Origin of the sequence: Caballeronia novacaledonica, assembly GCF_900258035.1 — a bacterium.
Classification (GTDB): Bacteria; Pseudomonadota; Gammaproteobacteria; order Burkholderiales; family Burkholderiaceae; genus Caballeronia; species Caballeronia novacaledonica.
Genome location: NZ_OGTP01000021.1, coordinates 1 through 57,671, shown reverse-complemented (window position 1 = coordinate 57,671; position 57,671 = coordinate 1). Strand labels below are relative to the sequence as shown.

The following is a 57,671-nucleotide window of genomic DNA, read 5'->3' as shown; positions in this document are numbered from 1 at the left end:
GGCCTGCGCCCCGGCTCGATCTACGACGCCAACGACGAAGCGCAGCTCGGCGAACTGAAGACGCTCGGCGAACTGACGCAGATCGCGTGGAAGCACGACGTGCAGGTGATGATCGAAGGCCCCGGCCACGTGCCGATGCAGCTCATCAAGGAGAACATGGACCTGCAACTGGAATGGTGCGACGAAGCGCCCTTCTACACGCTCGGGCCGCTGACGACGGACATCGCGCCGGGTTACGACCACATCACGTCGGGCATCGGCGCGGCGATGATCGGCTGGTTCGGCACGGCGATGCTCTGCTACGTCACGCCGAAGGAACATCTCGGCCTGCCGAACAAGGACGACGTGAAGGAAGGCATCATCACCTACAAGCTGGCGGCGCACGCGGCGGATCTGGCGAAGGGTCATCCGGGCGCGCAGGTCCGCGATAACGCATTGTCGAAGGCGCGCTTCGAGTTCCGCTGGGAAGACCAGTTCAATCTCGGCCTCGATCCCGACAAGGCGCGCGAATTCCACGACGAAACGCTGCCGAAGGATTCGGCCAAGGTCGCGCACTTCTGCTCGATGTGCGGCCCGCACTTCTGCTCGATGAAGATCACGCAGGACGTCCGCGATTTCGCCGCGAAGCAGGGCGTGAGCGAAAACGAGGCGCTCGCCAAGGGCATGGAAACGAAGGCGATCGAGTTCGTCAAGAAGGGCTCGGAGATCTATCAGCCGACTTGATGCTTGTTTTTTGCTGACAACGGCCTGTCGCACGACGCGTGCGGCAGGCCGTTTTTTTATCCGGATCGGGCGCGATGCCTTGTCGCGTCTGGATGAGCGCTTGATCGGAGGAATCAGGCACTTTTCCTGCTGGAAAAACGAACGAACCGGCGAAAAACATGGCGGTCCTTGAAGTTGCGGCGAACCGCAGCCGATTCATTTCATCATCGAATTGGAGAGTCGACATGAAAAACATCAAACAGATCGGCGCCGCTGCAATGGTCGTTGCGTTTCTGGGAGGACTGACCGCTTGCGGCGACATGACCACGCGTCAACGGGATACCGCGGTCGGCGCAGGCGTCGGCGCGGCGGGCGGAGCCGTGATCGGCGGCAGCGCGCTATCGACGCTGGGCGGGGCCGCGGTTGGCGGCATCATCGGCAATCAGGTCGGCAAGTAATCGTTCTGGCGGCGCGGCGACGCGCTTCGCCGCCGTCAACCGCTCTGCTGTTTCAAATCTGTTACAGAAAGGCGCTTTGGTAATGCTTTGTCACATGACGCCCGACGCCTGCCGGGCACCGTTCGCCTAAGCTGTTTCTTAACGGACCTTCGAATTTCATCGACCAAGAGTCCGGCAAGCCGTAGCGCAAGGAGCAGCATCATGATTTCCACCGTCATTCCTGGAACCCGAACGGCCGCCGCCGCGCTCGCCGCCGGGGTGCTTCTGAGCGGCTGCTACTACCCGTACGGCTATCCGGCTTATCCGCCCTATCCCGTCACCAGCGCGACCTACACGCAGCGTGAATTCACGGTGCCCGCATCGGGCGCGGCGGTGGCTACGTCGCCCGCCACGCTCCCGCCGCAATACGAGTACGCCGTCGGATCGCCTTATTCCGACTACTACCAGACCTATCCGTATCCTTACCCGTACTACCCTTACGCCGGTTATCCCGCGTATTACGGCTATGGGTACGGCTATCCGGCGGTGTCGCTCGGCTTCGGATATTGGGGCGGCGGCGGTTGCTGCTGGGGGCGCGGCTGGCACGGCGGAGGCTGGCACGGCGGCGGATGGCACGGCAACGGCAACGGCGGATGGCACGGCGGGGGCGGAGGCGGCTGGCACGGCGGCGGAAGCGGTTGGCATGGCGGCGGCGGAGGCGGCCACGGCCACTGAACGCCGCGTCGCTCATTACGCCGGGTGAGACAAAAAACCGTTTTGCGCACGGCCGCGTAACAAAGCTGCAACATTTCCTGATCAATTCAGACGTTCGCGCGCAAATCACGCGACTGTGCGCTCCGACACTTTCCTTATCCGACAAGGCTTCTGCACATTTCGCCAGATGATTGGCACGGTTCTGGCTACATAGCTCCCCTATTCGAACACGTCGCGCACTTTCCGCGCGTTTTCCGTATCGGGGGATCGGACATGATGGCCTTTATGTTTTTCCTGCTGTGGATGCTCGCGTCGCTCGGCCTGTTGACCGTGTGGGTGTTCCGCCAGACGCCATCCGCCGGCCACGACGACCGCACGCCGGACGCGATCGCCAAAGGCTGAAGCACGCCACGCCCGCCCGCCATGCCGATGCCGCAATGAGCGGGCATTCACGCCTTGACGCAGGCCGTTCGCGCCCTATTCTTAGTGTGCGCGTTATGCGTTCGCTTAAGCCGGCGCACGGCTGCTGCCGAACATCGAACTCCACGCGCATCGCGGCTTCGCCTCGCGCCGCATCGGCTCATGACAACGAGAAGGAGACCCGATGTTCCACCAGCTACTCACCCCGATCGCCCATTCGCTCTTCGCGTCCTTCATCGTGGCCGCGCTGCCGATCATCCTCGTGCTCGTGCTGCTGGGCTGGGCGCGCCGCCCCGCGTGGCAGGCGTCGCTCGCGGGCCTGATTCTCGCGCTCGTCATCGCCGTGGCGGGCTGGCAGTTCCCGGTCGGGCTCGCGCTCGATTCCATCGCGGCCGGCGCCGTGTTCGCGCTGTGGCCGGTCATGTGGATCGTCTTCGCCGCGATCCTGCTCTACAACGTCGCGCAGCGCTCGGGGCGTTTCGAGGCGTTTCGCTTGTGGATGGTCGACAATCTTCCGAACGACCGGCGCATCGTGCTCGTCGTGATCGGCTTTTCGTTCGGCGCGCTGCTGGAAGGAATCTCGGGCTTCGGCACGCCGATCGCGATCACGAGTTCGCTCCTGATCCTGCTCGGCTTCCCGACGCTCGAAGCGCTCACCTTCACGCTGATCTTCAACACGGCGCCGGTCGCGTTCGGCGCGCTCGGCGTGCCGATCACCGTGCTCGGCGCGGTCACGCACCTGCCGACCGACGCCCTCGCGAAAATGGTCGGCCGCCAGTTGCCGCTCTTCGCGTTCTTCCTGCCGTTCTATGTGATCGGCATCTACGCGGGCTTTCGCAACATGATGCGCATCTGGCCGGTGCTGCTCGTCGCCGGCGGCGCGTTCGCGCTCACGCAGTTCGTGACGTCGAACTACATCAGCTATGCGCTCACCGACGTGCTCTCGTCGCTCGTCTCGCTGATTCTGACGATCGCGTTCCTGCGCGTGTGGAAGCCCGTCGCCGACGAGCGCTTCGCCGTGAACGTCGATCGCCTCGGCGATACGCGCGCGACGCTCTCGGGCGGCCACGGCTGGGTGCCGTGGATCGTGGTGTCGGTGGTCGTGATCGTGTGGACGGTGCTCAAGATTTTCATGATCGGCGATGTCAAGGTCGCCTGGCCCGGACTCGACAAGGCCGTCTACATCACGCTCTACAAGCAGCCGTACGGCGCGATCTGGGACTTCCAGCCGCTCGCGACGGGCACCGCGATTCTGGTGGCGTCGATCATCACGGCGCTGCTCGTCAAGCTGCCGGCGCGCGAGTACGGCGCGGCGATCGCGGATACCTGGGTGCAGACGCGCATCGCCATTCTGACGGTCGCGACGATCGTCGGCCTCGCGTATCTGATGAACTACTCGGGCATGAACTACACGCTGGGTCTGGGCGTGGCGTCGGTCGGGCCGTTCTTCCCGCTGGTTTCCGCGTTCCTCGGCTGGGTGGCGGTGTTTCTCTCCGGCAGCGACACGTCGGGCAACGCGCTCTTCGGCAATCTGCAGGTGGTCGCGGCGAACCAGTTGAACCTGAACCCGGTGCTGATGGCGGCGACCAACTCGTCGGGCGGCGTGATGGGCAAGATGATCTCGCCGCAAAACATCTCGACCGGCGTGGCGACGACCGAGCTCAAAGGCAAGGAAGGTGTGGTTTTCGTGCGCACGTTCAAGCATTCGATCCTGCTCACGATCGTGCTCGGCGTGCTCGTGTGGCTGCAGCAAAACGTGCTGACGTGGATGATCCCGCCGCACTGAACGTTCGGCGGCTTTCTCCCGCTTCTTGCGCTTTCGTTCGACAGGCGCGTTTTCGAGACGGGCGCGGTGCTAACATGCGCGGACTTTTGATGAGTATCGCGAAGTCCGCCCCGCCATGTCACCCGCCAATCTGCTTCAACTGCTCGTGCTCGCCGCCCTGTGGGGCGCGTCGTTTCTCTTCATCCGCGTTGGCGTCGCCGAGTTCGGCGTAGCACCGTTGATGGCGCTGCGCACGGGCATCGGCGCGGTGTTTCTGGTCGCGATGCTGCTGGCGCGCCGCCCGTTCGCCGCCACGGTTGCGACAGTGCGCACGCGCTGGCTTTCGCTGCTTGCCGTCGGCCTTCTCAACTCCGCCGCGCCTTTTTGTCTCTTCGCCTATGCCGAGCTGACGCTTTCGGCCGGCGCGACGTCCGTCATCAACGCGACGACGCCGCTCTTCGGCGCGCTCATCGCCTTTCTGTGGCTGCGCGATCGCCTGACGACGGCGCGCACCATCGGCATGGCGATCGGCTTCGCGGGCGTGCTCGTGCTGGTGTGGAACCAGATCGCGCCGGAGCACGGCGGCCACGATGCCGGACTGCCGGTGCAAGGCATGCTCGCGGCGGCGGCGGCGCTCGCGGCATCGTCGCTTTACGGCGTCGCGGGCAATTTCGCGAAGAAGTATCTGATGGACGTCGACGCGACGACGAACGCCGCCGGCAGCATGGTCGGCGCAACGCTCGCGCTCGCACCGATCGCATTCTTCACGTGGCCCGCCGCGCCGGTTTCGGCGCACGCGTGGGGCGCCGTGCTCGCGCTCGGCATCGGCTGCACGGGCGTCGCGTACTTCATCTATTTCCATCTGGTCGCGGACGCGGGTCCCGCCCGCGCGATGACCGTCACTTTCGTCATTCCGCTCTTCGGCATTTTGTGGGGCGCGCTCTTTCTCGGCGAGCACGTCTCGCTCGTGATGATCGCGGGCTGCGCGATCGTGCTCGCGGGCACCGCGCTCGCGACGGGCGTCGTGAAGCGCGTGCCGTTCGTCGGGCGGCGCAAGCTCGCGCAGTAAGCCGGATTGCTCGCCGCGACGGCGACGCGGCCGACCGATCCCACGCACTAGTCGCCGCGCACGGGGCCTCGGCCCGCCTTGATCGCGCCGCGCTTCACCTTGCCCTCCACGCGGCGCATCTGCGATGCGCGCGTCGGCTTCGTCGCGATGCGCTTGCGCCGCGTGACGGCGACGCTGCGAATGAGTTCGTCGAGCCGCGCGAGCGCCGCCGCGCGATTCATGTCCTGCGTGCGATGCTCCTGCGCCTTGATGACGATCACGCCCTCGCGCGTGACGCGGCTGTCGGCGAGCGCGAGCAAGCGTGCCTTGATGTGCTCCGGCAGCGACGACGCGCGGATGTCGAACCGCAGATGGATCGCACTCGACACCTTGTTGACGTTCTGACCGCCGGCGCCCTGCGCGCGCACGGCCGTCAGCTCGATTTCGTTCGGCGGCACGGCGAGGCTGTCGGTCATCGTCATCGGTCGGCTCCTTTTTGTCGTGAATTCATGCGAGACGACGCATTCTCGCCGCAAGTCCCGAATCGCGCCGCGTCGGCTCCCTGACGGCCTGAGCGAAGATCGCCGCCGAGCCGATCACTTCGACCTTGCGCTTCGCACGCGTGATCGCCGTGTACACCAGCTCGCGCGACAGCACGCGCACGAACGCGCCGGGCAACACGAGCGCCGCGTGCTCGAATTCCGAACCTTGCGACTTGTGGACCGTCAGCGCGAACGCGGTGTCGTGCGGCGGCAGCGCGGCGGGCGACACATAGCGCAGCGCGCCATCGGCCATGCGGAACGCGACGCGCAACGATCCGTCCACGCCAGGCAGCGCAATGCCGATATCGCCATTGAACAGTCCGAGCGCGTAGTCGTTGCGCGTGACGATCACCGGCCGCCCGGCGAACCACTGCGCACCAAGCGCCAGCGCGATGCCCGCCTGCTCGCGCACTTTCGCGGCGATGCGCGCGTTCACTTCATCGACGCCGCGCGGTCCCTTGCGCGTCGCGCACAGCACGCGGAAGCGATTGAGCGCGTCGAAGAGCGCGGCGTGATCGGCTTCTCCGCCGTCGAGCACGGCCGAAAGCGCGTCGGCATACGGCGCGAAACCCCTGGCGAGACGCGCGAGCGTGCGCTCGGACAGCGCCGCGTCGCCGTCGTCGAAGAGCACGGCGGCGCGCGCACCGGATGGATCGAGCGCCTCGAGCGCGGCGTGTTCGTCGCCGTTGCGGATCGCGATCGAAAGCCGGCCGATGTCCGAATCGAGCCCGAAGCGATAGTTCTTCTGCAACCAGACGACGCAATCCGTCAGCGCGCTTTCCCGTTCCCCGCCGCGTGCGCTCCAGTCTTCGGGCAGCGTATCGAAGAGTGCGCCGTAGCCTTCGGAGTCGTCGGCGGGCGCGGTGTCGAAGAGTCCGAGTTGCGCTTCGCTCTTTGGCGTCTTCTCATGCGGCAACGCCGTTTCGAGCCGCTTCGCATCGATCGAAAGCGCCGCCGCGATGCGCGCCCTGCCCGCCGCGCTGAACGACGGCTGCGCGCTCAGTTCCGCGAACACCGCGCCGGCTTCCACGGCCGATAGCTGATCCTTGTCGCCCAACATGACGAGGCGGCTCGCCGGCGCGACCGCTTCGAGCAGATGCGCCGCGAGCGCGACGTCGATCATCGAGGCTTCGTCGACGACGATCACGTCATACGGCAACGGATTGTCGCGATGATGCCGGAAGCGCCCGTCCGACTGCACGCCGAGCAGCCGCTGCAACGTGAACGAGGTGCGAGGCAGCCGCTTTGCGAGTTCCGGCGGGAGCTCGTCCGCGCGCTCGATGAGCGCTTCCTGCATGCGTTGCGCGGCTTTGCCGGTCGGCGCGGCGAGCGCGATGCGGACATCCGGATCGGCGTCGAGCAGGCACGCGAGCACGCCCACCACGGTCGTCGTCTTGCCTGTGCCCGGCCCGCCGCTCACGATCGTGAGCCGCCCCGCCAGCGCGACCAGCGCGGCGACGCGCTGCCAGTCGATGTCGCCGTCCTCGCGCGGACCGAAATAACGCGCGATGCGCCCGGCGTGCTGCGCGATGTCCTGCGGCGAGACCGGCACGCGCGCATCGCGCGAGCGTTCGACGAGCGCCTTGGCGAGCCGCCGCTCGTAGTCGAAGTAGCGCGCGAGATAGAGCCGCCCATCTTCGTCGATGACGAGCGGCAGCAGATCGGCGACGTCCCCGCGTGCGTCACTGCGCGCGAGGCACGCGACGCCGCTCGCGAGCAGCGCGTCACGCGCTTCGCCAAAGCGTGCGTCGTGACGCCGGGCGAGCGCGGCGAGCGACAGGCACACGTGGCCTTGCGCGGTCGCGCGGCTCATCGCGAGGGCGGCGCGCTCGGCCCACAGCACGCCGCGCTCGTCGGCGCCGAGCCGCGCCGCGAGCACGCTCAGACGCCGCGCGAAGCCTTCGGAGAGCGCCGCGCTTTCGTCGGCGAGCACGGGCACGGGACGCGCCGTTTCCATTGCATCGGGCGTGCTCATGCCGCGCCTCCCGACATCAGTCGATCGAGCGCTTCGACCAATTCCAGCGGCGGCCGGCCGCGATGCACGCCGCTCGCGGATTCGCCGTCGCGCCAGTCGGGGCGAACGCCGCGCACGAAGAGATAGAGATACCCGCCGATATGCGTGTCGTACGCATAGTCCGCGAGGCGCGCGCGCAAATATCGATGCAGCGCCACCACGTAGACGAGCGCCTGAAGATGATAGGCATGCTCGGCCATCGCGACGGCGAGCGGCGCGGCGGCGTAGTCGGGCGCGGTATCGCCCAGATGATTCGATTTCCAGTCGATGATCCAGTAGCGGCCTTCGTGCTCGACGATCATGTCGATGAATCCCTTGATGAACCCGCGCAGCGCGCCGCTTTCGAGCGCGACGTCGGGAAAACCGTGCGCGGCGAGCAGACGCCGCAACGCGGTGAAATCGAGCGACTGCGCCGGAAACAGGAACTCCAGCTCGTTCATGCGGCGCGTCATCGCGATGGTTTCGAGCCGCATCGCGGGCGCGATCTCGGCGGCGAGCGTATCGGCGAGCAAGCGCAGCATCATCGGCCGCAGACGCGGGGCGAGCGCTTCCGGCGCGGGCGTCGGATGCTCGTGCAGCGCGCGCTCGACGGCAGCGGGCCAGCCGGACGGCTCCGTGAAATCCGCAAGCTCGAACATGCGATGCAGGCACTCGCCCGCCGCCGCGCCGCGCGGGAACGCGAGAATGTCGTCGGCAGCGAGTGGCGATTCGTCGCGCGCGGATGCCGTGACTCGCGCGGCGTGGTCGTGTGCGGCGAGCGCGGCGAGTTCGTCGTGATCGGGACGGGCTTCGACGGGCTGCGCCTGATTCGCCTCGTCGCGCGCGCCGGCGGCGATCAGCGAGCTGAAACTCGCCATGCGCCAGCGATCGCGCAAGATGCGCTGGTTCGTGCGCGCGGCGATCTCATGCCGATTCGTGGCATCCGCGACGAGCGGCTCGCGTGTATCGATCACCGGCAGCGGCGCGACGCCGATCGCGCCGTCCGACCGCGCCGCAACCGCATGCCATGCAGCAACGATGTCCGCTTCCTCGGGCGGCGCGTCGCAGAAGGCATCGAAATCCTTCCCGCTTCCGGCGACGAGCCAGTTGAGCACGCTGCGGCGCGATTCCTTCGTCGACCGGTTCGACACGTAGAAACCCGCGACGAGATAACAGCGGAACACCGCGCGCGTCAACGCGACGTAGACGAGACGCGCGCGCTCGGCCGCCTGCTCGCGCGCGATCGCCGCGCTCACGTGGTCGTCCTCTTCGCCTTCGATGCCGTAATGAAGCACGGCTTCGCCCGCGTCGTCGTGATATTCGCGCGCGTCGGGCAAGCCCGATTTCGACGATTCGCGCGACGCGCCGTCGTTCAGAAACGGACAGAACACGACCGCATATTCCAGCCCCTTCGACTTGTGAACGGTCACGATCTGCACGAGATTGCGATCCGATTCCAGCCGCAATTGCGCTTCCTCGCCGCCGCCCTGCTGCTCGCGCTGCGCGGCAAGCCAGCGCAGCGTCGGCGCGATGCCGGGCTGCTCGGCCGAACGCGCCTGCAGCAACTCCGCCAGATGATTCACGTTCGTGAGCCTGCGTTCGCCGTCGGGCCGGGCGACGAGACGCGTCGCGATCGACAGCTCGCGCGCGAGCGTGCGCCACATCACCGCGAAACCGCGCTCGTGCCAGATCGTGCGATAACGCGAGAAGCGCTCGACCCAGCTCGTCGAATCGATCGGTTCGCCGTGCGGATCGGCGGCGTCCGCGTGCTCCAGCCGCCAGAGCGCGGCGGCGTCGAGGCCGAACCAGTCGGTGGCGAGCGCCGCGCGCAGCCGGCGCAGGTCGCCCGGCGTGTCGATGGCGGCGAGCACACGCTCGATCTGCTCCGCGTCGAGCGAGCCGAACACGGACGCCTGCGCAAGCTCGACGCTGCCGATGCCCCACGCCGCGAGCACGCGCTTCACGAGGCTGCCCTGCCGATGCGTCTGCACGAGCACGGCGATATCGCCCGCCGAAAGCGGCGCGCCGCCGATGGTCACTTCGCCGCGCTGCGCGCCGCGCAAGAGCCGCGCGATTTCGGCGGCGCAGGCTTCGGCGGCGTCGCGCTGCGCGGCCGTTTTCAGCAGCGCCGATTCGCCGTGCGGCAGCATCCACACGCAGAAATCGGCGATGTCGGCATAGGCCGCGGCGGGCGTGCCATCGACGAACGGCCCGCGTTTGCGCGTGCCCGCGCGCACCGGCTGATAGTCGAGCCCGTCGAGAATGAACGCCGCCGGATTCGCCTCGAACACGCGATTGCACGCCTCGATGATCTGCGGCGTCGAGCGCTGATTGACCGCGAGCGTATAACGCGCGCTCGCGCCGTCGCGCGCGGCGAGATACGTGTGCAGGTCGGCGGCGCGGAAGCTGTAGATCGCCTGCTTCGGATCGCCGACGAGAAAAAGCGGCCCGTGCGGCGCGAACACGCGGTTGAAGATCGCGTACTGCAGCGGATCGGTGTCCTGGAATTCGTCGATGAGCGCCGCCGGATAGCGCGCGCGCAACGCCTCGGCGAGCCACGCGTGCTTCACGAGCGCGTGATGCAGGTTCGACAGCAGATCGTCGAACGACACGACGCGGCGCGCGCGCTTTCTCGCGGCGAGTTCCGCGGGCGCGTGACCGAGCCACTCGCGTACGACTTCGAGCCACATCGCGCGCTGCGACGCTTCGGCAGCGGCGGCGGACGCGGCGAGCGCATCGGCCTGATCGAAGAAGGCGTGCGCGGGCGGCGTGTTCTTGACCTTCGTGCCCTTCGCGAGCGCGGTGGACGTGAGCTTGAGCGCGCGTTCGGGCGGCGGCGCGTGGCAATCGGCTTCGGCGAAATACGCACTCCACGCATCGATCGCCTCGCCGATGATCTTCGTGCTGTAGCTGTTGCCCTTCAGCGCGCTTTGCGCGTCGGCGAGCAGCTTGACGATCGTGTCGCGCTCGGCGTTCCACAACGCGCAGGCTTCGTCGAAGAGCGCTTGCACATCCGCCGCTTCGGCGGCTGCCGTATCGCCGAAGCGCAGCGCCGCGAGCGGCTTTTTCAGACGCCGGGCGAGCTGCGCATCGAGCGATGCCGGCCCCGCGCCCTTCGCGACGAGCCACGACGCGAACGACGGCGTGCGCGCCGCGACCGGCTCCACGCGCTCGCGCCAGAAGTCCGCCGCGAGTTCGAAGCGCAGCGCGCTGTCGTCGGCTTCCATGTCGAACGCGAACGGCATCGCGGCGGCGAACGGCGCTTCCTGCAGCGCGCGCTGGCAGAACGCGTGAATCGTGTGGATCGCGGCCTGATCGAACGTGGACACGGCGATGCGCAAGCGCTTCGCGGCCTCCTCGGCGTCGATCCCGGCGAGCGTCGTTTCGAACAATTGCTCGATGAACGGATCGCCGGCGGCATCGCCATTTTCGATCGCATGCGCAACGCCCGCGAGCCGCGAGCGGATGCGCTCGTGCAGCTCGGCGGTCGCGGCTTTCGTGAAGGTCACGACGAGAATCTGCTCGACCGACAGGCGTTTTTCGAGCAGCAGGCGCACGTACAGCGCGCAGATGTTCCAGGTCTTGCCCGTGCCGGCGGAAGCTTCGATCTGGTTCACGCCATCGAGCGCGCACGAGAAGACGTCGAGTTCCTGCACGGCGGTGTCGTCCACGGTTGGTGTCAGGTTCGTCATGCGCCGCTCCGCAGATGGTGTACGAGCGGCTCGAACACGATGCGTGCGAGCGCGGCGAAGGTATCGTCGAGCGCGAGGTCCGCGCCGCGAAACGCGATGCGAAACACGGGATCGTCGGATTCGGCGCGCGTGCGTTCGGACTCCCACGCGGCCTGCGCTTTCGAATCGCCCTCCGTCACCTTGAGCCACGCGCTCTTCGGAAAGAACCTGAGCGGCATGCGCCGTCCCGCGCGATAGAGCGACGCCAGTGCGGCCAGATGCGCGAGCGGATCGGCAACGGGCGTCAGCTCGAAATCCGCCGATTGCGCGCCGCGCCCGTGCCAGATGGTGCGGCGCGGGCCAGCGGGCAGCGCCGCGCAATACGCGAGATGCGCAAGCCATGCGGACAAATAGTCCCGCGCGCGCGGCGTGTCGTAGCGATAGATCACCTGGCCTTGCGGCGTCAGCGCGTTGAGCGTGCCGACGAGCGTCATCGGACGAACGTCGATGAGCGCGTCGTCATGAGCGCCGAAGAGCGCGATGCCCGCTGTGTCGGGCCAGCGCGGCACGAGATCGAGCGAGAACGGCAGACGTTCGACACCCGCGGACGTCGACGCGCGCACGCGTTCGGCCAGGTGCCCGAGCGCGTGAAGCTCGCGCGCCTGCCACACGCCGCCCGTCGCGCCGCCCGGCATTTCCGGACTCGCCCGCGCGACGCGTCTCGCGCGTTCGCGTGCGGCGCGCTCGCCGTCGTCGGCGGCTTCGAGCAGCGCGGGCAGCACGCGCGCGGCGAGCGCGTCGCGGCCCGCGAAGCCCAGTTCGAACGGCTCGGTTTCATCGAGTTCGGCTTCGGCATCGACGAGCGCAATACCGAGGCGGTCGCGCAACAGCGCCCGCGCGGGATGACGCCAGAAGCGCACGAAGTCGTCGAACGCGACGGTCTGAACGTCGTCCTCTTGCGGCAAAGGCGCGGAGAAAAACCGCACGACCGGCTCCGGCTTGCCCGACTCCAGTGCGCGAGCCAGTTCGGCGCGCTCGGGCTCATAAGTGAAGAGCCGGCCGTCCGCATGAAAATAGTCCGGCGCGTACGGCTGCAACGGATGCTCGAACACGAAACGCGCGCGCGCCTTTGCGAGTTCATCGGGCGCGGCATGCTTGCCCGCGACGGACTTCGCGAGATAGTCGAGCAACTCGTCGATGAGCGCGGCGGGCGGCAGCACCGCGTTGTCGCGGACACTGCGCCCCGTGTACGCGATCATCAGCCGGTCGCGCGCGGCGAGCATCAGATCGAGGAACAGGTTGCGCTCGTCGTCGCGGCGCTGGCGGTCGCCGAGCTTGCCGAAACGCGCCATCAGATCGAACTCGTCGGCGCGCGTGAGGCTCGGCAGCATGCCGTCGTCCATGCCGAGCAGACACACCACGCGATAAGGCAGCCCGCGCAGGCTCGTCAGCGACGAGAACGTGACGCCGCCCCACGGCACGCCGCCGCGCGCGGGATCGTCGAGCGTGTCGGTGAGCGCGGTGCGGATCACGGCCGCCGATACATCGGTCGCGCCCGCGCCTTCGTGCATCGCGACGACGAGCGAATCGACCGCGCGGCGCACGTCGCCGATGGCGTCGGTGAACGCGACGCCCGCATCGAAGAAACGCTCCAGCGCATCGAGCAGCAGATCGCCCCAGGCGCGCGCGGTACGCGGCGTGGCGATGCGTTCGGCGAACGCGTCGATATCGTCGACGAAGCGCGTCAGACGGCCGAGCAATTCGGCATCGGAACCGTTCGCGCCTTCGATCGGCAGCCACTCTCCGACAGGCGCGCCGCCGCCCGGCAGCGCGTAGCCGAGATAGAGACGCGTGAGCGCGTCGGCGAACGTGTGGCGCGCGGCGGGCACGTCGGCGGCGGTGACGTCGTCCGGCCGCAAACCGCGACGCGCGCCCGCCGCGGCAAGCCACGCCTGCGCCGTTTCGAGCGCGACGGCATCGATGCCGTAACGCGCCGCGATCGCATCCACGCGCAGCCATTCGACGAGTTCGGGCGCGCCGACACTGCGCTCGGTGAGCGCGAGCCAGTCGATGAGCGCGCGCGCAACGGGATTCGCCTGCGACGGCGGCAGGCCCGTGATGCGATACGGAATGCGCCGCCGCTCGTTGCTCGCGCCGGCGGGTGCGGTGCCGAAGATGCCGTCGATGAGCGGCCCCGCCACCGCGAGATCCGGAAACGCGACGAGCACGTCCGACGGTTCCAGCCCTTCGATCTCGTCGAACCAGTCGAGCAGGCGGTCGTGCAGCACCTCGAGCTGGCGCGACAGGCTGTGACACACATGCACTTCGATGCCGTTCTCGACGATCGCTTCGGGCTGCGGCCCGGCGTTCTCTTCATCGAGCGCGAGGATGCCGTTCTGCACGCGCGCGAGCCACGTGGGCGCGGGATTGTCCTCGAAGAGTTGCCGCTCGCTCGACGCCGCGCTTTCGGTCAGCTCGTGCAGCATGTGCAGTTGCGCCTGCGTCTGACGGCCCCATTCCGCGAGCAGCGGATGACCCACGTCCTGATGATCCGCTTCGCCCTTCAGTTCGAGTTGCTCGACGCGCGCCTCGCTCACGATGTCGTACCAGAACTCGCTGCAAGGATTTTGCGCATAAATCCGCACGTCGATCCAGCGCGAGAGTTCGCGCAACAGCGCGATATGCAGCGGCGGCATCGTCGGCAATGCGAACACGCTGATGCGGCGCGGCCACTGTGCGCGCATCACGGCATCGAGATCGAGGCCGGGCGCAGCGGCGAGAAAGCGGTACGCGGGCGGCGTCGGATTTTTATCGTCGTCTTTCGAAACGTGCGCGAGGTCTTCGAGCAACGCGCGCCAGAGCGCCGCCTGCCAGCGCTCGTCCTCGCGCTGGATATCGTTCGCGCCGGCAAGACGCGGGCCGCGCGCATCGGCCGTTTCGGCGCCGCCCGCGAGAATCGAGCCGCCCGCCTGCCAATGCGTGAGCCACTCGGGCCGGTACGTCAGATAGTGATCGAAGACCGTCGCGATGCGGCGCGCGAGTTCGTAGCGCATCGAATCGTCGGCGGCGTCGAGATAGGTCGAAAGCCGCGCCGAATCGCCGATCGACGGATCTTCGAACAGCCGATAGCAGCGCCACGCGAGCCGGTCCGGCGCAAACGGCGAATGCACGGGCACGGGCAGCACGCGCCCGATCTGCGCCCAGAGCCATTGCGCGAGATAGCAGAAATCGACATTCGCGCAGATGCCGAAGCGCTCGGCCATGTCGAGTTCGAGCCGCCGCCGCACGGCCGCGCTCGGCACGATGACGGCTTCGCGCGCGAAGGGGTCGCTCTCGCGCATCGCGAACGCGTCGAGGTCTTCGAAGAGCGCCGCGGCGAGCGTCTCGTGACGATTCGAATAAAAGAGTTCGAGCATGGAAACGGCGTGTTTTGCGGCCTGAAATGGCGGAATTTGAAAAGCTTTGTCAGTCCAGGCGCCAGCATAGCAAAGCGGGCGCGGCACGGAGAACCTGGCCGAATGGCCGAGGTCCGACGCCCGGGTGAGTTGAGTTAGACTCGTTTTCGCTTCGCCTCGTCCCCAGAACATCAACGAGCGTCAAAACAGGAAGTCGATGCGCTATTCGTTCGAAATCAGGAAATTCATCTACAGCCAGTATTTCTTCGGCGGCTTGCGCATCGCTTTGGGCGTGTCGCTGCCCGCCGTCCTGATGCTCATCGTCTTTCATAATCGCGAGCTTGGTTTCACGATCGCAACCGGCGCGCTCGGGGCGTGCGTCGTCGACATGCCCGGCCCGCTCCGGCACAAGCACAACGAGATGCTCGCCTGCACGTTGATCGGCTTTTTCGCGGCGCTCGCGACAGGCATCGCGACCGCGCATCCGCTCACGCTCTGGCTGACCATCGTGCCGTTGACGTTCGTGCTGTCGCTGATCGTCGTGTATGGCAATCGCTGGCCGCAGATCAGCTTCGCGACGCTCTTCATGATGGTCGTCACGCTCGAAGAGCATTTCACGCCGATGCAGGCGCTCGTCAACGCTTCGTGGATTCTGCTGGGCGGCCTCTGGTACACGTACTGGGCGACGCTCGTGAGCCATCTGCTCGTGTATCGCATCGAGCAGCAGGCGCTCGCCGAAAGCATTTTCAGTTGCGCGGAGTACTTGCTGGCCCGCGCCGAGTTCTACGACGGCGACGCCGATCTCGACGAGTGCTACCGCGTGCTCATCGAAAAGCAGATTGCGACCGTCGAGCGGCAGGAGGCGGCGCGCGACATCGTGCTGCGCAACCTGCCGAAAGTGAAGAGCGGCAAGCTCGACGCGCGGCGCGCACGGCTTTTCAATCTTTTCATCAACGTGGTGGATCTGCACGAGTTCTTCGTCGGCGCGCATACGGACTATCCGCTCGTCAGAAAAACTTTCGCGGGCTCGGACGTGCTCATTTTTTATCGCGATCTGATGCGCAAGGCGAGCGCCGATCTCGAGGAAATCGGCCTCGCCGTGCTGCAGAACCATCCGGCCGGGCGGCAGATCAGCATGAAGGCCGAATTGCGCGCAATCGAGTACGAACTCGAACTGATGCGCAAGCACGGCCTGCCGGAGAAAAATCCCGAAGCATACGCGGCGGCGGCGGCAGTCTTCCGGCGTCTCTGGAGCGCGACGCGGCTCATCGACAAGATGCGCCGCCGCACGCGCGACGACGCGAGCGCAAACGAAAACGAAGTGCAGATCGATCACGCGCTGTCGCGGTTCATTTCGAGCCGGCGCGTGCCGCTCATGCAGATCTTCTCGAATCTCACGATGGCCTCGCCGAGCTTCCGGCACGCGCTGCGCGTGACGATCGCGGTGGGCATCGGCTTCTGGCTCGGGCGCCTGTTGCCGCTCACGAACGCGTACTGGATCGTGATGACCACGGTGATCATCCTGAAGCCCGGCTACTCGCTCACGAAGCAGCGCAACACGCAGCGGATCATCGGCACGGCGATCGGCTGCGCGGTGACCATCGCGCTGATTCTCGTCGTGAAGGAGCCGCATATTCTGCTCGTCGTGATGTTCGCGTCGATGGTCATGAGCTATAGCCTTCTGCTCTTCAACTACGCGGCGAGCGTGGTGTTCACCTCGTCGTATGTGCTGCTGATGTTCCATCTGCTCGCGCCGGGCAGCTTGCGGCTGATCGGCGAGCGCGCGATCGACACCGTGGTCGGCTGCGCGATCGCCATCGCGGCGAGCCATCTCTTCCCGTATTGGGAATACCGGTTGATGGGCAAGCTCGTGAAGGATCTGCTCGCCGCTACGCGCAATTATCTGGAAGCGAGCTGGTGGTGGCGCGCGAAGCCGGTCACGCCGGCGGAAAAAGCGCGCGCGGCGACTTCGCCGGCGGCGGAAACACCGGTCGATCGCGCGGTGTTCGCCGATGCCAATGCGGGCGCGGTGGCGTCGTCGTCGCTGGTCGCGGCTAACGAGGCGACCGCCGCCACGCCGCCGCTCGATCCGGCAGTCGTCGCCGATTCCGCGGTGAAAGCCGCGAGCGCCACGGCGCAGAGATTGTCGTCGGTCAGTATCGGGGAAAGCACGGCGGCCACGGCGAGCAAGGGCGCGTCCGCCGCGGCGACGGTCGCCGCCACCGCGCTCGACCGCGACTTCCGCTATCGGCTCGCGCGCAAGAACGTGCACATCGCGTTCGCCAATCTCGCGCAGGCGTTCCAGCGCATGATGCTCGAACCGAAGGCGCAACAGCGTTACGTCGCCGAATTGAACGATCTGCTCGTGCAAAGCCATGTGCTCGCTTCGCAGATCACCGCCGCCGCGCCGCTTTTACAGTCGCTCAATGAGGCGGGCGGCCAGCCGTTCGAACCGGTGCAGCGCACGTTCGGCGTCGTGCGCGACAACCTCGCCGACGCCGTCGGCGAACTGCCCGCCGAACCCAAGCCCGACGCGCCGCCCGCGCAAGCGGACGCGCTCAAGGAACTGCGGCGCGATCTGGACAAGATGGTCGTCGATGCCGAGCGCGCGCAATCGCTGTCCGCCGATGCGCTGCACGACCTCAAGCTGCTCGCGCATCAATGCAAGCAGATGCTGACGGCTTCATCGCTCATCGGCAAGGACGCGGCGCAGATTCGTCTGCCGGCGTGACCGCCGCTTGAAGTTACTGCGATGCGCCTATCGCGGGCACCGCGGGACGTACGTCGCTCGCGGCGGACGGCTGCGCGTTTTGCTGATCGAACTCGCGCTTTTCGCGAATCGCGTTGAAGAGAATCGTGCCGATCACGAGCAGCACCACGACAACGATGAACACGCTGACGGCGCGCGTCGGGTTCTTCGGCTTACCGTCCGGGCGGCGAGGATCGCGGGAGTCGTGGGTCATGAAAAGGTTCGTGGCGACGTTTCGGGAAAGACCCGACATGGTACTCGCGTTCGTTTTCAGTTGGGTTGCGGGTCAAACCGATTCCGTAACGGCCGATACGGTTCGCGGCACTTCGGCTCGCGTCGTTTCCGAACCTGCAAGTCGATGGCGAAATTCTCTGCTGCACCGCGCCGCTTGAAAGGCTCTCTCCGGCCGCCGATACTCATTGCGATTCCATGCGCGTCCGATCCCGGCGAGGGCAGGTGCCGGGATACCTAGTGACCGGACGTGTTGAGCCGCCCTCCCGGGCGGTTTTTGTTGTTACCGGTCGGGCATCGCTTAACCGTCCTAAGCTTGTCTGCTCGCGAACACTCAAGGCTCGAGCGTCGGCCTGACCGGCAGCGCCGTCGAATACTTGATCTGCTCCATCGCGAAACTCGAACTCACGTCGTACAAAGGCACCGCGCGAATGAGTTGCTTGTACACGCGGTCGTAGTCGTCGATATCGGACACCACGACGCGCAGCAGATAGTCCGTCTCGCCGCTCATCCGGTATACCTCGACCACTTCCGGAATATCGCGGACCGCGCGCGTGAAATCCTCCGCCCACGTCTGCGTGTGCTGATTCGTGCGCACCGCGACGAAAACCGTCGTGCCGACACCGAGTTTCTTCGGATCGCACAGCGCCACCTGCGCCCGGATCACGCCCGTCTCCTTCAGGCGCTGCACGCGCTTCCAGCAAGGCGTCTGCGACAGATTCACGCGCTGCGCGAGTTCCGCGATGGGCATTGTCACGTCGTTCTGCAGCAATTCGAGCAGTTTGCGGTCGATGAGGTCCATTCCCATGCTGCACCCCTAATAGGAAATTATTCTATTTCTTGATGTTCGAGCGAAATTATATGGAAACTAATTCTGGAGGCAAGCCGGTATAAATGAGTGGAACTGGCAATAACCAAAAGACGGCTCATCCACCATGCAACTCGAACATGTCAGCCGCCTGGCGCGGCCCTTTCCCCCGGCTTCTGCGGCGCTCGACCAACTGTGCCGCGAACTCGATGCCGCTTTCGCAGCCGCCGAAGCGGGTTCGAACGCGTCCTTCGGACAGCGCGTGCGACTCGCGCTGCAACGGGCCATCGCCGATCCGGGCGTGCTGCGTCCCGATCAGCGCGTGAGCAATCCGCAGAACTATTGCCGCCATTTGCTCGCCGCCGACCCGCTCAACCGCTACGCGATCGCCGCGCTCGTCTGGGCGCCGGGACAGGCGAGCCCGGTGCATGGTCATCAAACGTGGTGCGGCTATGCGGTGATCGAAGGCACGCTCGAAGAAACGCTGTATCGCTGGGATACGGACGAGCATCGCGCGATCGAAACGCGGCGTCATCCACGTCCGCCGGGCGCGGTGTCGTATGTGGACGCGGGACGCGGTGCGATTCATCGGCTCGGCCTTTCCGCCGATGCCGCCGCGCGCGCCGTCTCGCTGCATGTCTACGGCGTCGCGGGCGAGCAGATCGCCACACACGTCAACGATCTGCTGGCGGCCTGAAGAAAGCTCAGCCTTTTCCGGGCTCGGACGCCGTCGGAATCTGCGGCGGAATCGGCACGGATTGATCGGTCGGCGGGGGCGCGGGCTGCGGCTCGTGCGACACGTCGCGCGCCGCGACCTTCGCCTCGCGTGGAAGTCCCGGCCCGGCCGCGACTTCCTCCTCTTCCACGGGCGGCGGCGCCTCGCCCGTCCAGATGCGCCGCGCGCGGTCGCGCCCTTCGGCGGCGTCGGCGCCGAGCATCGCGTCGCGCGTCATCTGCACGTGCATCTGCGGCACGGGAATCTCCATGCCGGCTTCGTCCATCTTGCGCTTGATGCGCAGATTGAACGCCCGCGCGACGCTCCACTGCTGCAGCGGCCGCGTCTTGATCTGCCCTTTCACGACCATCCAGTTCGGATCGAAACGGTCCAGTCCCCACACTTCCACCGGACCGAGCATTTCCAGCCGATAGCGGAAATCGGACAGCATGTCGGCGCCGACTTCGCGAATCATCTGCGTGACTTCATCGACATCGGCAGAAAACGGCACGCGCACCTCGAACACGGCATACGCGAAATCGCGCGACAGATTCTTCACCGTCTTGATCTGCGAGAACGGAATGGCGTGGATCGCGCCCTGACCGTCGCGCAGGCGCACGGTGCGAATCGTCAGGCTTTCGACGATGCCCGCGTGCCCGCCCTCGACCTCGATCGAATCGCCGACCGAAATCGTGTCCTCGATGATGATGAAAAGCCCCGTGATCAGATCCGCGACGAGCGACTGCGCGCCGAAACCGACCGCCAGCCCGATCACGCCCGCGCCCGCGAGCAGCGGCGTCACGTTGAGACCGAGATTCGCCGCGGTGACGATCGCCGCGACCGTCAGCAGGAACACGAACACGACGTTGCGCACGAGCGGCAGCATCGTGCGCGCGCGCATGCTCGGGCCGCGCCCGCCGCGCCGCGCCGCGTCCGGCCTGAGCGCTTCCTGAATGCCGGTGTCGATGAGAATCCAGATCAGCCAGACGACGAAGAACGTCAGCACGATCATCGCGACCGCGTGCGTGATGCCGCGCGCGGCGACGCTCTCCTCGGCCATGTGGGCGAGCGAAAAGCCCCAGAAGCGCGACGACAGTTCGAGGAACACGAGCCATACGCCGACCACGATCATCGTGCCGACGAACTTGACGAGCCTGCGCACATACGCCGATTGCCGGCGCGGCTTTCTCGACTTGGGCCGCGTGATGCGCACGATGATCGCGGAGAGAAAGAACGCGACGACGAGCAGGCCCGCGGTCGCGATCGCCATCTGCAACACGTTTTCCGACGTGCCGATGCCCATCAGCGTCGCCACCACCGAAGCCGACGCGAGCAGCAGCAGCGGCAGTTGCCACAGCGACGCGACCACTTCGAAGGTCTCGGTCGCGGCCTTGCGCGTGTTGCGCTGCTCGTAGCTCCGGCTGCGGATCAGATGCGCGACGGGCCGCTGGAACGCGAGCGCGAAATACGCGGTGAGGCCCGCCGCGCCCATGTTCGCGCAGGTCGAGATGAGGCCCGCGAGATTGGTGCCGAGCTGCTGGGCGACGTCGTAATTGGCGGCGGCATCGCCGAGCGCGCCGAGCGTGCCGATCAGGAACAGCAGCCGCCGCGCGCGCAGGATCAGCAGGTTCACCGCGACGCGCCGGTGCGCCGAGCCGAACAGCGAGAACATGATGAGACAGATCGCCGAGAACACCGCGCCCGCGACGATCGCGTAGGCGGTGACCATCGCGAGCGTGCGTCCGAGCGACAGCGGCATGTAGTGCGTGAACGTCAGCGCCGCGAGAAACGCGAAGAGATACGGCGCCACGCGGCGCAGCGTGAAGAGCAGCAGTTCGCGCGTCGTCGGATTCGAGTGCAGGCCGTTGTCGATGCCATATCGCCCCCGCACGCGGCGTTGCAGATAGACGAGCGTCATCGCGCACGCGCCCCAGCCCGCGAGCGTCGCGAAGTAATTGAAGAGCGTGCGGCCGAAGGCCTCGCGGCTCTGGCTCGTGACGATCGTGAAAAGCTCGTTGCCGGCCGCGTTGAAGCGTCCGATCCAATAGGCGATCGGCGTCTTGCCGCGCTTCACGTCGGCTTCGATATTCGTGAGCGCCGACGCGATCGCGCCGAGCAGGCCCGCGTTCTGCGCCATGGTCGCCACCACCGACGATGTCGTCGAGCCGGATGTCGGCGTCGCGGCCGCCGCGCTCGTGCCGCTCGCCGACGCGTCCGCCGCTGCGGAAGCCGCCGTTGCGCCGGAGGCGGGAACCGTGGCGTCGGCGGCGCGTTTCGCGTCGCGCAGATGCTTCAACTGCGCGACGAGCGCGGCGCGCTGCTTGTCGCTGTCGAGCGTCGAGATGATGTTGTCGAGCGAGCGCGCCATGTCGGCATCGGACAGAGGGGGCGCGGACGCTGCATCCGGCGCCGATGCAGGCGCGGCCGGCGTGATCAGTTCCTGAAAGGTTGGCAGCGTGAGCGCGGGCCCCGCCTGGGCGGCAGGCGCCGCGAGCGCGATCGACGCGACGAACACGGCAAGCACCGAAGACAGGTGACGCTTGAGCGCGACGCCGGAAAACGCGAGCGCCGCCATCCAGGACATCGCGACAGACGCCGCCGCGCGCACGCGCGCGAGCTTGCGTGACTTCATAACGGTCTCGATTTCTGAAAGACCGCCAGTTTAGCGGCTGAGACACGAACGCCGCCCAACGGCGACGTAACCGAATGTTAAGTTGATTTGCGCCGATTTTTCAGACGAATGCGCGCTACTTGTCCATCTCCGTGCGGGTGCCGCTGCCGTCGGCTGCCGGGCTCGCCTGCGGACTCGACGCGCCGCTGCTCGTCGCGGACCATTCCTGCAGCTTGCGTCCCGCCGATTGCAGGCCGGCGCCCGTCGCGCTCGCGGCATTGTTGATGGCGGCGTTCGTCGCGCTCGCGGCGTTGTCGAAATTCGAGCGCGCCGTTGCGGCCACGCTGCTCGCCGACACGTCGGGCATCGATCCGGCACTATCGATGTTCTGTTGCGCCGACTGCTTCGCCGCATCGACCTTCTGGCCGACATAGCTCGCCGCCTGATCGAACTTCTGGCTCGTCTGGCTCGCGAGATTGTTCAATGCGCCCGCTGCCTGTCCGGCGGTCGCGTCGTGCTTCTCGCACGCGGCCAGCACGCCGAGCGCCGCGAGCGCCACGGCGATACGGCTCATGGGAGTCATTTGCATGGTGTTGCCTTCCGCCTGATTCGTGATCTCAAAACCCGCGCACATCATACGCTGCCGGTGCCACGCCGCTCCCGAATGCGGCACCGGCGTGTCACATGAGAAGCGCGACATGAATAGTAGACTGGTCTGCGCCGCCCGCTTTGCGCGCGGCACGGTGCGTCCGACAACTCATTCCCTGACGAGGTCCAGCGATGGCAGCGAAGAAGATTCTTTTCCTCACCGGCGATTTCGCCGAGGACTATGAAACGATGGTCCCGTTCCAGGCGCTTCAGGCGGTCGGCCATACGGTCGATGCGGTGTGCCCGGGCAAGAAGCGCGGCGAGTACGTGAAGACGGCGATCCACGACTTCGAGGGCGATCAGACGTACACGGAAAAGCCCGGCCATCGCTTCACGCTCAACGCAAGCTTCGACGATGTCGATCCCGGCCGTTACGACGCCCTCGCGATCGCGGGCGGACGCGCGCCGGAATATCTGCGTCTCGACGATCGCGTGCTCGAACTCGTGCGCCATTTCGCGCGGTCGAACAAGCCGATCGCCGCCGTCTGCCACGGCGCGCAGGTGCTCGCGGCGGCGGGTGTGATCGAGGGGCGGCGCATTTCCGCTTATCCGGCATGCGCGCCGGAAGTGCGGCTCGCCGGCGCGACCTTCGCGAACATCGCCGTGGACGACGCCGTCACCGATGCGAACTTCGTCACCGCGCCGGCGTGGCCCGCGCATCCGGCGTGGATCCGGCAATTTCTCGCGCTGCTCGGCACGCGAATCGAACTCTGAAACCTTGCATCATAGGGGAACCTGACTGGCGGGCGACTGGCCTCGCCGGTCATTTCCGGAACCGCCGCCGAGCGCGGCGCAGCAAATCACGGGAAATAGAATTTTCCCTCTACATTTAAGAGACCTCTGCTTTTGGCGGCGTACCCAGGTGACATATATTCGCGACGTCCCGCCTCCACTCAGTCTCGCATCATGCTTTTCATGAATTTCGCCGTCGCCCTCGTCGCCGGTCTGGTGCTGTTCGAGCCGTTCACTCGCGCTCCCAATTCCCCCTTCACCACGCCGCGCATGCGCCGCAATCTCGCCAGCCGCTCGTTCTATCAGGCGGGCGTGGCGTTTCTGACGGCGTTGTTCATCGCGACGAGCCCACCCGCGCCGGAGCGCATTTCGCCGCTCGTGGTGCTGTCCGTCGCGCTTCTGCTGGTGTGTGCGAGCATCTACTGGATTGTGCGCGGCAAGCGCCTGCTCAAGCAGCCTCGCGTATTCAACAACATGTACTGATTCCCTCGACGCGGCGCCCTGTGCGCCGCGTTCTGCATCGGGCGGTGAAGATCTCCACCGCCGACCTCCTCCCCTCCCGGTATTCCCTTCAGCGGCCGCGCACGGTGGCCCATGCCCTTCAGGTATATTCGCGCCAGAGCGCTTTGGCGAACGTGAGTACGAAAAAAAAGGCGCTACGTTTCCGTAGCGCCTTAAAAGTTCTAGCCATTCCGAGGGCCGTGCTAGAACCTGAGAGCCTGTATTTCGAGCCTTGAGCGGAAAGCGCCGACGCGCACATCACCTTCGGTTTCGAAATTCGGTTCCATTTTTTCCGGGATCACTGCCTAAGTCAAGCAAAACTTCACGGTTTGGGCAACTGCCCAAGTTCCGTTCAAGGCACGATGATTGCCAGAAAAGTTTCATCGTGAATACAGCTTATCGTGAAGGTTTGCATCGTTTGCAAGTTTCGCGATGCAGCGCTGTAGAATTGCGGCCGCCATCAAATAAAACAATGTTTCACAAAACAAATGCCTATGCAAAATGATCGGTCGCCGGGCCGGGAACGCGCCCGGGAAAAGGACGGCGAGGAAGTCACGGCGCTCGCGCGCGGGCTCGACGTATTGCGCCGGATCGCCGCCGCGGACGCGCCCGTGAGCAATCGCGAACTGACCGACTGGACCGGCATCCCCAAGCCCACGATCTCGCGCATCACCGCGACGCTCGTCGGTGTCGGGCTGCTGCTCCGGTTGCCCGACAGCGAACGTTTCGTGCTGACGGCATCGGTTCTCGAACTGAGCAACGGATTCTTGCGCAACTTCGATATTCGCGCACGGGCGCGCCCGTTCCTCATCCGGCTCGCGGAACGCACCGGCTTGTCCGTTCACCTCGCCGTGCGCGATCGTCTGGAGATGGTTGTAATCGATGCCATCCGGCCGCGCTCCGCCGTGCTCGTCTCGCGGCTCGAAGTCGGCGGCAGGATGGACCTCTGCCGCACGGCGGTCGGCCGCGCGTATCTCGCGGTCTTGTCGGAGCCGGACCGACATGCGCTCATCGGCAGCCTGCAGACCGCATCGGGCGACGACTGGCCGGCCATCGCGGGCGGCTTGCAGCGCGGCCTCGACGATGCGTTGCGCCTCGGCTTCGCGATTTCCGTCGGCGAATGGCATCAGGGGCTGAACGCGGTCGCGGCGGGATTCGTCGGGCCGTCGGAGGAGCGTTATTCGGTCAACTGCGGCGGGGCCGCGCATCAATGCCCGCACGACGTACTGATCGGCGAAGTCGCGCCGGCCCTGCTCGATTGCATCGAGCAGATCACGCGCGAGATCGGCGGCACGCGCGCGACGAACGCCATACGCGCCGCCGGTTAGACTACGCGACTGCACGGCGCGCGAGCGAAGCCCCGTCGAAAGCTCGCGTCGGCGCGCGTGTAACAGTCGTAATCAACAGAAAGAATGGCCGGTAGACGGCCCCCGGTGCGAGACGTAGCATCATGCTTCGCGCGCACCGGGGCCGCGCCGGATTCCCGGCCTGACTCGACAGGCAGGCTTTCCCGCCGCTTTCGACGGCCCCGCGATTTTCACGGCCTCCGCTTCGGTCACGGTTCATGCGCGCGGCGCATCGCCTTGCGCGTCCGAACCGTGACCGCCGCCCGTCCGCGCTCCGTACAGATTTGAAAGACCCAGCCACCGAACCGATGGACGACCAAAAGAATCCTCCCGCGCAGCCGCGCCCGAAGCCTCCGACGCCTCCGACGCCCGCCGCCATCGAATCCGCGCCGCGGCGGCGCCGTATCGTGCCGCTCATCGTCGCGATCCTGATCGTCGCCGGCGCGGTCGCGTGGTGGCATCCATGGAATCGCGGCAGCGGCGGCGGCGCGAGCGGCCAGCCCGAAGCGCGTCAGGGCGGGCGGCGTGGCGCGCAGGGCGCGGCGAGCCAGCCGCAGCCGGTGCACGTGGCGACCGTCACGCAAGGCGAAATGCCCGTCGTCATCAATTCGCTCGGCACCGTCACGCCGCTCGCGAACGTCACGGTCAAGACGCAGTTGAACGGCACGCTCGTTGACGTCGCGTTCAAGGAAGGCCAGATGGTCAAGAAGGGCGACGTCCTCGCGCAGATCGATCCGCGTCCCTACGAAATCTCGCTGCGCAACGCGCAAGGCGCGCTCGCGAAAGACCAGGCGTTGCTGCAGACCGCGCGTCTGGACTTGCAGCGCTATCAGACGCTGCTGTCGCAGGACTCCATCGCGAAGCAGCAGGTCGATACTCAAGCGTCGCTCGTGAAGCAGTACGAAGGCGCGGTGAAGTCGGATCAGGCGAACGTCGATACCTACAAGCTCGATCTGACCTACGCGCGCATCACCGCGCCGGTGTCGGGGCGTGTGGGCTTGCGTCAGGTCGATCCGGGCAACTACGTGACCACGGGCGACACCAACGGCGTCGTGGTCATCACGCAGTTGCAGCCGATCAGCGTGATCTTCACAACTTCCGAAGACAACCTCGCCGCCATTCTCAAGCCGCTGCACGCGGGCACGAAGATGTCCGTGACGGCGTACGACCGCGCGAACACCACGTCGCTCGAAGCGGGCTACCTCGAAACCGTCGACAACCAGATCGACACCACCACCGGCACCGTGAAGCTGCGCGCCACCTTCGACAACAAGGAGAGCATGCTCTTCCCGAATCAGTTCGTGAACACGAAGCTGCTCGTCGATGTCATCAGGAACGCGACCATCGTGCCCACCTCGGCGGTGCTGAACGGCTCGTCCGGTTCGTTCGTCTATGTCGTGAAGCCGGACAACACCGTCACGGTGCGCAACGTGAAGACCGGCCCGGTCGATGGCGAACGCACGAGCATCAAGTCCGGGCTGCAAGTGGGCGAGCGCGTGGTGATCGACGGCTCCGACCGCCTGAAGGAAGGCGCGAAGATCACGATTCCGGCCGAAAAAGCGCAAGCGGCCTCGGGCGCGTCCGGCGCGGCTGCGGCATCGGGCGCTTCCGGCGCGCATCGCGGCGGACATCGCCGGCAGCAGCAATCGCAGTGAGCGCTCACGCATAAAGCAACGAATCCGGCATGAACCCATCTCGCATTTTTATCCTGCGTCCGGTCGGCACGGCGCTCCTGATGGCGGCGATCATGCTGGTCGGCCTCGTCGCGCTGCGCTTTTTGCCGCTCTCGGCGCTGCCCGCCGTCGACTATCCGACGATCCAGGTCCAGACGTTCTATCCGGGCGCGTCGCCGGACGTGATGACATCGAGCGTCACCGCGCCGCTCGAAAAGCAGTTCGGGCAGATGGCGAGCCTGAACCAGATGTCGTCGCAAAGCTCGGCGGGCGCATCGGTCATCACGCTGCAGTTCAGCCTCGACTTGCCGCTCGATATCGCCGAGCAGGAAGTGCAGGCGGCGATCAACGCGGCGGGCAACCTGCTGCCGTCCGACCTGCCCGCGCCGCCGATCTACGCGAAGGTGAATCCCGCCGACGCGCCGATCATGACGCTCGCGGTGAGCTCGAAGACCCTGCCGCTCACGCAGGTCCAGGATCTCTCCGACACGCGCCTCGCGCAGAAAATCTCGCAGGTGGCGGGCGTGGGCCTCGTGTCGGTGAGCGGCGGCAATCGCCCCGCCGTGCGCATCCGGGCGAACACGCGCGCGCTCGCATCGTACGGGCTCAACATCGACGACCTGCGCACGACGATTTCGAATCTCAACGTCAACACGCCGAAGGGCAACTTCGACGGCCCGACGCGCGCCTACACGATCAACGCGAACGACCAGCTCACCGACGCCGACGCCTACAAGAGCGCGGTGGTCGCCTATCGCAACGGCCGCCCGATCATGCTGACGGACGTCGCGACCATCGTGCAGGGGCCGGAGAACACGAAGCTCGGCGCGTGGGTCGATGCCACACCCGCGATCATCCTGAACGTGCAGCGCCAGCCGGGCGCGAACGTGATCGCGGTCGTGGACGGCATCAAGAAAATCCTGCCGCAGTTGCAGCAGGCGCTGCCGGCGGCGCTCGACGTGCGCGTCGTCACGGACCGCACCACGACCATCCGCGCATCGGTTCGCGACGTGCAGTTCGAGCTCGCGCTCTCCGTCGTGCTGGTCGTGCTGGTGATCTACCTCTTCCTCGCGAACGTCTACGCGACGATCATCCCCAGCTTGTCCGTGCCGCTCTCGCTCGTCGGCACGCTCGCGATCATGTATCTGTGCGGTTTCTCGCTCGACAACCTCTCGCTGATGGCGCTGACCATCGCGACAGGCTTCGTCGTCGACGACGCCATCGTCATGATCGAGAACATCGCGCGCTATGTCGAAGAAGGCGAACCGCCGCTCGAAGCCGCGTTGAAGGGATCGAAGCAGATCGGCTTCACCATCATCTCGCTGACGGTTTCGCTCATCGCCGTGCTGATTCCGCTGCTCTTCATGGGCGACGTGGTCGGCCGCCTATTCCACGAATTCGCGATCACGCTCGCGGTGACCATCGTCATTTCGGCGATCGTCTCGCTCACGCTCGTGCCGATGATGTGCGCGAAGCTCCTGCGCCACACGCCGCCGAAGGAAAGCAAGCGCTTCGAGGCGCGCGCGCATCAGTTCATCGATTATGTGATCGGGCGTTATGCGGTCGCGCTCGAATGGGTGCTGGAGCGCCAGCGCGCGACACTGCTCGTGTTCGTGCTCACGCTCATTTTCACGGCCGTGCTGTACGTTTATATTCCGAAGGGCTTCTTCCCGACGCAGGACACGGGCGTCATTCAGGCGATCACGCAGGCGCCGCAGGCGGCGTCGTATCAGGCCGTCGCCCAGCAGCAGCAGGCGCTCGCGCAGAAGATTCTGCAGAACCCGGACGTGGAAAGCCTGACGTCGTTCGTCGGCGTCGACGGCACGAACATCACGCTCAACAGCGGGCGCATGCTCATCAACCTGAAGCCGCGCGACGACCGCAGCAACACGTCGAGCGACATCATCCGCACGATTCAGAGCGAAGTCGCGGACATTCCGGGCATCAAGCTCTACATGCAGCCGGTGCAGGATCTGACCATCGACTCGACCGTCAGCCCGACGCAGTATCAGTTCATGCTGACCGACCCGAATCCGTCCGAATTCGCGGAATGGGTGCCGAAGCTCGTCGAGCGCCTGCAACACACGGCGATCCTCACCGATGTCGCCACCGACCTGCAGCAAAACGGCCAGTCGGTGTACATCGAGATCGACCGCGAGACGGCCGCGCGCTTCGGCATCACGCCCGCGACCGTCGACAACGCGCTTTATGACGCGTTCGGCCAGCGGATCATCTCGACGATCTTCACGCAGTCGAACCAGTACCGCGTGATTCTCGAAGCCGAGCCGAGCGACGCGCACTACAGCGACACGCTCAACGGCATCTATCTGCCCTCCTCCACCGCGAGCAACGGGCAGGTGCCGCTTTCGGCCATCGCGAAGTTCCACGAGCGCGCCGCGCCGCTGCTCGTCACGCACTTGGGCCAGTTCCCCGCGACGACCGTCTCCTTCAATCTCGCCAAGGGCGCGTCGCTCGGCGAAGCGGTGAAGGCGATCGAACAGGCGAAGGAGGACATCGGCCTGCCCGCGTCGTTCCAGATCCGCTTCCAGGGCGCGGCGCTCGCGTTCCAGGCTTCGCTCTCGAACGAACTGTTCCTGATTCTCGCGGCCATCGTGACGATGTACATCGTGCTCGGCGTGCTGTACGAGAGCTTCATCCATCCGATCACCATTCTTTCGACGCTGCCGTCCGCCGGCGTCGGCGCGCTGCTCTCGCTGATGATCACCGGGCACGATCTCGACATCATCGGCATCATCGGTATCGTGCTGCTGATCGGCATCGTGAAGAAGAACGCGATCATGATGATCGACTTCGCGCTCGAAGCCGAACGCGAGGAAGGCAAGCCGCCGCGCGAGGCGATCTTCCAGGCGTGCCTGCTGCGCTTCCGCCCGATTCTCATGACGACGATGGCCGCGCTCCTCGGCGCGTTGCCGCTCATGCTCGGCTGGGGCGCGGGCTCGGAGTTGCGGCATCCGCTCGGCATTGCGATCGTCGGCGGTCTGATCGTGTCGCAATTGCTCACGCTCTTCACGACGCCGGTGATCTATCTAGGCTTCGATTCGCTCGCCCGCAGGCTGCGCGCGCGTTTTCACCGAGGCACGCCCCCGGCGCCGGCCAGTGAGGGACGCTGAGCCATGAACCTGTCGCGCATCTTCATCGCCCGGCCGGTCGCAACGACGCTGCTCGCGATCGGCATCGCGCTGGCGGGCATGTTCGCGTTCGTGCGCCTGCCCGTCGCGCCGCTGCCGCAGGTCGATTTTCCGACGATCTCCGTGCAGGCGTCGCTGCCCGGCGCGAGTCCGGAGACGGTCGCGACGAGCGTCGCGAGCCCGCTGGAGCGGCATCTCGGCACCATCGCCGACGTGAGCGAGATGACGTCGATGAGTTCGGTCGGCTCGACGCGCATCACGCTGCAATTCGGCCTCAATCGCGACATCGACGGCGCCGCGCGCGACGTGCAGGCCGCGATCAACGCCGCGCGCGCCGATCTGCCGACCGCGCTGCGCCAGAACCCGACCTACCACAAGGTCAATCCCGCCGACGCGCCGATTCTCGTGCTCGCGCTGTCGTCGCCCACGCGCACGGCGGGCTCGCTGTACGATTCCGCCGCGACCGTGCTGCAGCAGACGCTGTCGACCGTGCCGGGCGTCGGCGAAGTCGACGTGAGCGGCTCCGCGAATCCGGCGGTGCGCGTCGAGCTGGAGCCGGGCGCGCTCTTTCACTACGGCATCGGACTGGAAGACGTGCGCGCGGCGCTCGCGTCGGCGAACGCGAACAGTCCGAAGGGCGCGATCGAGTTCAAGGGCAACCGCGTCCAGCTCTACACCAACGATCAGGCGAGCAAGGCTTCGCAGTACAAGGATCTCGTCGTCGCGTACCGCAACGGCTCGGCGGTGAAACTCTCGGATGTCGGCGAAGTGGTCGATTCGGTCGAAGACCTGCGCAACCTCGGTCTCATCAACAACAAGCGCGCGGTGCTCGTGATTCTCTATCGCCAGCCGGGCGCGAACATTATCGAGACGATCGACCGCGTCAAGTCGATGCTGCCGCAGCTTCAGGCGGCGCTGCCCGCCGACGTGCAGATCACGCCGACCGCCGACCGCTCGACCACCATCCGCGCATCGCTGCACGATACCGAACTGACGCTCGTGATCGCGGTGGCGCTCGTCGTGATGGTCGTGTTCCTGTTCCTGCGCAACTGGCGCGCAACGCTGATACCGAGCGTCGCCGTGCCGATTTCGATCATCGGCACCTTCGCGGCCATGTATCTGCTCGGCTTCTCGCTCGACAACCTCTCGCTGATGGCGCTGACCATCGCGACGGGCTTCGTCGTCGACGACGCGATCGTCGTGCTGGAGAACATCACACGGCACGTGGAGAAAGGCGTGCCGCGCATGGAGGCCGCCATTCTGGGCGCGCGCGAGGTCGGCTTCACGGTGTTGTCGATCAGCGTGTCGCTCGTCGCGGTGTTCCTGCCTATCTTGCTGATGGGCGGCATCGTCGGGCGGCTGTTCCGCGAGTTCGCGCTGACGCTTTCGCTCGCGATCGCGGTGTCGCTCGTCGTGTCGCTGACCGTCACGCCGATGATGTGCTCGCGCCTGCTCGACGAACCGCACGAGCGCAAGGAAGAAGGCCGCGTCGCGCGCTGGCTCGAGCGCCAGTTCGACCGCATGCAGCGCGCCTACGCGCGCACGCTCGGCTGGGCGCTCGCGCATCCGCGCACGATTCTGCTGATTCTGCTCGCGACCATCGGGCTGAATATTTACTTGTACGTCATCGTGCCGAAGGGCTTTTTCCCGCAGCAGGACACGGGGCGCATCATCGGCGGCATTCAGGCGGACCAGAGCACGTCGTTCCAGGCGATGAAAATCAAGTTCACGGAGATGATGAAGATCGTCGAGGCGGACCCGGCTGTCGATAGCGTCGCGGGCTTCACCGGCGGGCGTTCGACCAACTCGGGCTTCATGTTCATCTCGCTCAAGCCGAAGAGCGAGCGCAAGGTGTCCGCCGACCAGGTGATCAACCGTCTGCGCACGCCGCTCGCGGATGTCGCGGGCGCGCGCACGTTCCTGCAGGCGGTGCAGGACATTCGCGTGGGCGGACGGCAGTCGAACGCGCAGTATCAGTTCACGCTGCTGTCCGACACGACCTCCGATCTCTACAAGTGGGGACCGCTGCTCACCGACGCGCTGCAAAAGCGCCCCGAACTCACCGACGTCAACTCCGACCAGCAACAAGGCGGCCTCGAAGCGATGGTCACGTTCGACCGCTCGACCGCCGCGCGCCTCGGCATCAAGCCCGCGCAGATCGACAACACGCTCTACGACGCGTTCGGCCAGCGCCAGGTCTCGACCATCTACAACCCGCTTTCGCAGTATCACGTGGTGATGGAACTCGCGCCGAAATACTGGCAGAACCCGGAGACGCTCAAGCAGATTTACGTCAGCACGTCGGGCGGCACGGCGAGCGGATCGGCATCGACGCAATCGACGACCACCACGGCTTCCACATCGGCTACCGGCTCGACGGGCGCGGGCGGCGCGTCCACCAGCGCGACCGACACCAACGCCGCGCTCGCGCTCGCCGCCGTGAAGAACTCCGCCACCAACGCGATCGCGGCGACGGGCAAGAACGGTTCGTCGTCGGGCGCGGCGGTATCGACGTCGAAGGAAACCATGGTCCCGTTGTCGGCCATCGCGAAGTTCGGGCCGGGCAATACGCCGCTTTCGGTGAATCACCAGAGCCAGTTCGTCGCGTCGACGATCTCGTTCAACTTGCCGCCGGGCAAGTCGCTGTCCGAGGCGACCGCCGCCATCTACGAAACCATGGCCGAAATCGGCGTGCCGCAGACCATCCACGGCAGTTTCCAGGGCACGGCGCAGGCGTTCCAGCAATCGCTCAACGACCAGCCGCTGCTGATTCTCGCGGCGCTGGCGGCCGTGTATATCGTGCTTGGAATCCTGTACGAGAGCTACATCCATCCGATCACGATTCTTTCGACGCTGCCGTCGGCGGGCATCGGCGCGCTGCTTGCGCTGCTGCTGTTCAAGACCGAGTTCAGCATCATCGCGCTGATCGCGGTGATTCTGCTCATCGGCATCGTCAAGAAGAACGCGATCATGATGGTCGACTTCGCGATCGAGGCGACGCGCCACGGCGCACAGACGCCGCAAGACGCGATCCGCGAAGCGTGCCTGCTGCGCTTCCGCCCGATCATGATGACCACGGCGGCCGCGCTGCTCGGCGCGCTACCGCTCGCGTTCGGCACCGGCGAAGGCTCGGAGATGCGCGCGCCGCTCGGCATCGCCATCGTCGGCGGGCTGATCGTGAGCCAGATGCTGACGCTCTATACGACGCCCGTCGTCTATCTCTATATGGACCGCTTCCGCATTCGCGCGGAAGCGCGGCGTGCGCGTCGCCAGGGCCGCGCGCGTCCGGCGAACGCCACGGAGTGAAAATGCTGCGGGCGCAAACGCGTCCCGCAGCACACCGTCCGAAAATGACCTACTTTGTCGGGTAAAGCGGTAAAGACCCACGGCGAAGGAGCGTCCCGCATGAAAACGCTGAAGGTTCTGCTGATCGGCGCGCACGGCCGCACGGGCCGGCTCATCGCCGGGCGTCTCCATGAAGCGGCCACGCCCTTTCGCGCCATGCTGCGCAAATCCGCCCACAAGAGCGAGTTCGCGGCGATGGGCGCCGAAATCGTCCTCGGCGATCTCGCCAACGACTTCTCCCACGCCTTCGACGACATCACGCATGTGATCTACGCGGCCGGATCGGCGGATACGGACAGCGTGCACGAGGAACGCGCGATCGACCGCGACGCCGTCATGCGCACCGCCGACTACGCTAAACGCAGGCGCGTGCAGCAGCTCGTGGTCATCAGCGCGTTGTCGGCGTTTTATCCGGAGCGCAGCGGCTTTGCGCTGCGCCACTATTCGCGGATGAAACGCGAAGCCGACGAATACGTCGCGCATCGCGGCGTGCCTTATGCGATTCTGCGGCCCGGACCGCTATCGGATGGACCGGCGCACGGCGCGGTCGCGCTTGCCGGCGAACTCACGAAACACACGCCCGAGGTGTCGCGCGCAGACGTCGCGCGCATCGCGCTGCAATGCGTGACGCTCGGAATCAGCAACCGGATGATCGCGTTCGCCGGCGGCGATGAGCCCATCGATATCTTGCTGGATTCGCTCAGGTTCGAACCCGCGCGCAGCCTCCGTCACGCCGCGCCGACGAGCCGGTAGCCGACGCCCGTTTCCGTCACGATATGCTCGGGCTGCGCGGGATCGCGCTCGAGCTTCTGACGCAGATGCGCCATGTAGATGCGCAGATAATGCGGGCTTTCGACATGCGACGGCCCCCACACTTCCACCAGCAGTTGCCGATGCGTCAGCACGCGCCCCGCGTGGCGCACGAGCGTCGATAGCAGGCGATATTCGATCGGCGTCAGATGCACGTTCTCGCCGTGCTTCGTGACGCGGCGCAGCGCGAGATCGACGCTGACATCGCCGAACGCGACGACCGGCGTCTCGCTCGCCTGCGCCTGATTGCGCCGCCGCAGATGCGCGCGAATCCGCGCCATCAGCTCGGACACGCCGAAGGGCTTCGTGAGGTAATCGTCGGCGCCGGCGTCGAGCGCGGCGACTTTCTCCTCTTCCTGCGTGCGCGCCGACAGCACGATGATCGGCAGCTCGGTCCAGCCGCGCAGTTCGCGGATCACGTCGATGCCGTCGGTGTCGGGCAGACCGAGATCGACGATCACGAGATCGGGCTTGCGCGTCGCGGCTTCGACGAGCCCCTTCTGGCCCGTCTCCGCCTCGTGAACCGTCATGCCCTGCGCTTCGAGCGACACGCGCACGAAGCGGCGAATCTGCTTTTCATCCTCGATCAGGACGACGGTCGCCGTCAGGTTCGAACTCAAGGCAGAAGAATGGTCGAGCCCGAGGTCTTGCGCGCTTCGAGTTCTTCATGCGCGCGCGCCGCGTCGGACAAGGGATGGCGCTGGCGCACGTTCGTCTTCACCTTGCCCGACGAGACGACTTCGAACAGTTCCGCCGCCATCGTGTCGAGATCGCTGCGTTTGGCGATGTAGCTGAAGAGGGTCGGCCGCGTGAAATACAGGGAGCCGCGTCCCGCGAGTTCCGACGAATCGAGCGGCGGCAGCGGCCCCGACGAATTGCCGAAGCTGACGAAGAGGCCGAGCGGCGCAAGGCAATCGAGGGACGCGATATACGTGTCCTTGCCGATAGAGTCGTAGACCACCGGCACGCCCGCGCCGTTGGTGATCTCGCGCACGCGCTGCGTGAAGTTCTCGCGCGTGTAGACGATCGGGTGATCGCAGCCGTGCGCCTTCGCAAGCTCGGCTTTCTCGTCCGAGCCGACGGTGCCGATCACCGTCGCGCCGAGCGCCTTTGCCCACTGGCACGCAATCATGCCGACGCCGCCCGCCGCCGCGTGGATCAGCACGGTGTCGCCCGCTTTCACGCGATACGTCCGCCGCAGCAGATATTGCGCGGTCAGTCCTTGCAGCATGATCGACGCGGCGTCTTCGTAGCCGATCGAATCGGGCAGCTTGACGACATAATCCGTCGCCATCACGCGCTCTTGCGCATACGCGCCCGGCGGACGCGACGCGTATGCGACACGATCGCCCGGCTTGAATTGCGTGACGCCTTCGCCCACGGCCGTCACCTCGCCGGCGGCTTCCATGCCGAGGCCGCCAGGCAGCGGCATCGGATAGAGACCGGTGCGGAAGTACACGTCGATGAAATTCAGCCCCACCGCGTGATGCTTCACGCGGATCTCGCCCTTGCCCGGCGCGCCCACGTCCACGTCGACCCACTTCATGACTTCCGGGCCGCCTGCCTTGTCGAATCGGATTGCCTTGGTCATCGTTTCGTTCTCCTTGTTCGTCCTCACGACGCCTGCGCAAAGCGCTGACGCAAGTCGTCGAGAATCATGCGCGCCGTCGCGACGTTCGTCGCGCACGGCACGTTGTGCACGTCGCAGGCGCGCACGAGCGCGTTGATGTCCGGTTCGTGCGGTTGCGGGGTCATCGGGTCGCGCAGGAAAATCACGATATCCACGCGGCCTTCCGCCAGTTCCGCGCCGATCTGCAAATCGCCGCCGTGCGGGCCGGAGAGCTTGCGCTCGACCTCCAGCCCGTGCGCCGCCGCGATGCGTCCGCCGGTCGTGCCGGTCGCGACGAGGCTGCATTGCGCGAGCGTGTCGACGAACTCGCCCGCGAGCGTGACGATGTCGTCCTTCTTCATGTCGTGCGCGATCAGCGCGACGCGTGTGGTCATGTGCATGTCCTCGATCAATACGTGCCGGGATAGGCGCCGCCGTCGATCAGCAGGTTCTGACCGGTGATGTAGCCCGCGTGCACGCTGCAGAGGAACGCGCATGCACGGCCGAACTCTTCGGACGTGCCGAAGCGTCCCGCGGGCAGGCTTTGCGCGCGACGCGCGCGCATGTCCTCGATGGAGATGTTCTGCGCCTTCGCCTGCGCTTCCATCGTCACGGCGATGCGGTCGGTGTCGAAGGTGCCCGGCAGCAGATTGTTGATCGTGACGCCCGTCGAAGCGACCTTGCGCGCAACGCCCGCGACGAAGCCCGTCAGCCCGGAACGCGCGCCGTTGGAGAGGCCCAGCACGTCGATCGGCGCCTTCACCGACGAACTCGTGATATTCACGATGCGCCCGAAGCCGCGCTCGATCATGCCGTCGATGGTCGCCTTGATCAGTTCGATCGGCGTCAGCATGTTGCCTTCCAGCGCCTTGATCCACATGTCGTGCGTGAAGGTGCGGAAGTCGCCCGGCGGCGGCCCGCCCGCGTTGTTGACCAGAATGTCCGGCGACGGGCACACGGCGAGCGCGGCGGTGTGGCCTTCGGGCGTCGTGATGTCGCCCGCGACCGTCGTGACGGTGACGCCGTATTGCGCGCGGATGTGCGCGGCCGTCGCTTCGAGCGTTTCCGCCGTGCGCGCCGTGATGACCAGATTCACGCCCTCGGCGGCGAGCGCTTCGGCGCAGCCCCGTCCGAGGCCCTTGCTTGCCGCGCACACCAGCGCGGTGCGGCCCGCGATACCCATGTCCATCGTTCATCCTCCGTGTCGTTGTCGCGATCGGCGTAAAAACGCCTCTCGCGCAATTCTAGAAGAATCGGGGCGGCAACGTCGGCGGGCGCCCGGGACCGCTCATACGATTCTTCTTAGGGGCGCGCGGGCTTTTGGGTAAACTGTCGCCACTGCCTTCCCCCATCGTGGAAGGCAGAACATCACACCAGCAGGACGCGCAGCGCGCGCGGGACCCATGAAACAAGACAGCCGCTTTCCCAATCTCTTCATCCTCGATCACCCGTTGATCCAGCACAAGCTCACCCACATGCGCGACAAGGACACGTCCACGCGCACGTTCCGCGAGCTGCTGCGGGAAATCACGCTGCTGATGGGCTACGAAATCACGCGCAAGCTGCCGCTTACGACGAAGCGCGTGGAAACGCCGCTCGTCGAAATCGACGCGCCGGTGATCGCCGGCAAGAAGCTCGCGATCGTGCCGGTGCTGCGGGCGGGCATCGGCATGTCGGACGGTTTGCTGGATCTGGTGCCGTCGGCGCGTGTCGGGCATATCGGCGTGTATCGGGCCGAGGATCATCGTCCGGTCGAGTATCTCGTGCGCCTCCCGCCCGACCTGGAAGAGCGCGTCTTCATCCTGTGCGACCCGATGGTCGCGACCGGTTACTCGGCGGTGCATGCCGTCGACGTGATGAAGCGCCGCAACGTGCTGGGCGAGAACATCGTGTTCGTCGCGCTGGTCGCGGCCCCGGAAGGCGTCAAGGTGTTCCAGGACGCGCATCCGGACGTGACTCTCTACGTTGCGTCCCTCGATTCGCATCTGAACGAGCATGCGTATATCGTTCCGGGACTCGGCGACGCGGGCGATCGCCTCTTCGGCACGAAAAACTGAGCATCCGCTTCATTGCGCGATTCAACTTCGACCGCCGCGCCATTCGCGCGGCGGTGCGCGTTTACGGCGGCCTTTGCACGATTTCGCCGCGATTCGCCGGAATTTCACGTTGTTTGCATCATTTTTCCCGCGACGGTCCGCGCGCGGCGGTTCTGGGAGCATGCCCCGCCATGCTAAAATTTCGGTCTGTTCCCGATCGGGTTACGCCGGGTCCGACGATCCTCGAGCGAACCCGCTGCCGTCCGACGAGCGCGGCACGGACAGACACATTCGGCACCACAAAGCACGACAGCACACTAGGCGCACGGCACGACGCCCGCGCGCGACGGAGAAAGGTAATGGCGGGTCATTCCAAATGGGCCAACATCAAGCACAAGAAAGCCGCGGCTGACGCGAAGAAAGGCAAGGTCTGGACGCGCCTCATCAAGGAAATCCAGGTCGCGGCGCGCATGGGCGGCGGCGAGACCGATACGAACCCGCGCCTGCGTCTGGCCGTCGACAAGGCCTACGACGCCAACATGCCGAAGGACAACATCAACCGTGCGATCCAGCGCGGCGTCGGCGGCGTAGATGGCGCGAGCTACGAAGAAATCCGTTACGAAGGCTACGGCATCGGCGGCGCGGCGATCATCGTCGACACGATGACGGACAACCGCACCCGCACCGTCGCGGAAGTGCGCCACGCCTTCTCGAAGTTCGGCGGCAACATGGGCACGGACGGCTCGGTGTCGTTCATGTTCGATCACGTCGGCCAGTTCCTGTTCGCGCCGGGCACGCCGGAAGACAAGCTGATGGACGCCGCGCTCGAAGCCGGCGCCGACGACGTCGTGACGAACGAGGACGGCAGCATCGAAGTGGTCTGCCCGCCGAACGACTTTCAAAAGGTGAAGGACGCGCTCGAAGCCGCGGGCTTCAAGGCGGAACTCGCCGAAGTGACGATGAAACCGCAAACGGAAGTCGAATTCAGCGGCGACGATGCGGCCAGGATGCAAAAACTGCTCGATGCGCTCGAAAATCTCGACGACGTGCAGGAAGTCTATACAAACGCCGCGATCAACGAAGACTGAGCTTCGTGTCGCACAGGGCGCGGCGGAACCGAACACCGCCCCGCCCTCACGTGGAACATCTTTCGCTACGGCTCGCATGCCGGAGCAGCGCCGCCCGATCTTTCGCGGCGCCGCATCGCCCCTGGAAGGCGCGTGACGCAGCCGATGTCAGCGCGAGCCGCCTTCGCGACGTTTCGACCCTTGTCGAGCGCGCACGTCAGAGGCCGTGCGCCCGCCGCTTTTTCTCAAGCCGCTTTTTGTCAGGATTTCGGGGAATCAAATGAAGTTACTCGTCGTCGGTTCCGGCGGCCGCGAACACGCGCTGGCCTGGAAGCTCGCGCAGTCGCCGCGCGTGCAGATCGTCTATGTGGCGCCGGGCAACGGCGGCACCGCGCAGGACGAGCGTCTGCGCAACGTTGACATCACCGACCCGGCCGCGCTCGCCGATTTCGCCGAGCAAGAACATGTCGCGTTCACGCTCGTCGGGCCGGAGCAGCCGCTTGCTGCGGGCATCGTCAACGTGTTCCGCTCGCGCGGCCTGAAAATTTTCGGGCCGACCAAGGAAGCCGCCCAGCTCGAAAGCTCGAAAGACTTCGCGAAGGCGTTCATGAAGCGCCACAACATTCCGACGGCCGAATACGAGACGTTCTCCGACATCGCCGCCGCGCACGCGTATATCGACGCAAAAGGCGCGCCGATCGTCGTCAAGGCGGACGGACTGGCGGCCGGCAAGGGCGTCGTCGTCGCGATGACGCTGGAGGAAGCGCACGCCGCCGTCGATTCGATGCTCGCCGACAACAAACTCGGCGACGCGGGCGCGCGCGTCGTCATCGAAGAATTTCTCACGGGCGAGGAAGCGAGCTTCATCGTATTGGTCGACGGCAAGCATGTGCTGGCGCTCGCGTCCAGCCAGGACCACAAGCGCCTGCTCGATCACGACAAGGGCCCGAACACCGGCGGCATGGGCGCATACTCGCCCGCGCCGATCGTCACGCCGCAACTGCACGCGCGCGTGATGCGCGAAATCATCCTGCCGACGGTGCGCGGCATGGAAGGCGAAGGCATCCGCTTCACCGGTTTCCTGTACGCCGGCCTGATGATCGACGCGAACGGCAACCCGAAAACGCTCGAATTCAATTGCCGCATGGGCGATCCGGAGACGCAGCCGATCATGGCGCGCCTGAAGGGCGATTTCTCGAAGGTCGTGGAAATGGCGATCGACGGCAAGCTCGATAGCGTCGATCTCGACTGGGACCGCCGCACGGCGCTCGGCGTCGTGCTCGCGGCGCACAACTATCCGGAGACGCCGCGCAAGGGCGACCGCATCAGCGGCATTCCGGCGGAAACCGACAATTCCGTCACTTTCCACGCGGGCACGACGCTCACCGACGGAAAGCTCACGACTTCGGGCGGGCGGGTGCTGTGCGTCGTCGGTCTGGCGGATTCCGTGCGCGGCGCGCAATCCGTGGTCTACGATACAGTCAACCAGATTTCGTTCGACGGCATGCAGTATCGCCGGGACATCGGCTATCGGGCGGTGAACCGCAAGCAGTCCGCGGACAAGCCAGCCGACAAGCACTGACAAGGCCACCGCGCGGCGTTTGCCGCACGCGCCGACGCGCTGCCGGACCTCGTGTCCGGCAGCATGCTTTTAAGCGTTTCGAAAACGAAGGGTAAACCCCGGACCGACCAGCAGCAATCGATGAGTGAACCGAACCGCAGCGCGGAACCACGCAAAGAACACGACGCAGCCCACGATATCGGCGCCGTCCGCGACTATCTGACGGGCCTGCAGACGCGCATCGCCGATGCCCTCGGCGCCTTCGACGGCACCGCCTTCGCCACCGATGCCTGGACCCGCGAGCCCGGCGCGCCTCTGCGCGGCGGCGGCGTCACGCGCATTCTGGAAGGCGGCGGGTTTTTCGAGCGCGGCGGCATCGGCTTTTCGGACGTGCAGGGCGACGCGTTGCCGCCGTCCGCGAGCGCGGCGCGTCCGCAGCTCGCGGGACGCGGCTTCGAGGCGCTCGGCGTCTCGCTCGTGATGCATCCGCGCAATCCGCACTGCCCCACCGTGCACATGAACGTGCGCATGCTCACCGCGACGAAGCCGGGCGAAGCGCCGATCTTCTGGTTCGGCGGCGGCATGGATCTCACGCCGATCTACGGCTACGAGGAAGACGCGCGGCATTTCCATCAGGTGTGCCGCGACGCACTCGATCCGTTCGGCGCGGACCTGTATCCGCGCTTCAAGACGTGGTGCGACGAGTATTTCCATCTGAAGCACAGGAATGAGCAGCGCGGCATCGGCGGCATTTTCTTCGATGATTTCTCGGAGCCCGGCTTCGAGCGCTCGTTCGCGATGATGCGAAGCGTCGGCGATGCGTTTCTGAACGCGTACCTGCCGGTCATCGAGCGTCGCCGCGAAACGCCGTATTCGGAGCGCGAACGCGAGTTCCAGGCGTACCGGCGCGGGCGCTACGTCGAATTCAACCTCGTGTTCGATCGCGGCACGCACTTCGGTCTGCAAAGCGGCGGGCGCACCGAGTCGATTCTGATGTCGATGCCGCCGGCCGCGAACTGGCGCTACGACTGGAAACCCGAGGCCGGCACGCCGGAAGCGCGGCTGTACGAAGATTTCCTGGTGCGGCGGGAATGGCTGTGACGCCCTGCGTGAAGCGCGTCGGTTTGTTCGGCGGCACCTTCGATCCGATCCACAACGGGCATCTCGCGCTCGCGCGGCGCTTCGTCGAGTTGCTGCGGCTCACCGAACTCGTGCTGCTGCCCGCCGGTCAGCCGTGGCAGAAGGCGGGCGTATCGGCGCCGGAGCATCGGCTGGCGATGACGCGCGCGGCGGCGGAATCGCTCGTGCTCGACGGCGTGCAGGTCTCTGTCGCCACCGACGAAATCGACCGCCAGGGCGACACCTATACCGTCGACACGCTCGCGAACTGGCGCGCGCACCTAGGCGCGGATGCATCGCTTTCGTTGCTGATGGGCGCGGATCAGTTCGTCAAGCTCGACTCGTGGCATCAATGGATGCGGCTTTTCGACTACGCGCACATCTGCGTGGAAACGCGGCCGGGATTCGATGTCTCGACGCTGCCGGCGGCCGTCGCCGCGCAAACGGCGAGGCGCGCCGCGTCGCCCGAAACACTGCAAGCGAGCCCGCACGGGCACGTGCTCATCGACGAAACGCTTCTGCTCGACGTATCCGCCACGGCGATCCGCGAGGCAGCGCGCACGATGACCGACGAACACGATGCCCGCGCTCAGGTCCCACCCGCGGTATGGGACTATATTGTTCAACATCACCTGTACCAGACACGGTAACCATGGAACTTCAGAAGCTTCAACGCGCGATCATCGACGGTCTCGAAGACGTCAAGGCGCAAGACATCAAAGTGTTCAACACCACTCACCTGACATCGCTGTTCGACCGCGTGGTCGTGGCGAGCGGCACGTCGAACCGGCAGACCAAGGCGCTCGCCAACAGCGTGCGCGAGAAGGTCAAGGAAGCCGGCGGCGATATCGTCAGCACGGAAGGCGAAGAGATCGGCGAATGGGTGCTGGTCGATTGCGGCGACGCGGTCGTCCACATCCTGCAACCGGCGCTGCGCCAGTATTACAACCTCGAGGAAGTCTGGGGCGACAAACCCGTGCGCGTGAAGCTGCAAACGCCGAACATGTTCGGCGGCGCGCGCGTGACCGCCGACGAAGACGAGGACGACGAAGACGCGCCCGCAGTCAAACGTCCCGCGCGCAAGACCACGCGCAAGCACTGAAGCCGCTTCATTCGATGAAGCTGGTCATCCTCGCCGTCGGACACAAGATGCCCGACTGGATCACGAATGGCTTCGACGAATACGCGAAGCGCATGCCGCCCGAACTGCGCATCGAGCTGAAGGAAATCAAGCCCGAGCAGCGCTCGTCCGGGCGCAATGCCGAGAGCGTGATGGCCGCCGAGAAGCAGCGCATCGAAGCCGCCTTGCCGAAGAACGCGCGCGTCGTCGCCCTCGACGAACGCGGCCGCGACTGGACCACGATGCAACTCGCGAACGCCCTGCCCGGCTGGCAGCAGGACGGGCGCGATGTCGCGTTCGTGATCGGCGGCGCGGACGGGCTCGATCCGGCTGTGAAAGCGCGCGCCGAACTGCTGCTGCGCGTGTCGAGTCTGACACTGCCGCACGGCATGGTGCGCGTGCTGCTTGCCGAACAGCTTTACCGCGCGTGGAGCATCACGCAGAATCATCCCTACCATCGCGCGTGAGGCTCTTCGATGTTGGATCGAATGCCGTGCGCGCCATTCGAACCGACTTCAAGATGCCGACTCATCCCTTCGTTTATCTCGCGTCTCAAAGCCCGCGCCGTCAGGAGCTGCTGCGTCAGCTCGGCGTGCGGTACGAACTTCTCCTTCCCCGTCCCGATGAAGACGCCGAAGCGCTCGAAGCCGAGCTGCCGGGCGAATCCGCGCATGCGTATGTCGTGCGCGTGTGCGCGTTGAAGGCGCATGCGGCGCGCGCGCGGCTGGTTGCGGGCGGCCATGCGAGCGCGCCGGTTCTCGTCGCCGATACGACCGTGACCATCGACGGCCTGATCCTCGGCAAGCCGCAACATGAAGACGACGCCGTCGCGATGCTCGAACGCCTCGCGGGCCGCGAGCACGAAGTGCTGACGGCGCTCGCCGTCGTCGATGCCGATGGCGTGCTGCTCGAACCCGCGCTCTCGCGCTCGACGGTGCGCTTCGCCCCGGCCGGCCGTGCTGCGCTGCAGCGCTACGCGGCGTCGGGCGAGCCGCTCGGCAAGGCGGGCGCGTACGGCATACAGGGACGTGCGGCGGAGTTCATCGAGCGAATCGACGGGTCCTATTCGGGTATCATGGGTTTGCCCCTTTTCGAAACAGCAGCCCTCTTGCGCGTGGCGCGCGTCGCATTCTAAACAGGCCATGAACGAAGAAATCCTGATCAACGTCACACCGCAGGAAAGCCGCGTCGCACTGGTTCAGCAAGGCGCCGTTCAGGAACTTCACGTCGAGCGCACGCTGTCGCGCGGGCGCGTCGGCAATGTGTATCTCGGCAAGGTCGTGCGCGTGCTGCCGGGCATGCAGTCCGCGTTCATCGATATCGGCCTCGAGCGCGCCGCGTTTCTCCATGTCGCCGATATCTGGCATCCGCGCATCGCGGGCGAGCCGCATTCGTCGGCGCCGCATACGCCGATCGAGAAGATCGTCTTCGAAGGGCAATCGCTGATGGTGCAGGTCGTGAAAGACCCGATCGGCACGAAGGGCGCGCGGCTTTCGACACAGGTGAGCATCGCGGGGCGCACGCTCGTGTATCTGCCGCAGGAGCCGCATATCGGCATCTCGCAGAAGATCGAGAGCGAGGCGGAGCGCGAGGCCGTGCGCGCGCGTCTGACGGCCGTCCTGCCCGCCGACGAGAAAGGCGGCTATATCGTGCGGACGATCGCCGAAGACGCGTCGAGCGAAGAGCTTGCGGCCGATGTCGCGTACCTGCGCAAGACCTGGGCGACGATCGTCGCGCAAGCGCAGCGCGTGCCGCCTACTTCGCTGCTCTATCAGGATCTGAATCTCGCGCAACGCGTGCTGCGCGACTTCGTCAACGACGACACCACGCGCATTCAGGTCGATTCGCGCGAAACCTATCAGATGCTCGCCGACTTCGCGGCGGAATTCACGCCGGCGGTGGCGTCGCGTTTGCATCACTATACGGGCGAGCGCCCGCTTTTCGATCTGTACAACATCGAGGCGGAGATTCAGCGGGCGCTGTCGCGTCGCGTCGATCTCAAGTCGGGCGGCTACCTGATGATCGACCAGACCGAGGCGATGACGACCATCGACGTGAATACGGGCGGCTATGTCGGCGCGCGCAATTTCGACGACACGATCTTCAAGACGAATCTCGAAGCGGCGCATACGATCGCCCGGCAACTGCGGTTGAGGAATCTTGGCGGGATCATCATCATCGATTTCATCGACATGGAGAATGTCGAGCATCGGGATCAGGTGCTGGGGGAGCTGAAGAAGGCTTTGTCGCGGGACCGGACGCGGGTGACGGTGAACGGGTTCTCGCAACTCGGACTCGTGGAGATGACGAGAAAACGCACGCGCGAGTCATTGGCGCATGTGCTGTGCGAGCCGTGTCCGACGTGCGAGGGGAAGGGTCAGGTGAAAACGCCGCGCACCGTGTGTTATGACGTGCTGCGCGAGATCATGCGCGAGTCGCGGCAGTTTAATCCGCGCGAGTTTCGGGTCGTGGCTTCGCAGCAGGTTATTGATTTGTTTCTCGAAGAAGAATCGCAGCATTTGGCGATGCTGATGGATTTTATCGGGAAGCCGGTTTCGTTGCAGGTGGAGAGTAATTTGTCGCAGGAGCAGTATGACATTGTGTTGATGTAGACGACGGCGCATGTCGCCCAAGGTTGAGCAAACCCTTGGGCATCCCTCGTGGGGGATATTACGTCATACGCTCAATGCGTTGCCGCAATGAGGCGCCATCGAATCGAGCCTTGGGCTTGGTTATGCTGATGATGATTCTGCGGCGGAAGCCGGTGACCGTATGTGGACACGATATTCTCACCGCACCCTTCACATCGATATATTCCGGAATGAGGCGCTTCGTGTCCCGGATCAGTCACTCTGTCGAATGCGGCGTTGTCGCTCTGATTGAGGAATTTGCCGTATTTATAGTTTGCCATTGAAATATCTCCCTTTAGGAGAGCAAATGGTCTCTCATGTAAGCGCAATCGCGAAAGGCGATTGTTCCTAGTATCGATACCAGGTCAGTCAACCCTTCGCGCCTCATCAACGTCTTTACCTTTACCTCACGCCGCCTGCTGCTGATACTGAATCCGATGCAAATGGGCATACAGCCCATCCTTGCGCAACAGCTCGGCATGACTGCCCTGCTCCGCGATCTTCCCCGCTTCCATCACGAGAATCCGGTCCGCGCGCTCGATCGTGGACAACCGGTGCGCGATGACGAGCGTCGTGCGTCCCTTCATCAGCGTCTCGAGCGCCGATTGCACGTGCCGCTCCGATTCCGAATCCAGCGCCGAGGTCGCTTCGTCGAGGATCAGGATCGGCGCGTCCTTATAGATCGCACGCGCGATCGCGAGACGCTGACGCTGCCCGCCCGACAGGCGCATGCCATTGCCGCCGATCAGCGTATCGATGCCATCCGGCAGCGACGCCACCACATCCGACAGATTCGCCGCGGCAAGCGCCGACATCACGCGCTCGCGATCCGGCGTCTGACCATAGGCGACGTTCGCCGCGATCGAATCGTTGAAGAGCACGACGTCCTGGCTGACCATCGCGAGCTGGCCGCGCAAGTCGTGCAGGTTGTATTCGTCGAGCGGCACGCCATCGACGAGCACGTGACCGGCGCGCGGATCGAAAAAGCGCGGCAGCAAATTCACGAGCGTCGTCTTGCCGCTGCCCGACGGCCCGGCGAGCGCGACCATCTCGCCCGGCGCGACCTTGAACGACACGCGATCGAGCGTCGGCCGATCGACGGAGCCGTAGCTGAACGTCACGTCGCGGAATTCGACTTCGCCGCGCGCGCGCGGCAGACGCCGCCCGCCGCCTTCGGGCTCGGACGGCTCGTCGATCAGCCCGAAAATCAGCTCGGCCGCCGTCATGCCGCGCTGCAAGGGCTGGTTGATGTCGATCAGATGCTTGAGCGGCGAGATCACGAGGAGCATCGACGTGACGAACGCGACAAAACCGCCGACCGTCGTCTGATCGTTCGCCGACTGCACGACCGCGATGGTGATGACGATGGCAAGCGCGATAGACGCGAGAAACTGCGTGAGCGGCTGTGCAAGTCCGCCCGATACCTGCATGCGCATCGAGTAACCGCGCAGGCGATGGCTCATTTCCGTGAAGCGGCCGATTTCGTAAGGCTCGCCGTTGTGCACCTTCACGACCTTGTAGCCGCCGACCGTCTCCTCGACGATATAAGACAACTCGTTAGTCAGTGTCTGATGCTCGCGGTTCAGGCGCCGCAGCCGCCGGTTGATCTTGCTGACGAGCCAGCCGATCGCCGGCAGAATGACCGCGACGATCAGCGTGAGCCGCCAGTTGAGGATAAACAGATAGCCGAGCAGAAACACGACCGTGAGCGAGTCGCGCACGAGCGTGACGACCACGCTCGACAGCACGCTCAGAATCTGGTTGACCTCGAAAACGATCGCGTTGATGACCGTGCTCGCGGTCTCGCGCTGAAAGAAACCCGCGCTCGTGTGAATCATGCGGTGGAACATCTCGAGCCGCAGTTGCAGCAGGATCTTGTTCGTCACGTACGAGAGGAAATAGCCGGACGCGTATTGCGCCGAGCCGCGCACGAGCGCAAGGCCGATGACCGCGGCCGGCACGAGCCACTTCGCGTGATCGCTGCTCTTGGAACCGAAACCGTGGTCCAGCAAGGGTTTCAGCAGCATCGGGATGCCCGCCTCGGTCGCGGCTACGATGCCCATCGTCAAGAGGCCGAGAAGCACCATGCCCATCAGCGGACGAATGTACGGCCATAGCCGTTTCATGACGGCTGTGGGCGAGCTGCTTTCGCCCGCGCCGATGGTCTTGCGCAATGTCTGCTTCTCGTTCAAAACTTTCCTCGGTGTTCGGTTTGCATGGGAGTGCGCCGGTTCGATTCGCGGTGCGGATCAGCACACGAGAATCCGCCATTCTAATCCTGTGAGCGGCTACGTCGACGGAACCTGTCCGCAGCGCCTACTGTTGCGCCTGCGCGGGCGCGCGCGGCGGCGGCAGACGGCCCGTCAGACGCTCGCCCCGGCCGAGCATCAGTCCGGCGAAGCACCAGAACGCGAGCGCGGTGGTCTGCCACATGAAGTCGTCGGTTGAGTTCTTCGCGACCATCCCGCCGATGAGCGCGATGCCCCCCGCGGCCAGCCACGGCAGTTCGCGCCTCAGGCGCCAGAAACGGATGGCGAGCGCCGCGAAGAGTGCCGCCTCCAGCACGACGCCCACGATGCCCGTCTCCAGCCACGTATTCAGAAACAGGTTGTGCGCGTGCGTCAGCGCCTGCGGTTCCGCGGCGAGCAGGCGCGGCGGAATCTCCTGCTTGTACACGCGGCCGGGCAACGGCTTGCCAAAACCGACGCCGATCCACGAATGCGGCTCGCCAACCTTGCCGTAGAACGCCCACAGGCGCGGACGCGTATCGGCGGCGAGCGTGTCGCCGATGCCCGGCAGGAACGACGGCACCGGAATACGATCGCCTTCGATCGTCACGCCGTGCGCGGGCAACGGCGGCGGATGCAGCGCGAAACGGCTGCGCGAACTGAATTCGAGCGTGCCGATCACCGCCGCCGCGACGAGCAGCAGCACCGCCGACGCGACCAGCATGTGCCGCCGGTAGAGCGGATACAAGGCGATCACCAGCGTGACGAACGCCGCGAGGCCGAAGAACCGGTTGAGCGTCGCGACGCCGATGAAAACGCCGAGCAGCACGCCCGTCACGCCGATCACGCGCCATCGGCCACTGAGCATCAGGCCGGTGAAGAGCGCCATCGCGAAGAGCGCGACCGTGCTCGTGTGCCCGACGCGGTTGTAGAAGTGCAGCATGAACGTGTCGGCGGTCGGCGGCTGCAGTTGCCCCCAATAGACGACGCTGATCACGGCCACGAGCACGCAGCCGAGCCAGTGCGCGAACACGAAACGTTCGGGGCGCTCCGTGCGCGCGCCGAGCAGCCAGAAACCGAAAAAAGCAAAGAGCGGATAGAAGACTTCGTCGAGCCAAGCGTGCATGCTCTCGGACGGATAAGCCGACCACGACACCGACGCGAGCGCCCACGCGGCCCAGACCACCGCGGGCGCGAGAAGCGGCCAGCGCAGCGGCGACGGCGCGCCGCGCGTCGCGGCCAGCGCGATCGTGCCGACGCCGATGAACCCGAGCGCGATGTTTTCGAGCGCCGTCATATGGGCGAACGCCACGACGAAGAGAATGACGGGCGCGCCGATCCAGAGAAACCAATCCGGCTTGAAACGATACGTTGTAGTCGTCATAGACCTTCCGTCAACATCTCCTCGAGTGCCCGGCTCACCGCATCGAGGGAGAGGAGGCCCATGCATTCGGCGTGATCGCCGCGCCACGCGACGCATGTCGTTTCGTTGCGATCGCAGCGGCGCGCCCACGAAACGTGCCGCCGGAAAATGTCCGGCTCGTCGCGGCATGGCATATCGACGATGGTAACCGGCCTGAAACGCGCGTCGCGCCAAAATTCGCCCGCGCCGTGGATCATCGCGTTACCGGGGCCGAAGAGCGTCACCGTCGGCACGCCCGCCATGCGTCCCAGATGCGCGACGCCCGTGTCCGGGCACACCACAGCCCGCGCATGCGCGAACAGATGCCAGAGTTCGCCGAGCCCCATGCGGCCCGCGAAGCTCGGATACCGCGCTTCAGGGTCGATCGCGCGGATGAGATCGGCTTCGTTCGGACCGCCGCTCCAAACCGGCGTGTAGCCCAGCGCCTCGATGCGTCCGGCGAGCGCGCGCCAGCGTTCGTGCGGCCAGCGCTTGACGGACGTGCTTGCGCCCGGATGCAGCACCACGTAAGGTCGAGCGAGCGCCGCGTCCGCCTGCGCGATCGATGCGCCCGCCGGCGTCGGCCAGTCGCTCGGGCGATAGCGCGCGGGCGGCGGCCCGTCGATCAGCGTCGCGGCGATGTCGGCCCATGCGGCGGGTTCCGGCGGATACGGATGAGACTCGTCGAGCGGCCAGTTCTTCCACGCGGGCGTATCGTCGCCGTGGCCGATGATCCAGCGGCACTTCGCGGCGATGGCGAGCCACGCATGGCGGTTGTCGCCGACGACGATACCGAGATCGTACGGGCCGGATGCCAGCACGGCCGAAACGCTCGACGCATCGCGCGGATCGAAAGGCAGCGCCTGCGCGCCATAAGGACGTCCCGCGTAGAGCGGCACGATTGCTTTCGGGCAAGTAAGCGCAATGCGCGCGTGCGGATATCGCACGCGCAGTTTCGCGACGAGCGGCGTCAGCAGCAAGGTATCGCCGAGCAGCAAATGATGCGCGATCAGGATGCTCGACACGTCGGTCGGCCTGCGGCGGAACGCCTTGAACGCAAGCTTGGGTATCGCTCGGGCAATGATGCGTATGCGCCCGGAGAGTCGGCTCATAGAATCAAAAACAGGATTGCTCGCGGCGGCTCACAGGCGAAACAGGAGCGATGCGCGCTCCCGCTTGCAGATGGAGTTCGTCAGGCCGCGTTGTTTTCATGAACATCGATGCGGCTCGCGAAAGGAAAATTGATCCTTGATGACGGATGTGCTGGGAACCAAACTCGCCTCGATCGATCTTTTGCTACGCGCTCCCGTCAGGCACACTATCGGCCTCTATCAATCCTGACAACAAAAAGAGGCCCGCAGCCTCTTTACGTCTGGTCCGGGCATGGCCGAATGCCTCGATGGCGCCACGTCCAGCCAGTATCCGATAATTATAGCAACACGCACGCCGGTTCACGCTCCATGTCCCGCCCCACCCTCGGCATCGCCATCATCACCCACAACGCCGCCGCGCGGCTCGCGCAATGCCTCCAGGCGGTTTCCTTCGCCGATGAAATCGTCGTCGTCGACGGCGGCAGCACCGACGCGACCGTGGGCATCGCCGAGGCACATCGCGCGCGGGTGATCGAGGCGCGCGACTGGCCGGGCTTCGGCCCGCAGAAGAACCGCGCGCTCGACGCGCTCTCGACGGATTGGGTGCTCTCGATCGACGCCGACGAAATCGTGTCGCCGGAACTCGCGGCTTCGATCCGCGCGGCGATCACGGATCCGCAGGCGGACATCTACGCGGTCGATCGCCTGTCGAGCTTCTGCGGCGTGTGGGTGAAACACAGCGGCTGGTATCCGGACTGGATTCCGCGGCTGTTCCGGCGCGGCACGGCGCGCTTCTCGCCCGATCTCGTCCACGAGCGGCTCGTGCCGTCCACAGGCAAGCCGCCCGCACGCCTCTCCGGCAAGCTGATGCACTACTCCTACGAAGACTTCGAAGCGGTGCTGCGCAAGCTGGACGCGTACTCCACGGCGGGCGCGCAGCAGCGTCACGCAGCGGGCAAGCGCGGCAGCTTCGGCACCGCGCTCACGCGCGGCACGTGGGCATTCGTGCGGACTTACGTGTTGCGACGCGGGTTTCTGGACGGCAAAGCCGGCTTCATGATCGCGGTGTTCAACGCGCAGACGGTCTACTACCGGTTCCTGAAACTCGCACACTTCGACGAGATGCGCTGAACGCCCTAGCGCTTCGAATCGATCTCGCGCGCGATATCGATCAGCGCCCGGACGTGCGTATCGACGCGCGTGTCGTAGCGCACCGCTGCGTCCGGCACGCGCGCGGCGTTACGCCGCGTTTCGATGGCGTCGAGCACGGTGCGGCGCAGATCGTCGGCGTCGCCGGATTTGAAGACGTGCTTCGCGTGATCCGCGATCGCATCGCAGCAGCCGATGCACTTCGGGAAAATCACCGGCGTGCCGCACATCACCGATTCGATGCCGACCAGGCCGAACGGCTCGTAGCTCGACGCGAGAATCGTGAAATCCGCCGCGCGATACGCGTCCTCGATATTCTTCGCATAACCGACATAGCGCACGTTCGCCGCCGGTTTCTCCGGCGCGCGGCCCGCGACCGCGATCACCACGTTCAAGCCGGCGAGTGCCTTTTCGATCAGCGGCAAGCCCTTGCGTTCGTGACTGCTCGACGGAAACAGGAGCACGGTTTCGTCGGGCTTGAAACCGAATCGTTCGCGCAGACGGGCGCGCGCGGCGGCATCGACCGGAGAGAATCGCGCGCCGTCGACGGGCGGATAAAGCACACGGATCTTGCGGATGTCCACGCCGTACAGCGCGCGCAGTTCGTCGCTCATCATGTCCGAATGCGCGACGATCACCTTCGCCTGAGCATATTGACGGCGCTCCAGCGCGATCTGCCGCGTGTCGGAGCGCTTCTCGCGCCGCCCGGTCGCGCGCAGAAAGCCGATGTGCGTGCCGCCGCAAACGGCGATCTCGGACCCTTCCACGCGATTGCAGCCGATGAGCACATCGACCTTGGCGCGCCTGCGTGCGCGCTTCAGTTTCCACGAGAAATACGCGTCGCGCAGTTTGCCCGGCAGAAACGACACCTTGATGCGATGCGCCTCGATCAGCCGGCTCTCGGGCAGCGACATATCGATCTTGCGCGCGAAGAACGCGGGCCTGCGCTTGCCGTCGAAGCCCGCGGCGGCGAGGCCGCGCACGAGATCCATCGCGTAGCGCTCGAGACCGCCGGAATGCTTCAGCGCATTCGCCGATATGCCGATGCGCATCAGTAGACGATTTCGATCGCGCTGCCCGCGAATTCGCCGCGCAGCGCCGTGATGAGTTCGTCGGTCGGCTTGACGCGCCACGCGTCGCCGAGGCGCACTTCGCCTTCGGCATGCTCGCTGCGATAGACGATGCTCACGTTAAGCCCGTTCGGAATCGGCGCGGATTGACGCTGGCGGCCGTTGTCCTTCACTGGCATCGGCGGCGGCGCGGCCTGTTCGCCCGCCGCATGCGCTTCGAGCACGCGGCGCAGGCGCAAGGCATCGGCGTTGCCGTTCATCTCGACCTTCACCGATTGCGCATAGCGGCTGCGCGCGCGTTCGAGGTCCATCGCCGTATCGACGGTGAAGCGGATGCCGCCCGTGAACGCGTCGTTGCGCGCCTGACCTTGCACGACGAGCAGTTCGTCTTCCTTGAAGAGCGCCTTGTTCGCTTCGAATTGCTCGTTGAAGACGGTGACTTCGCATTGCCCGCTGCCGTCGTCGAGATTGACGATCAGCATCTTGCCGCGCTGCGTCATCTGCGTGCGCATCGCCGAAATGACGCCCGCGACCAGCTTGTCGCGCCCTTCCTTCAGCTCGCCGATTTTCTGGCGCACGAAGCGGCGCACTTCGCCCTTGTACGCATCGAAGAGATGGCCCGACAGATAGAAGCCGAGCGCGGTTTTCTCTTCCTGCAGACGCTTCTTGTCCGACCACTCGGGTTCGTCGACGTATTCGTGTTTCGCGAGCGGCGCGTCGCCCATGTCGAAGAGGCCGGCCTGCATGGCGTTGGCGGCGGCCTGATCGGCGGCTTCCATCGCGAGCGGCACCGAGGCGAGCAATTGCGCGCGATTCGCATGCAGCGTGTCGAACGCGCCCGAGCGGATCAGCGCTTCCACCGTGCGACGATTCACGACACGACGGTCGATGCGCTCGCAGAAATCGAACAGATCGACGAACGGACCGTCCTCGCGCGCGCGCAGGATTTCCTCGATCGCGTTCTGCCCGCTGCCCTTCACCGCGCCCAGACCGTAGCGAATGGTTTTCGAGCGCTTGCCATCAGGTTCCGCGACCGGCTCGAAGCGATACGCCGAGTGATTGATGTCCGGCGGCAGCACGGCCATGCCGTTCGTGATGCAGTCCTCGAAGAGGATTTTCACCTTGTCGGTGTCGTCCATGGCGAGCGACATGTTGGCCGCCATGAATTCCGCCGGATGATGCGCCTTCAGCCACGCCGTGTGATACGCGAGCAACGCATAGGCGGCCGCGTGCGACTTGTTGAAGCCGTAGCCGGCGAACTTCTCCATCAGGTCGAAGGTCTCGTCCGCCTTCGCGCGCGTGAGGCCGTTCTTCGCCGCGCCTTCCGCGAAAATCTCGCGATGCGTGGCCATTTCCTCGGGCTTCTTCTTGCCCATCGCGCGGCGCAGCAAGTCCGCGCCGCCGAGCGAGTATCCGCCGATGATCTGCGCCATCTGCATCACCTGCTCCTGATAGACCATGATGCCGTAGGTCTCTTTCAGAACAGGCTCGACGCGCGGGTCCGGATATTCGACGATCTCGCGCCCGTGCTTGCGCGCGCAGAAGCTCGGGATCAGATCCATCGGGCCCGGACGATACAACGCCACGAGCGCGATGATGTCTTCGAAGCGGTCCGGCTGCGCGTCCTTCAGCATGCCTTGCATGCCGCGGCTTTCGAGCTGGAACACGGCGACGGTGTTCGCCTTCTTGAGGATCGAGAACGACGCCGGATCGTCGAGCGGCACCTGCGCGAGATTCCAGTCCTTCTTCGACGGATCGAGACGGCGAATATAGCGCTCGGCCCAGTCGAGAATGGTGAGTGTGGTCAGCCCCAGAAAGTCGAACTTCACGAGGCCGACGGCTTCCACGTCGTCCTTGTCGTACTGGCTGACGACGCCGCCGTCCTCGCCCTGCGTGTAGAGCGGACAAAAATCCGTGAGCTTGCCCGGCGCGATCAGCACGCCGCCCGCGTGCATGCCGACGTTACGCGTGAGCCCTTCCACGCGCTGCGCGAGTTCGAGGAGCTGATGCACTTCGTCTTCGGAATCGAAGCGTTCCTGAAGCGTCGGCTCTTCCTTCATCGCATCCGCGATGGTCACGTGCTTGCCGGGCTTGAACGGAATCAGCTTGGCGATGCCGTCCGTGAACATGTAGCCGAGATCGAGCACGCGGCCGATGTCGCGCACCGCCGCCTTCGCGGCCATCGTGCCGAAAGTGGCGATCTGCGAGACCGCATCCGCGCCGTACTTGCCCTTCACATACTGGATGACGCGATCGCGCCCTTCCTGGCAGAAGTCGATGTCGAAGTCGGGCATCGACACGCGTTCCGGATTCAGGAAACGCTCGAACAGCAGGTTGTAGCGCAGCGGGTCCAGGTCCGTAATGCCGAGCGCGTACGCGACCAGCGAGCCCGCGCCCGAGCCGCGTCCCGGACCGACCGGCACGCCATTGTTCTTCGCCCACATGATGAAGTCGGCGACGATCAGGAAGTAGCCGGGAAAGCCCATCTTGATGATCGTGCCGCACTCGAAGTCGAGGCGCGCGTAATACGTTTCGCGCTGCGCGCCGCGTTCGGCTTCATCGGGATAAAGCTGTTGCAGCCGAATTTCGAGCCCTTCCTTCGACAACTGCACGAGGTAGTCGTCGAGCGACATGCCATCGGGTGTCGGGAAAAGCGGCAGCTTCGGCTTGCCGAGTTCGAGCGTCAGATTGCAGCGCTTCGCGATCTCGACGGTGTTCGCGAGCGCTGACGGAATGTCCGCGAAGAGCGCGCACATTTCGTCCTGCGTGCGGAAATACTGATCGTTCGTGAAGCGCTTCTGCCGGCGCGGATTCGCGAGAATGTCGCCTTCGGAAATGCAGACGCGCGCTTCGTGCGCGGTGTAGTCGTCGGGCGTCATGAACTGCAGCGGATGCGTCGCGACGACGGGCAGTTTCAGCTTCGCGGCGAGCTTGACCGCTTCCTGAACATAAGCCTGCTCGCCGGGTTGACCCGCGCGCTGCAATTCGATGTAAAACGCGTTCGGAAAGAGCTTCGCCCAGCGCTCGGCATGACGTTGCGCAGCCGCCGCATTGCCCGCCGCGAGCGCCATGCCGATATCGCCCGTCTGCGCGCCCGAGAGCGCGAGCAGCCCATTCGCCAAACCTTCTTCGAGCCATTCGACCATCACTTCGGCGCGGCCGCGATACTGGTTCGTGAGCCATGCGCGGCTCAGCAGTTCGCACAGGTTGAGATAACCCTGCTTGTCGCGCACGAGAAGAAGAAGGCGCGAGGGCTTGTCACGATCGGCGGGATTGGTGATCCAGACATCGCAGCCCGCGATGGGCTTGATGCCGCTGCCGCGCGCTTCCTTATAGAAGCGCACGAGACCGAACGCGTTGCCGAGATCGGTCAGCGCGAGCGCGCCTTGTCCGTCTTTTGCGGCAGCCTTGACGACGTCGTCCAGCCGCACGATGCCGTCGGCAATCGAGAATTCGGAGTGGACGCGGAGATGAACGAAGCGGGGATCTGACATGGCGGTATTGTACATGCGGGGCAAACGCGAAAACGGGCGCGGCGCTCGCGTTGGCCGAACGGACAAGGCCGCGCGCACGCCCGAAATTGCGCACGCGCAAGGCGCGGCGCCGCGGCGGATCGAATCCGGGAAAGCCATGCGCCGTTTGCGGGATAATACGTGTTTTGCGCGCGATTCATCCGCGCACCTTTTTACCCGTTACAGCCGTTTGCGCTTCATCCGATCATGAGCATTCTGAATCTCTCCGCCTACAAATTCGTCACCATCGAGGACGGCCCCGCGTGGCGGCCGCTCGTCACCGAACGCTGCAACGCGCTCGGCCTGAAAGGCACGATTCTGCTCGCGCCGGAGGGCATCAACCTTTTCATCGCGGGGCCGATTGCCGAAGTCCGCGAATTCATCGATTACATCCGCACGGATGCGCTTTTCGACGGCCGTTTCGCCGACCTTCAGTTCAAGGAAAGCCTTTCCGCGAAGCAGCCGTTTCGCCGCATGCTGGTGAAGCTCAAGCGCGAAATCATCACGATGAAAAAGCCCGCGATCAAGCCGGAACTGGGCCGCGCGCCGTCCGTCGATGCGCCCACGCTGAAGGCCTGGCTCGACCGCGGCCATGACGACGAAGGCCGTCCGGTCGTGATGCTCGACACGCGCAACGCGTTCGAAGTCGATGTCGGCACGTTCGACAACGCGCTCGACTACCGCATCACGATGTTCAGCGAGTTTCCCGACGTGATCGAGCAGAACCGCGCGGATCTGCAGGACAAGACCGTCGTGTCGTTCTGCACCGGCGGGATTCGCTGCGAAAAGGCCGCGATTCACCTGAAGGAAGTCGGCATCGAGCATGTCTATCAGCTCGAAGGCGGCATTCTGAAATACTTCGAGGAAGTGGGCGGCGCGCATTACACCGGCGAGTGTTTCGTGTTCGATTACCGCACGGCGCTCGATCCGAACCTGCAGCCCACGGCGACCGCGCAATGCTTCGGCTGCCGCTCGGTGGTGCCGGTCGAAGATCAGGCGTCGCCGTTTTACAAGCCGGGCGAAACGTGCCCCGCTTGCCATCCCGGCGCAAAGGTCAGCCGCGCGGCCTGAGAGCCAAACGAGAGCCGATGACCTATCGCGGCCGCTTCGCGCCCTCGCCCACCGGCCCGCTGCACGCGGGTTCGCTCGTCAGCGCGCTCGCGAGTTTTCTCGATGCGCGCGCGCATGGCGGAAGCTGGATCGTGCGTATCGAAGATGTCGATGCACCACGCACCGTGCCCGGCGCCGCCGACGAAATCCTTGCGACGCTCGCGCATTTCGGCATGCATTCGGACGAAACTCCAGTCCGGCAAAGCGAGCGCGGCGACGCGTATCAGGCGGCTTTCGAACGCCTTCAGGCGGCGGGCTTCATCTATCCGTGCGGCTGCACGCGACGCGAAATCGCGGATTCGCTCGTTCACACGCACGCGCGCCACGCGACGCTCGCCTATCCGGGAACATGCCGCAACGGCCTGCACGGCAAGCCCGCGCGCGCATGGCGGCTGCGCGTGCCGGACGGCGACGCGGCGCTCGTTACCTTCGTCGATCGCTGGCAGGGACCGCAGACGCAGAATCTGGCCACCGAAGTCGGCGATTTCGCGCTGAAGCGCGCGGACGGGCTGTGGGCTTATCAACTCGCGGTCGTCGTCGATGACGTTGACGCCGGAATCACGCACATCGTGCGCGGCGCCGATCTGCTCGATTCGACGGCGCGGCAAATCTATCTGCAGCGGTGCCTGAAGGTGCCGACGCCGGCTTATCTGCATGTGGACGTCGTCAACAACGACGCCGGCGAAAAGTTGAGCAAGCAGACGGGCGCGGCGCCGCTCGACCGGCACGCGCCGCTCGACGCGCTCGTCGAGGCGGCGCGGCATCTGGGCATCCACGTTTCGGCCGGTTCGCTCGACGCGTTCTACAGCGCCGCGACGCCCGCATGGGCGAAGCGCTTCACGCGCTAGATTCCTGGCCCGAACGCAAAAAAAAAGCAGCCGCGTGGGCTAATGCCGTTCAGTTAGCGCTGAACGGCATTTTTGTTTGTGGGGGCCAGAAGTGGTTGTAAACGGAGCGCCGGG

44 protein-coding genes (1 of these 44 running past the window's edge) are annotated in these 57,671 nt (G+C 65.5%); 27 read left to right on the top strand and 17 right to left on the bottom strand.

Translation table 11 applies throughout. The features are described from left to right. The 6 genes from thiC to NOV72_RS24475 form a co-directional block, all read left to right on the top strand. On the top strand, nt 1–723 hold the 3' end of the coding sequence (thiC, locus tag NOV72_RS24495; RefSeq protein ID WP_106857145.1) for a phosphomethylpyrimidine synthase ThiC. Its footprint begins 1,209 nt before the window's first position; 723 of the gene's 1,932 nt are visible here — the last part of the coding sequence; the start codon falls outside the window, past its left edge; its stop codon occupies nt 721–723. Nucleotides 724–980: 257 nt separating this feature from the next. Next, a complete protein-coding gene (locus tag NOV72_RS24490; RefSeq protein ID WP_425428773.1) occupies nt 981–1,160 on the top strand; it encodes a glycine zipper 2TM domain-containing protein in 180 nt (59 codons plus the stop codon). 201 nt (nt 1,161–1,361) lie between these two features. Further along, a complete protein-coding gene (locus NOV72_RS32440) occupies nt 1,362–1,874 on the top strand; it encodes a hypothetical protein (RefSeq protein WP_106857143.1) in 513 nt (170 codons plus the stop codon). A gap of 252 nt (nt 1,875–2,126) precedes the next feature. Next, nucleotides 2,127–2,255 (top strand): hypothetical protein, encoded by a 129-nt coding sequence (locus tag NOV72_RS33020; protein WP_281261823.1) that lies wholly within the window; start codon nt 2,127–2,129, stop codon nt 2,253–2,255. Nucleotides 2,256–2,457: 202 nt separating this feature from the next. Next, nucleotides 2,458–4,059, top strand: coding sequence for an L-lactate permease (locus NOV72_RS24480; RefSeq protein ID WP_106857142.1), 1,602 nt, complete (start codon nt 2,458–2,460; stop codon nt 4,057–4,059). Nucleotides 4,060–4,174: 115 nt separating this feature from the next. Continuing rightward, nucleotides 4,175–5,107 (top strand): DMT family transporter, encoded by a 933-nt coding sequence (locus NOV72_RS24475; protein WP_106857141.1) that lies wholly within the window; start codon nt 4,175–4,177, stop codon nt 5,105–5,107. 47 nt (nt 5,108–5,154) lie between these two features. Here NOV72_RS24475 and arfB read toward each other — a convergent pair whose 3' ends face one another. Genes arfB through recC form a run of 4 tightly spaced genes read right to left on the bottom strand, consistent with a single transcriptional unit; the run spans nt 5,155 to nt 14,708 of the window. Further along, nucleotides 5,155–5,568 carry an alternative ribosome rescue aminoacyl-tRNA hydrolase ArfB gene (gene arfB / locus NOV72_RS24470; RefSeq protein WP_106857140.1) on the bottom strand — a complete coding sequence of 138 codons (414 nt, stop codon included), beginning with the start codon at nt 5,566–5,568 and terminating at the stop codon, nt 5,155–5,157. 25 nt (nt 5,569–5,593) lie between these two features. Next, nucleotides 5,594–7,603 (bottom strand): AAA family ATPase, encoded by a 2,010-nt coding sequence (locus tag NOV72_RS24465; protein WP_106857139.1) that lies wholly within the window; start codon nt 7,601–7,603, stop codon nt 5,594–5,596. Further along, nucleotides 7,600–11,313 carry an exodeoxyribonuclease V subunit beta gene (gene recB, locus NOV72_RS24460; protein ID WP_106857138.1) on the bottom strand — a complete coding sequence of 1,238 codons (3,714 nt, stop codon included), beginning with the start codon at nt 11,311–11,313 and terminating at the stop codon, nt 7,600–7,602. The genes NOV72_RS24465 and recB overlap by 4 nt, the downstream gene beginning before the upstream one ends. Then, on the bottom strand, nt 11,310–14,708 hold the full coding sequence (recC, locus tag NOV72_RS24455) for an exodeoxyribonuclease V subunit gamma (RefSeq protein ID WP_106857137.1): 3,399 nt from the start codon (nt 14,706–14,708) through the stop codon (nt 11,310–11,312). The genes recB and recC overlap by 4 nt, the downstream gene beginning before the upstream one ends. A gap of 196 nt (nt 14,709–14,904) precedes the next feature. On the opposite strand from recC, the gene NOV72_RS24450 reads away from it, so the two are divergent. Further along, a complete protein-coding gene (locus NOV72_RS24450; protein ID WP_106857136.1) occupies nt 14,905–17,418 on the top strand; it encodes an FUSC family membrane protein in 2,514 nt (837 codons plus the stop codon). A 13-nt stretch (nt 17,419–17,431) separates the two neighbouring features. On the opposite strand, the gene NOV72_RS24445 is transcribed toward NOV72_RS24450, so the two are convergent. After that, nucleotides 17,432–17,650, bottom strand: a complete 219-nt coding sequence (locus tag NOV72_RS24445) for a hypothetical protein (RefSeq protein ID WP_106857135.1) — start codon at nt 17,648–17,650, stop codon at nt 17,432–17,434. Nucleotides 17,651–18,001: 351 nt separating this feature from the next. Next, entirely contained in the window at nt 18,002–18,475 is a 474-nt protein-coding gene (locus tag NOV72_RS24440; RefSeq protein ID WP_106857134.1) for an Lrp/AsnC family transcriptional regulator, read from the bottom strand. Nucleotides 18,476–18,602: 127 nt separating this feature from the next. Here NOV72_RS24440 and NOV72_RS24435 point away from each other — a divergent pair, with 127 nt between their 5' ends. Beyond that, on the top strand, nt 18,603–19,172 hold the full coding sequence (locus NOV72_RS24435; RefSeq protein ID WP_106857133.1) for a cysteine dioxygenase family protein: 570 nt from the start codon (nt 18,603–18,605) through the stop codon (nt 19,170–19,172). Between the two features lie 7 nt (nt 19,173–19,179). On the opposite strand, the gene NOV72_RS24430 is transcribed toward NOV72_RS24435, so the two are convergent. Then, nucleotides 19,180–21,822: a mechanosensitive ion channel family protein gene (locus NOV72_RS24430; RefSeq protein WP_106857132.1), complete on the bottom strand. Its 2,643-nt coding sequence runs from the start codon at nt 21,820–21,822 to the stop codon at nt 19,180–19,182. A gap of 115 nt (nt 21,823–21,937) precedes the next feature. Next, nucleotides 21,938–22,390 (bottom strand): BCAL1086 family glycoprotein, encoded by a 453-nt coding sequence (locus tag NOV72_RS24425; protein ID WP_106857184.1) that lies wholly within the window; start codon nt 22,388–22,390, stop codon nt 21,938–21,940. 191 nt (nt 22,391–22,581) lie between these two features. Here NOV72_RS24425 and NOV72_RS24420 point away from each other — a divergent pair, with 191 nt between their 5' ends. The 7 genes from NOV72_RS24420 (at nt 22,582) to NOV72_RS24385 (ending at nt 33,948) form a co-directional block, all read left to right on the top strand. Then, entirely contained in the window at nt 22,582–23,163 is a 582-nt protein-coding gene (locus NOV72_RS24420) for a DJ-1/PfpI family protein (protein ID WP_106857131.1), read from the top strand. Between the two features lie 201 nt (nt 23,164–23,364). Beyond that, a complete protein-coding gene (locus NOV72_RS24415; protein ID WP_146150040.1) occupies nt 23,365–23,664 on the top strand; it encodes a hypothetical protein in 300 nt (99 codons plus the stop codon). 512 nt (nt 23,665–24,176) lie between these two features. Then, nucleotides 24,177–25,010, top strand: coding sequence for an IclR family transcriptional regulator (locus NOV72_RS24405; RefSeq protein WP_106857128.1), 834 nt, complete (start codon nt 24,177–24,179; stop codon nt 25,008–25,010). Between the two features lie 326 nt (nt 25,011–25,336). After that, nucleotides 25,337–26,683 carry an MdtA/MuxA family multidrug efflux RND transporter periplasmic adaptor subunit gene (locus NOV72_RS24400; RefSeq protein WP_106857127.1) on the top strand — a complete coding sequence of 449 codons (1,347 nt, stop codon included), beginning with the start codon at nt 25,337–25,339 and terminating at the stop codon, nt 26,681–26,683. 29 nt (nt 26,684–26,712) lie between these two features. Then, on the top strand, nt 26,713–29,832 hold the full coding sequence (locus NOV72_RS24395) for an MdtB/MuxB family multidrug efflux RND transporter permease subunit (protein ID WP_106857126.1): 3,120 nt from the start codon (nt 26,713–26,715) through the stop codon (nt 29,830–29,832). Between the two features lie 3 nt (nt 29,833–29,835). After that, nucleotides 29,836–33,156, top strand: coding sequence for an efflux RND transporter permease subunit (locus tag NOV72_RS24390; RefSeq protein WP_106857125.1), 3,321 nt, complete (start codon nt 29,836–29,838; stop codon nt 33,154–33,156). Between the two features lie 99 nt (nt 33,157–33,255). After that, nucleotides 33,256–33,948: an SDR family oxidoreductase gene (locus NOV72_RS24385; protein ID WP_106857124.1), complete on the top strand. Its 693-nt coding sequence runs from the start codon at nt 33,256–33,258 to the stop codon at nt 33,946–33,948. Here the strand turns inward: NOV72_RS24385 and kdpE are convergent. From kdpE to NOV72_RS24365, 4 genes are read right to left on the bottom strand one after another with little or no spacing between them, the layout of a single operon-like run. Further along, the gene (kdpE, locus tag NOV72_RS24380; RefSeq protein WP_106857123.1) at nt 33,924–34,625 is read right to left on the bottom strand and encodes a two-component system response regulator KdpE; all 702 of its coding nucleotides are present in this window, start codon (nt 34,623–34,625) and stop codon (nt 33,924–33,926) included. The two genes, NOV72_RS24385 and kdpE, sit on opposite strands and share 25 nt — an antisense overlap. Next, entirely contained in the window at nt 34,622–35,596 is a 975-nt protein-coding gene (locus NOV72_RS24375) for a quinone oxidoreductase family protein (protein WP_106857183.1), read from the bottom strand. The genes kdpE and NOV72_RS24375 overlap by 4 nt, the downstream gene beginning before the upstream one ends. Nucleotides 35,597–35,619: 23 nt before the next feature. Beyond that, nucleotides 35,620–36,009: a methylglyoxal synthase gene (locus tag NOV72_RS24370; RefSeq protein WP_106857182.1), complete on the bottom strand. Its 390-nt coding sequence runs from the start codon at nt 36,007–36,009 to the stop codon at nt 35,620–35,622. 14 nt (nt 36,010–36,023) lie between these two features. Continuing rightward, nucleotides 36,024–36,803 carry an SDR family oxidoreductase gene (locus NOV72_RS24365; protein ID WP_106857122.1) on the bottom strand — a complete coding sequence of 260 codons (780 nt, stop codon included), beginning with the start codon at nt 36,801–36,803 and terminating at the stop codon, nt 36,024–36,026. A gap of 214 nt (nt 36,804–37,017) precedes the next feature. On the opposite strand from NOV72_RS24365, the gene upp reads away from it, so the two are divergent. The 9 genes from upp to rng all read left to right on the top strand — a co-directional run bounded on the left by upp (nt 37,018) and on the right by rng (nt 45,129). Further along, nucleotides 37,018–37,671 (top strand): uracil phosphoribosyltransferase, encoded by a 654-nt coding sequence (upp, locus tag NOV72_RS24360; RefSeq protein WP_106857121.1) that lies wholly within the window; start codon nt 37,018–37,020, stop codon nt 37,669–37,671. 338 nt (nt 37,672–38,009) lie between these two features. Continuing rightward, complete coding sequence (locus NOV72_RS24355; protein ID WP_106857120.1) at nt 38,010–38,738, top strand: YebC/PmpR family DNA-binding transcriptional regulator; 729 nt, start codon at nt 38,010–38,012, stop codon at nt 38,736–38,738. A 259-nt stretch (nt 38,739–38,997) separates the two neighbouring features. Further along, entirely contained in the window at nt 38,998–40,299 is a 1,302-nt protein-coding gene (gene purD / locus NOV72_RS24350) for a phosphoribosylamine--glycine ligase (RefSeq protein WP_106857181.1), read from the top strand. 120 nt (nt 40,300–40,419) lie between these two features. Next, nucleotides 40,420–41,379: an oxygen-dependent coproporphyrinogen oxidase gene (gene hemF, locus NOV72_RS24345; protein WP_106857119.1), complete on the top strand. Its 960-nt coding sequence runs from the start codon at nt 40,420–40,422 to the stop codon at nt 41,377–41,379. Beyond that, a complete protein-coding gene (locus tag NOV72_RS24340) occupies nt 41,370–42,047 on the top strand; it encodes a nicotinate-nucleotide adenylyltransferase (protein ID WP_106857118.1) in 678 nt (225 codons plus the stop codon). Before hemF ends, NOV72_RS24340 begins: the two co-directional genes overlap by 10 nt. Nucleotides 42,048–42,049: 2 nt before the next feature. Then, entirely contained in the window at nt 42,050–42,499 is a 450-nt protein-coding gene (gene rsfS, locus NOV72_RS24335) for a ribosome silencing factor (RefSeq protein ID WP_106857117.1), read from the top strand. Between the two features lie 14 nt (nt 42,500–42,513). After that, on the top strand, nt 42,514–42,984 hold the full coding sequence (rlmH, locus tag NOV72_RS24330; RefSeq protein ID WP_106857116.1) for a 23S rRNA (pseudouridine(1915)-N(3))-methyltransferase RlmH: 471 nt from the start codon (nt 42,514–42,516) through the stop codon (nt 42,982–42,984). A gap of 53 nt (nt 42,985–43,037) precedes the next feature. Beyond that, on the top strand, nt 43,038–43,652 hold the full coding sequence (locus NOV72_RS24325) for a Maf family protein (protein ID WP_106857180.1): 615 nt from the start codon (nt 43,038–43,040) through the stop codon (nt 43,650–43,652). 7 nt (nt 43,653–43,659) lie between these two features. After that, nucleotides 43,660–45,129: a ribonuclease G gene (gene rng, locus NOV72_RS24320; RefSeq protein WP_106857115.1), complete on the top strand. Its 1,470-nt coding sequence runs from the start codon at nt 43,660–43,662 to the stop codon at nt 45,127–45,129. A gap of 425 nt (nt 45,130–45,554) precedes the next feature. On the opposite strand, the gene msbA is transcribed toward rng, so the two are convergent. The 3 genes from msbA to NOV72_RS24300 form a co-directional block, all read right to left on the bottom strand. Then, nucleotides 45,555–47,273 (bottom strand): lipid A export permease/ATP-binding protein MsbA, encoded by a 1,719-nt coding sequence (msbA, locus tag NOV72_RS24310; RefSeq protein WP_425428772.1) that lies wholly within the window; start codon nt 47,271–47,273, stop codon nt 45,555–45,557. Between the two features lie 190 nt (nt 47,274–47,463). Continuing rightward, complete coding sequence (locus NOV72_RS24305) at nt 47,464–48,759, bottom strand: O-antigen ligase family protein (RefSeq protein WP_106857112.1); 1,296 nt, start codon at nt 48,757–48,759, stop codon at nt 47,464–47,466. Then, a complete protein-coding gene (locus tag NOV72_RS24300) occupies nt 48,756–49,889 on the bottom strand; it encodes a glycosyltransferase family 9 protein (protein WP_106857111.1) in 1,134 nt (377 codons plus the stop codon). Before NOV72_RS24300 ends, NOV72_RS24305 begins: the two co-directional genes overlap by 4 nt. 348 nt (nt 49,890–50,237) lie before the next feature. On the opposite strand from NOV72_RS24300, the gene NOV72_RS24295 reads away from it, so the two are divergent. Beyond that, the gene (locus NOV72_RS24295; protein WP_106857110.1) at nt 50,238–50,999 is read left to right on the top strand and encodes a glycosyltransferase family 2 protein; all 762 of its coding nucleotides are present in this window, start codon (nt 50,238–50,240) and stop codon (nt 50,997–50,999) included. Between the two features lie 5 nt (nt 51,000–51,004). Here NOV72_RS24295 and NOV72_RS24290 read toward each other — a convergent pair whose 3' ends face one another. Both NOV72_RS24290 and dnaE read right to left on the bottom strand, forming a co-directional pair. After that, nucleotides 51,005–52,069 (bottom strand): glycosyltransferase family 4 protein, encoded by a 1,065-nt coding sequence (locus NOV72_RS24290; RefSeq protein WP_106857109.1) that lies wholly within the window; start codon nt 52,067–52,069, stop codon nt 51,005–51,007. Then, nucleotides 52,069–55,596, bottom strand: a complete 3,528-nt coding sequence (gene dnaE, locus NOV72_RS24285; protein ID WP_106857179.1) for a DNA polymerase III subunit alpha — start codon at nt 55,594–55,596, stop codon at nt 52,069–52,071. Before dnaE ends, NOV72_RS24290 begins: the two co-directional genes overlap by 1 nt. Nucleotides 55,597–55,806: 210 nt before the next feature. Between dnaE and NOV72_RS24280 the strand changes: the two genes are divergently transcribed. Further along, nucleotides 55,807–56,670 (top strand): sulfurtransferase, encoded by an 864-nt coding sequence (locus tag NOV72_RS24280; RefSeq protein ID WP_106857108.1) that lies wholly within the window; start codon nt 55,807–55,809, stop codon nt 56,668–56,670. Between the two features lie 17 nt (nt 56,671–56,687). Beyond that, complete coding sequence (gene gluQRS / locus NOV72_RS24275) at nt 56,688–57,557, top strand: tRNA glutamyl-Q(34) synthetase GluQRS (RefSeq protein WP_106857107.1); 870 nt, start codon at nt 56,688–56,690, stop codon at nt 57,555–57,557. Nucleotides 57,558–57,671 lie beyond the last annotated feature (114 nt).

Coding starts and splice junctions, on each gene's coding strand:
- msbA (WP_425428772.1), bottom strand. CDS start 47,273: ATGAAACGGCTATGGCCGTACATTCGTCCGCTGATGGGCATGGTGCTT.
- NOV72_RS24465 (WP_106857139.1), bottom strand. CDS start 7,603: ATGAGCACGCCCGATGCAATGGAAACGGCGCGTCCCGTGCCCGTGCTC.
- rsfS (WP_106857117.1), top strand. CDS start 42,050: ATGGAACTTCAGAAGCTTCAACGCGCGATCATCGACGGTCTCGAAGAC.
- rng (WP_106857115.1), top strand. CDS start 43,660: ATGAACGAAGAAATCCTGATCAACGTCACACCGCAGGAAAGCCGCGTC.
- recC (WP_106857137.1), bottom strand. CDS start 14,708: ATGCTCGAACTCTTTTATTCGAATCGTCACGAGACGCTCGCCGCGGCG.
- NOV72_RS32440 (WP_106857143.1), top strand. CDS start 1,362: ATGATTTCCACCGTCATTCCTGGAACCCGAACGGCCGCCGCCGCGCTC.
- NOV72_RS24300 (WP_106857111.1), bottom strand. CDS start 49,889: ATGAGCCGACTCTCCGGGCGCATACGCATCATTGCCCGAGCGATACCC.
- NOV72_RS24435 (WP_106857133.1), top strand. CDS start 18,603: ATGCAACTCGAACATGTCAGCCGCCTGGCGCGGCCCTTTCCCCCGGCT.
- NOV72_RS24305 (WP_106857112.1), bottom strand. CDS start 48,759: ATGACGACTACAACGTATCGTTTCAAGCCGGATTGGTTTCTCTGGATC.
- NOV72_RS24480 (WP_106857142.1), top strand. CDS start 2,458: ATGTTCCACCAGCTACTCACCCCGATCGCCCATTCGCTCTTCGCGTCC.
- NOV72_RS24365 (WP_106857122.1), bottom strand. CDS start 36,803: ATGGACATGGGTATCGCGGGCCGCACCGCGCTGGTGTGCGCGGCAAGC.
- NOV72_RS24430 (WP_106857132.1), bottom strand. CDS start 21,822: ATGAAGTCACGCAAGCTCGCGCGCGTGCGCGCGGCGGCGTCTGTCGCG.
- dnaE (WP_106857179.1), bottom strand. CDS start 55,596: ATGTACAATACCGCCATGTCAGATCCCCGCTTCGTTCATCTCCGCGTC.
- NOV72_RS24405 (WP_106857128.1), top strand. CDS start 24,177: ATGCAAAATGATCGGTCGCCGGGCCGGGAACGCGCCCGGGAAAAGGAC.
- arfB (WP_106857140.1), bottom strand. CDS start 5,568: ATGACGATGACCGACAGCCTCGCCGTGCCGCCGAACGAAATCGAGCTG.
- NOV72_RS24415 (WP_146150040.1), top strand. CDS start 23,365: ATGAATTTCGCCGTCGCCCTCGTCGCCGGTCTGGTGCTGTTCGAGCCG.
- NOV72_RS24440 (WP_106857134.1), bottom strand. CDS start 18,475: ATGGGAATGGACCTCATCGACCGCAAACTGCTCGAATTGCTGCAGAAC.
- NOV72_RS24475 (WP_106857141.1), top strand. CDS start 4,175: ATGTCACCCGCCAATCTGCTTCAACTGCTCGTGCTCGCCGCCCTGTGG.
- NOV72_RS24280 (WP_106857108.1), top strand. CDS start 55,807: ATGAGCATTCTGAATCTCTCCGCCTACAAATTCGTCACCATCGAGGAC.
- NOV72_RS24375 (WP_106857183.1), bottom strand. CDS start 35,596: ATGACCAAGGCAATCCGATTCGACAAGGCAGGCGGCCCGGAAGTCATG.
- NOV72_RS24325 (WP_106857180.1), top strand. CDS start 43,038: ATGCCGACTCATCCCTTCGTTTATCTCGCGTCTCAAAGCCCGCGCCGT.
- recB (WP_106857138.1), bottom strand. CDS start 11,313: ATGACGAACCTGACACCAACCGTGGACGACACCGCCGTGCAGGAACTC.
- NOV72_RS24340 (WP_106857118.1), top strand. CDS start 41,370: ATGGCTGTGACGCCCTGCGTGAAGCGCGTCGGTTTGTTCGGCGGCACC.
- hemF (WP_106857119.1), top strand. CDS start 40,420: ATGAGTGAACCGAACCGCAGCGCGGAACCACGCAAAGAACACGACGCA.
- NOV72_RS24425 (WP_106857184.1), bottom strand. CDS start 22,390: ATGCAAATGACTCCCATGAGCCGTATCGCCGTGGCGCTCGCGGCGCTC.
- NOV72_RS33020 (WP_281261823.1), top strand. CDS start 2,127: ATGATGGCCTTTATGTTTTTCCTGCTGTGGATGCTCGCGTCGCTCGGC.
- gluQRS (WP_106857107.1), top strand. CDS start 56,688: ATGACCTATCGCGGCCGCTTCGCGCCCTCGCCCACCGGCCCGCTGCAC.
- NOV72_RS24490 (WP_425428773.1), top strand. CDS start 981: ATGGTCGTTGCGTTTCTGGGAGGACTGACCGCTTGCGGCGACATGACC.
- NOV72_RS24385 (WP_106857124.1), top strand. CDS start 33,256: ATGAAAACGCTGAAGGTTCTGCTGATCGGCGCGCACGGCCGCACGGGC.
- NOV72_RS24400 (WP_106857127.1), top strand. CDS start 25,337: ATGGACGACCAAAAGAATCCTCCCGCGCAGCCGCGCCCGAAGCCTCCG.
- upp (WP_106857121.1), top strand. CDS start 37,018: ATGAAACAAGACAGCCGCTTTCCCAATCTCTTCATCCTCGATCACCCG.
- NOV72_RS24450 (WP_106857136.1), top strand. CDS start 14,905: ATGCGCTATTCGTTCGAAATCAGGAAATTCATCTACAGCCAGTATTTC.
- NOV72_RS24295 (WP_106857110.1), top strand. CDS start 50,238: ATGTCCCGCCCCACCCTCGGCATCGCCATCATCACCCACAACGCCGCC.
- NOV72_RS24290 (WP_106857109.1), bottom strand. CDS start 52,069: ATGCGCATCGGCATATCGGCGAATGCGCTGAAGCATTCCGGCGGTCTC.
- NOV72_RS24420 (WP_106857131.1), top strand. CDS start 22,582: ATGGCAGCGAAGAAGATTCTTTTCCTCACCGGCGATTTCGCCGAGGAC.
- NOV72_RS24445 (WP_106857135.1), bottom strand. CDS start 17,650: ATGACCCACGACTCCCGCGATCCTCGCCGCCCGGACGGTAAGCCGAAG.
- purD (WP_106857181.1), top strand. CDS start 38,998: ATGAAGTTACTCGTCGTCGGTTCCGGCGGCCGCGAACACGCGCTGGCC.
- NOV72_RS24370 (WP_106857182.1), bottom strand. CDS start 36,009: ATGACCACACGCGTCGCGCTGATCGCGCACGACATGAAGAAGGACGAC.
- NOV72_RS24395 (WP_106857126.1), top strand. CDS start 26,713: ATGAACCCATCTCGCATTTTTATCCTGCGTCCGGTCGGCACGGCGCTC.
- NOV72_RS24355 (WP_106857120.1), top strand. CDS start 38,010: ATGGCGGGTCATTCCAAATGGGCCAACATCAAGCACAAGAAAGCCGCG.
- NOV72_RS24390 (WP_106857125.1), top strand. CDS start 29,836: ATGAACCTGTCGCGCATCTTCATCGCCCGGCCGGTCGCAACGACGCTG.
- rlmH (WP_106857116.1), top strand. CDS start 42,514: ATGAAGCTGGTCATCCTCGCCGTCGGACACAAGATGCCCGACTGGATC.